The organism is Pseudomonas sp. G7(2022) (genome assembly GCF_052660475.1).
This window is the reverse complement of the sequence record NZ_CP109659.1, coordinates 4,977,222-5,034,892: the sequence shown is the minus strand read 5'-3', so window position 1 is coordinate 5,034,892 and position 57,671 is coordinate 4,977,222. Positions and strand designations below refer to the sequence as shown.

At 61.2% G+C, this 57,671-nt stretch carries 46 protein-coding genes and 1 pseudogene (2 of these 47 cut by a window edge); 16 read left to right on the top strand and 31 right to left on the bottom strand.

Features of this window, described 5'->3' with window-relative positions; translation table 11 throughout:
• Together NE357_RS23030 and NE357_RS23025 are read left to right on the top strand one after the other, a co-directional pair.
• Positions 1–785, top strand: the 3' portion of a protein-coding gene (locus NE357_RS23030) for an amino acid permease (protein ID WP_169431747.1). 637 nt of this gene lie to the left of the window's left edge; the window shows 785 of its 1,422 coding nt (coding positions 638–1,422); its start codon lies off the left edge, out of view; its stop codon occupies positions 783–785.
• Positions 786–957: 172 nt separating this feature from the next.
• A complete protein-coding gene (locus NE357_RS23025) occupies positions 958–2,463 on the top strand; it encodes a glucosyltransferase domain-containing protein (protein WP_169431746.1) in 1,506 nt (501 codons plus the stop codon).
• A gap of 11 nt (positions 2,464–2,474) precedes the next feature.
• Here NE357_RS23025 and NE357_RS23020 read toward each other — a convergent pair whose 3' ends face one another.
• Both NE357_RS23020 and NE357_RS23015 read right to left on the bottom strand, forming a co-directional pair.
• Positions 2,475–4,094, bottom strand: coding sequence for an FMN-binding glutamate synthase family protein (locus tag NE357_RS23020; RefSeq protein ID WP_169431745.1), 1,620 nt, complete (start codon positions 4,092–4,094; stop codon positions 2,475–2,477).
• A gap of 35 nt (positions 4,095–4,129) precedes the next feature.
• Positions 4,130–4,930 carry a helix-turn-helix transcriptional regulator gene (locus tag NE357_RS23015; protein WP_169431744.1) on the bottom strand — a complete coding sequence of 267 codons (801 nt, stop codon included), beginning with the start codon at positions 4,928–4,930 and terminating at the stop codon, positions 4,130–4,132.
• Between the two features lie 125 nt (positions 4,931–5,055).
• Between NE357_RS23015 and NE357_RS23010 the strand changes: the two genes are divergently transcribed.
• Both NE357_RS23010 and NE357_RS23005 read left to right on the top strand, forming a co-directional pair.
• Positions 5,056–5,877 (top strand): carbon-nitrogen hydrolase family protein, encoded by an 822-nt coding sequence (locus NE357_RS23010; RefSeq protein ID WP_169431743.1) that lies wholly within the window; start codon positions 5,056–5,058, stop codon positions 5,875–5,877.
• A gap of 207 nt (positions 5,878–6,084) precedes the next feature.
• Positions 6,085–7,409 (top strand): annotated as a pseudogene (locus NE357_RS23005) (APC family permease).
• Between the two features lie 2 nt (positions 7,410–7,411).
• Here the strand turns inward: NE357_RS23005 and NE357_RS23000 are convergent.
• Genes NE357_RS23000 through NE357_RS22980 form a run of 5 tightly spaced genes read right to left on the bottom strand, consistent with a single transcriptional unit; the run spans position 7,412 to position 15,735 of the window.
• A complete protein-coding gene (locus tag NE357_RS23000; protein WP_169431741.1) occupies positions 7,412–8,815 on the bottom strand; it encodes an ATP-binding protein in 1,404 nt (467 codons plus the stop codon).
• Positions 8,812–10,626: a DAHL domain-containing protein gene (locus NE357_RS22995; RefSeq protein ID WP_169432694.1), complete on the bottom strand. Its 1,815-nt coding sequence runs from the start codon at positions 10,624–10,626 to the stop codon at positions 8,812–8,814. Before NE357_RS22995 ends, NE357_RS23000 begins: the two co-directional genes overlap by 4 nt.
• Positions 10,626–11,549, bottom strand: a complete 924-nt coding sequence (locus NE357_RS22990; protein WP_243433390.1) for a cytochrome-c peroxidase — start codon at positions 11,547–11,549, stop codon at positions 10,626–10,628. The genes NE357_RS22995 and NE357_RS22990 overlap by 1 nt, the downstream gene beginning before the upstream one ends.
• 41 nt (positions 11,550–11,590) lie before the next feature.
• Positions 11,591–13,465: a putative bifunctional diguanylate cyclase/phosphodiesterase gene (locus NE357_RS22985; protein ID WP_169431739.1), complete on the bottom strand. Its 1,875-nt coding sequence runs from the start codon at positions 13,463–13,465 to the stop codon at positions 11,591–11,593.
• Complete coding sequence (locus NE357_RS22980; RefSeq protein WP_169431738.1) at positions 13,462–15,735, bottom strand: GGDEF/EAL domain-containing response regulator; 2,274 nt, start codon at positions 15,733–15,735, stop codon at positions 13,462–13,464. Before NE357_RS22980 ends, NE357_RS22985 begins: the two co-directional genes overlap by 4 nt.
• A gap of 256 nt (positions 15,736–15,991) precedes the next feature.
• Between NE357_RS22980 and NE357_RS22975 the strand changes: the two genes are divergently transcribed.
• The 4 genes from NE357_RS22975 to NE357_RS22960 are packed head-to-tail and all read left to right on the top strand — an operon-like array spanning position 15,992 to position 19,037.
• Complete coding sequence (locus tag NE357_RS22975) at positions 15,992–17,347, top strand: HD domain-containing phosphohydrolase (protein ID WP_169431737.1); 1,356 nt, start codon at positions 15,992–15,994, stop codon at positions 17,345–17,347.
• A gap of 60 nt (positions 17,348–17,407) precedes the next feature.
• Positions 17,408–17,842 (top strand): NUDIX hydrolase, encoded by a 435-nt coding sequence (locus NE357_RS22970; protein ID WP_169431736.1) that lies wholly within the window; start codon positions 17,408–17,410, stop codon positions 17,840–17,842.
• Positions 17,843–17,865: 23 nt separating this feature from the next.
• The gene (locus NE357_RS22965; protein ID WP_169431735.1) at positions 17,866–18,504 is read left to right on the top strand and encodes a LysE family translocator; all 639 of its coding nucleotides are present in this window, start codon (positions 17,866–17,868) and stop codon (positions 18,502–18,504) included.
• A gap of 2 nt (positions 18,505–18,506) precedes the next feature.
• Positions 18,507–19,037, top strand: a complete 531-nt coding sequence (locus NE357_RS22960) for a GNAT family N-acetyltransferase (protein ID WP_169431734.1) — start codon at positions 18,507–18,509, stop codon at positions 19,035–19,037.
• Here the strand turns inward: NE357_RS22960 and metR are convergent.
• The gene (gene metR, locus NE357_RS22955) at positions 19,021–19,938 is read right to left on the bottom strand and encodes a transcriptional regulator MetR (RefSeq protein WP_085709456.1); all 918 of its coding nucleotides are present in this window, start codon (positions 19,936–19,938) and stop codon (positions 19,021–19,023) included. The genes NE357_RS22960 and metR overlap by 17 nt on opposite strands.
• 111 nt (positions 19,939–20,049) lie before the next feature.
• Here metR and metE point away from each other — a divergent pair, with 111 nt between their 5' ends.
• Positions 20,050–22,362 carry a 5-methyltetrahydropteroyltriglutamate--homocysteine S-methyltransferase gene (gene metE / locus NE357_RS22950; protein WP_169431733.1) on the top strand — a complete coding sequence of 771 codons (2,313 nt, stop codon included), beginning with the start codon at positions 20,050–20,052 and terminating at the stop codon, positions 22,360–22,362.
• A 42-nt stretch (positions 22,363–22,404) separates the two neighbouring features.
• Here metE and NE357_RS22945 read toward each other — a convergent pair whose 3' ends face one another.
• Entirely contained in the window at positions 22,405–27,897 is a 5,493-nt protein-coding gene (locus NE357_RS22945; protein WP_249314331.1) for a dermonecrotic toxin domain-containing protein, read from the bottom strand.
• A gap of 244 nt (positions 27,898–28,141) precedes the next feature.
• On the opposite strand from NE357_RS22945, the gene NE357_RS22940 reads away from it, so the two are divergent.
• The gene (locus tag NE357_RS22940) at positions 28,142–29,176 is read left to right on the top strand and encodes an alpha/beta fold hydrolase (protein ID WP_169431731.1); all 1,035 of its coding nucleotides are present in this window, start codon (positions 28,142–28,144) and stop codon (positions 29,174–29,176) included.
• Between the two features lie 143 nt (positions 29,177–29,319).
• Here NE357_RS22940 and NE357_RS22935 read toward each other — a convergent pair whose 3' ends face one another.
• Genes NE357_RS22935 through NE357_RS22910 form a run of 6 tightly spaced genes read right to left on the bottom strand, consistent with a single transcriptional unit; the run spans position 29,320 to position 36,613 of the window.
• Positions 29,320–30,708, bottom strand: coding sequence for a sigma-54-dependent transcriptional regulator (locus NE357_RS22935; protein ID WP_169431730.1), 1,389 nt, complete (start codon positions 30,706–30,708; stop codon positions 29,320–29,322).
• Positions 30,698–32,473, bottom strand: coding sequence for a sensor histidine kinase (locus NE357_RS22930; RefSeq protein ID WP_169431729.1), 1,776 nt, complete (start codon positions 32,471–32,473; stop codon positions 30,698–30,700). The genes NE357_RS22935 and NE357_RS22930 overlap by 11 nt, the downstream gene beginning before the upstream one ends.
• Before the next feature lie 6 nt (positions 32,474–32,479).
• Positions 32,480–33,607 carry a GNAT family N-acetyltransferase gene (locus tag NE357_RS22925; protein ID WP_169431728.1) on the bottom strand — a complete coding sequence of 376 codons (1,128 nt, stop codon included), beginning with the start codon at positions 33,605–33,607 and terminating at the stop codon, positions 32,480–32,482.
• A 42-nt stretch (positions 33,608–33,649) separates the two neighbouring features.
• Positions 33,650–34,531 carry an alpha/beta hydrolase gene (locus NE357_RS22920; RefSeq protein WP_169431727.1) on the bottom strand — a complete coding sequence of 294 codons (882 nt, stop codon included), beginning with the start codon at positions 34,529–34,531 and terminating at the stop codon, positions 33,650–33,652.
• The gene (locus NE357_RS22915) at positions 34,528–35,922 is read right to left on the bottom strand and encodes an aspartate aminotransferase family protein (RefSeq protein ID WP_169431726.1); all 1,395 of its coding nucleotides are present in this window, start codon (positions 35,920–35,922) and stop codon (positions 34,528–34,530) included. Before NE357_RS22915 ends, NE357_RS22920 begins: the two co-directional genes overlap by 4 nt.
• The gene (locus NE357_RS22910; RefSeq protein ID WP_169431725.1) at positions 35,915–36,613 is read right to left on the bottom strand and encodes an HAD-IB family phosphatase; all 699 of its coding nucleotides are present in this window, start codon (positions 36,611–36,613) and stop codon (positions 35,915–35,917) included. The genes NE357_RS22915 and NE357_RS22910 overlap by 8 nt, the downstream gene beginning before the upstream one ends.
• Before the next feature lie 218 nt (positions 36,614–36,831).
• On the opposite strand from NE357_RS22910, the gene NE357_RS22905 reads away from it, so the two are divergent.
• Positions 36,832–37,593, top strand: coding sequence for a MipA/OmpV family protein (locus tag NE357_RS22905; protein WP_169431724.1), 762 nt, complete (start codon positions 36,832–36,834; stop codon positions 37,591–37,593).
• A gap of 67 nt (positions 37,594–37,660) precedes the next feature.
• Positions 37,661–38,527 (top strand): fatty acid desaturase family protein, encoded by an 867-nt coding sequence (locus tag NE357_RS22900; protein WP_169431723.1) that lies wholly within the window; start codon positions 37,661–37,663, stop codon positions 38,525–38,527.
• Between the two features lie 45 nt (positions 38,528–38,572).
• On the opposite strand, the gene NE357_RS22895 is transcribed toward NE357_RS22900, so the two are convergent.
• From NE357_RS22895 to NE357_RS22830, 14 genes are all read right to left on the bottom strand, one after another.
• Entirely contained in the window at positions 38,573–38,956 is a 384-nt protein-coding gene (locus NE357_RS22895; RefSeq protein ID WP_432760313.1) for a transporter, read from the bottom strand.
• A gap of 31 nt (positions 38,957–38,987) precedes the next feature.
• Positions 38,988–39,362 (bottom strand): transporter, encoded by a 375-nt coding sequence (locus tag NE357_RS22890; RefSeq protein WP_169431721.1) that lies wholly within the window; start codon positions 39,360–39,362, stop codon positions 38,988–38,990.
• The gene (locus NE357_RS22885) at positions 39,359–40,279 is read right to left on the bottom strand and encodes an arginase (protein WP_169431720.1); all 921 of its coding nucleotides are present in this window, start codon (positions 40,277–40,279) and stop codon (positions 39,359–39,361) included. The genes NE357_RS22890 and NE357_RS22885 overlap by 4 nt, the downstream gene beginning before the upstream one ends.
• Positions 40,280–40,400: 121 nt before the next feature.
• Positions 40,401–40,730, bottom strand: a complete 330-nt coding sequence (locus tag NE357_RS22880) for a GlpM family protein (RefSeq protein ID WP_169432693.1) — start codon at positions 40,728–40,730, stop codon at positions 40,401–40,403.
• 20 nt (positions 40,731–40,750) lie between these two features.
• Positions 40,751–42,031 carry a sigma-54-dependent transcriptional regulator gene (locus NE357_RS22875; protein ID WP_249314451.1) on the bottom strand — a complete coding sequence of 427 codons (1,281 nt, stop codon included), beginning with the start codon at positions 42,029–42,031 and terminating at the stop codon, positions 40,751–40,753.
• 44 nt (positions 42,032–42,075) lie between these two features.
• Positions 42,076–43,989: a sensor histidine kinase gene (locus NE357_RS22870; RefSeq protein ID WP_169431718.1), complete on the bottom strand. Its 1,914-nt coding sequence runs from the start codon at positions 43,987–43,989 to the stop codon at positions 42,076–42,078.
• Between the two features lie 176 nt (positions 43,990–44,165).
• On the bottom strand, positions 44,166–44,900 hold the full coding sequence (locus NE357_RS22865) for an amino acid ABC transporter ATP-binding protein (RefSeq protein ID WP_007953170.1): 735 nt from the start codon (positions 44,898–44,900) through the stop codon (positions 44,166–44,168).
• A complete protein-coding gene (locus tag NE357_RS22860; RefSeq protein WP_169431717.1) occupies positions 44,897–45,568 on the bottom strand; it encodes an amino acid ABC transporter permease in 672 nt (223 codons plus the stop codon). Before NE357_RS22860 ends, NE357_RS22865 begins: the two co-directional genes overlap by 4 nt.
• Positions 45,568–46,314 carry an amino acid ABC transporter permease gene (locus NE357_RS22855; protein ID WP_169431716.1) on the bottom strand — a complete coding sequence of 249 codons (747 nt, stop codon included), beginning with the start codon at positions 46,312–46,314 and terminating at the stop codon, positions 45,568–45,570. The genes NE357_RS22860 and NE357_RS22855 overlap by 1 nt, the downstream gene beginning before the upstream one ends.
• 192 nt (positions 46,315–46,506) lie before the next feature.
• Complete coding sequence (locus tag NE357_RS22850; protein ID WP_169431715.1) at positions 46,507–47,433, bottom strand: glutamate/aspartate ABC transporter substrate-binding protein; 927 nt, start codon at positions 47,431–47,433, stop codon at positions 46,507–46,509.
• A gap of 340 nt (positions 47,434–47,773) precedes the next feature.
• The gene (gene glpD / locus NE357_RS22845; RefSeq protein ID WP_169431714.1) at positions 47,774–49,312 is read right to left on the bottom strand and encodes a glycerol-3-phosphate dehydrogenase; all 1,539 of its coding nucleotides are present in this window, start codon (positions 49,310–49,312) and stop codon (positions 47,774–47,776) included.
• 197 nt (positions 49,313–49,509) lie between these two features.
• Positions 49,510–50,265, bottom strand: a complete 756-nt coding sequence (locus tag NE357_RS22840; protein ID WP_007953179.1) for a DeoR/GlpR family transcriptional regulator — start codon at positions 50,263–50,265, stop codon at positions 49,510–49,512.
• 239 nt (positions 50,266–50,504) lie between these two features.
• A complete protein-coding gene (gene glpK / locus NE357_RS22835) occupies positions 50,505–52,007 on the bottom strand; it encodes a glycerol kinase GlpK (protein WP_169431713.1) in 1,503 nt (500 codons plus the stop codon).
• 78 nt (positions 52,008–52,085) lie between these two features.
• The gene (locus NE357_RS22830; protein ID WP_169431712.1) at positions 52,086–52,937 is read right to left on the bottom strand and encodes an MIP/aquaporin family protein; all 852 of its coding nucleotides are present in this window, start codon (positions 52,935–52,937) and stop codon (positions 52,086–52,088) included.
• A gap of 361 nt (positions 52,938–53,298) precedes the next feature.
• On the opposite strand from NE357_RS22830, the gene ybaK reads away from it, so the two are divergent.
• On the top strand, positions 53,299–53,769 hold the full coding sequence (ybaK, locus tag NE357_RS22825) for a Cys-tRNA(Pro) deacylase (RefSeq protein WP_085709490.1): 471 nt from the start codon (positions 53,299–53,301) through the stop codon (positions 53,767–53,769).
• An 89-nt stretch (positions 53,770–53,858) separates the two neighbouring features.
• A complete protein-coding gene (locus tag NE357_RS22820; RefSeq protein ID WP_169431711.1) occupies positions 53,859–54,641 on the top strand; it encodes a PhzF family phenazine biosynthesis protein in 783 nt (260 codons plus the stop codon).
• A 49-nt stretch (positions 54,642–54,690) separates the two neighbouring features.
• Here the strand turns inward: NE357_RS22820 and NE357_RS22815 are convergent, their stop codons facing one another.
• Both NE357_RS22815 and argF read right to left on the bottom strand, forming a co-directional pair.
• Positions 54,691–55,800 (bottom strand): ABC transporter ATP-binding protein, encoded by a 1,110-nt coding sequence (locus NE357_RS22815; RefSeq protein WP_169431710.1) that lies wholly within the window; start codon positions 55,798–55,800, stop codon positions 54,691–54,693.
• A complete protein-coding gene (gene argF, locus NE357_RS22810) occupies positions 55,797–56,717 on the bottom strand; it encodes an ornithine carbamoyltransferase (protein ID WP_169431709.1) in 921 nt (306 codons plus the stop codon). The genes NE357_RS22815 and argF overlap by 4 nt, the downstream gene beginning before the upstream one ends.
• 392 nt (positions 56,718–57,109) lie before the next feature.
• On the opposite strand from argF, the gene NE357_RS22805 reads away from it, so the two are divergent.
• Both NE357_RS22805 and NE357_RS22800 read left to right on the top strand, forming a co-directional pair.
• A complete protein-coding gene (locus NE357_RS22805; protein WP_169431708.1) occupies positions 57,110–57,400 on the top strand; it encodes a hypothetical protein in 291 nt (96 codons plus the stop codon).
• A 131-nt stretch (positions 57,401–57,531) separates the two neighbouring features.
• On the top strand, positions 57,532–57,671 hold the beginning of the coding sequence (locus NE357_RS22800) for a molybdopterin oxidoreductase family protein (RefSeq protein WP_169431707.1). It continues 1,966 nt past the right edge of the window; the window shows 140 of its 2,106 coding nt (coding positions 1–140); the start codon lies at positions 57,532–57,534; its stop codon lies off the right edge, out of view.

The window sequence follows — 57,671 nt, the reverse complement described above, 5'->3', positions numbered from 1 at the left end:
TGATGTCGCTGCAGATGGTGATGTTCGCTTATCTGGGTGTGGAAATGATCGGTCTGACCGCCGGTGAAGCGAAGAACCCGCAGAAGACCATCCCCAATGCAATCGGCTCGGTGTTCTGGCGGATCCTGCTGTTCTACGTCGGCGCGCTGTTCGTGATCCTGTCGATCTACCCGTGGAATGAAATCGGCACCCAGGGCAGTCCGTTCGTGATGACCTTCGAGCGTCTGGGCATCAAGACCGCCGCCGGCATCATCAACTTCGTGGTGATTACCGCTGCGCTGTCGTCGTGCAATGGCGGCATCTTCAGCACCGGGCGCATGCTCTACAGCCTGGCGCAGAACGGCCAGGCGCCGGCCGGTTTCGCTCGCACCTCGAGCAACGGCGTGCCGCGTCGGGCGTTGCTGCTGTCGATCTTCGCGCTGTTGCTGGGCGTGCTGCTCAACTATCTGGTTCCGGAAAAAGTCTTCGTCTGGGTGACCTCGATTGCCACCTTCGGCGCAATCTGGACCTGGGTGATGATCCTGCTGGCGCAGTTGAAATTCCGCAAAGGCCTGAGCGCCAGCGAACGGGCCGGCCTGAAGTACAAAATGTGGCTGTTCCCGGTCAGCTCCTATCTGGCGCTGGCGTTCCTGGTGCTGGTGGTGGGGCTGATGGCGTACTTCCCGGATACCCGTGTGGCGCTGTATGTGGGCCCGGCGTTCCTGGTGCTGCTGACGGTGTTGTTCTACGTGTTCAAGCTGCAGCCGAACGATGCGTCACAGGGCGCGGTGCGTTCGGCGTCCTAAAACGTCAGCGCTGAAACCTGAAAGCCCCGGCCGATAGGCCGGGGCTTTTTTGTTGGAGGCACGGTTGAGGCCGCTTGTCTGAAAGCGTTGCAAAAAACGACCTCTGACCTCGTGCCATGTTCCAAGCTTTATAGACGCAGTTTCCCGCGCAGCAGTGCACAGAGGCGCCGGTATGAGGATCAGCGATTTTCTCGTACGAGAACTCGGCCGCCGTCAGGTCGTGCTGTTTTTCCTGCTCGCCACGACGCTGTACATCCTGCCGCTGATCCTCGCCGACTTCCCCTACATCGATGACAACTGGCGCACCCTGGCTGCCGGCAATGTGTGGGCCGGGCAGGGACGCTTGTTCATGGATTGGCTATATAAAGCGCTGACTTTCACGGGCGCTGCGCCGAACATTTTTCCACTGCCGCTGTTACTCGCCACGCTGGCCATGTCACTGGCTCTGACCCGACTGACCTTTCACTATTTTCCAGAGCCGACGCTTGCCTGTTGTCTGGTTCCGTTGCCGCTCTGGTACAACCCGTTCCTGTTGCAGAACCTGTCCTACCAATACGACGGGGCCGGCATGGCCCTGAGTCTGGTCGCGGTGATTTACGCGATCACGTTTGGCGGTACTTCGCGAATACAGCGATGGCTGGTCCCTTCGGTGCTGCTGGCGCTGGCGATCGGGCTGTATCAGATCAGCCTCAATGTGTTTCTTGGACTGTGTTGTGTGGAGTTGCTCAGGCATGTTCACGCGCGAGTGCCATGGGATGAGCTCTGGCGCCAATCAGGCTGGCGGCTGGCGCAACTGGTGCTGGGCGTGTCGATCTACGCGGTCACGGCCTATCCGTTCACGGATTCCACACGCACCGAATTGCTCAACCTCAGTGCTGATCCACTGCTGCAGATCAGCATCAATTTTGGCCGGGTCATGGAGAAGGTGGCGCTGCTGTTTCACAGTGGCTACACAGCAGTGTTCGTCGTATTACTTCTGTGCGCATTGTTCGGTGGTGTACGGATGGGACGGCAAATTCGCCTGCGCCAGGAACCACCCGCAAAGGGCCTGCTCCTGAGCGTTGGCTGCCTTCTGACTTTGCCGCTGATTGTGTTGCTGGTGCCGGGGATGACGCTGTTGTTTCGCGATTTCAACGAAGGTGCCCGAACTCTGATGGGGTTTGGCGTACTGCTGATGATGCTGTTCTATCTGGCCTGTATCGGATTGAAGTCGCTGCACTCGCGGCTGCCCCTGTTGTTGGCAATTCCGCTTCTGGCCACGCTGTCGCTGTCCTTCGCGTACGGGCGGGTGCTGACGATGGAAAAAACCTTCGCCAGCAGTGCTCTCAACAGCCTGAGCCACGACATTTCATCCCATCGCGAACTGCGCGAAGCCAAACGGATTTATATCTCGGTGACGTACTCCGACCGCTGGCTGGCGGGGGCGGTGGGTACGTTCAAACAGTTGCCGGTGCTGCAATATCTGCTGAACATCGATTACTTCATGCTCGCCGAAAATCTGCCTTCGGCCGGCATCACCAACGTGGTCGCCGAGCGGGAGCGGCGCAACGCGACCCGCGTCGGTCTGATGGGCTATCCACCCTTAGTGGACAGCCTCTATTACCGGCTTTACCTGATTGGCGACTACGGCTTCATCGTGATGAAGGAGCCGCCCCACGGCCGCTTGCTGCAATGGTGACCGTTCAGAGTCTAGGCCGCCGCGATTTCCTGCGGCTCAAAACTGTCCGCCCGCGCCATCTGCCACATCCGCGAATAGAACTCGCCGTTCACTTCCCCGGTGAGCAATTCCCCAGGTTTCAAAAACACATGCAGTTGCGAGAACAGTTTGATTTCAGTCGCCGACATGCGCCGTACCAAGTGCTTGGCCGACAGTTGCGACGGATGATCGAGGCCGGCGGCGGCGAGCATTTCCGCCAGCGCCTTCAACGTGTTGCGATGGAAGTTGTAGACCCGCTGGGCCTTGTCCGGCACCACCAGCGCGCGCTGGCGGAGGTTGTCCTGGGTGGCGACGCCGGTCGGGCATTTGTTGGTGTGGCAGCTTTGCGACTGGATGCAGCCGATGGCGAACATGAAACCGCGCGCCGAGTTGGCCCAGTCGGCGCCGATGGCCAGCACGCTGGCGATGTCGAAGGCACTGACGATCTTGCCGCTGGCGCCGAGCTTGATCTTGTCCCGCAGGTTCAGGCCGACCAGCGTGTTGTGTACGAACAGCAGACCTTCGCGCATCGGTACGCCGATGTGGTCGGTGAATTCCACCGGCGCGGCGCCGGTGCCGCCTTCCTTGCCGTCGACCACGATGAAGTCCGGCAGGATCCCGGTTTCGAGCATGGCTTTGGCGATGCCCATGAACTCCCATGGATGACCGAGGCAGAACTTGAAGCCCACCGGTTTGCCGCCAGACAGTTCACGCAGTTGCTGGATGAAATGCATCATCTCGATCGGCGTGGAGAACGCGCTGTGGCGGGACGGTGAAATGCAGTCTTCGCCCATCAGGATGCCGCGGGTGTCGGCGATTTCCTGGGTCACCTTGTGCTTGGGCAGAATCCCGCCGTGGCCGGGTTTGGCGCCCTGGCTCATCTTGATTTCGATCATCCGCACTTGTGGGGTCTGTGCCTGGGCGGCGAAGCGTTCCGGGTCGAAGCGGCCGTCGCTGGTGCGGCAACCGAAATAGCCGCTGCCCAGCTCCCAAGTCAGGTCGCCGCCGTGTTCGCGGTGATACGGGCTGATGCTGCCTTCGCCGGTGTCGTGGGCGAAGTTGCCGAGTTTCGCACCCTGGTTCAGCGCACGGATCGCGTTGGCACTGAGGGAGCCAAAACTCATGGCCGAGATGTTGAACACCGACGCCGAATACGGCTGGGTACACTGCGGGCCACCGACGGTAACGCGAAAGCTGCTCGGGTCGCTCAACGGCGCCGGGCGCATCGAGTGGCCGATGAATTCGAAACCGGATTGGTAGACGTCGATCAAGGTGCCGAACGGTTTGTCGGCGCTTTCATTCTTGGCTCGCGAGTACACCAGCGAACGCTGGGCGCGGGAGAAGGGCAGGGCGTCGCTGTCGGATTCCAGCAGGTACTGGCGGATCTCCGGGCGGATGCCTTCGACCAGGTAACGGATGTTGCCCAGGATCGGGTAGTTGCGGCGCACCGCGTGGGGGCTTTGCATCAGGTCGAACAGACCCAGCAGGCTCAACACGCCGGTAACGGCAGTGATCGGCCACAGCCAGTCGTGTTCGAGAAAGGGCAGGCTGGCGAGGGTGAAAATCACGCAGACGGCAAAGAAGGCGTAGCGGCTCAGAAGTGACAGGCTCATACGGTTTCCTTGGTTCGGACGGTTTTTTGCGGCAGTCAGGCGTTCTGCGCCTGCAGAAAGATCGAAAACAGCTCCGACTGGGATTTGATCCCCAGCTTGCTGTACATGTGTTTCTTATGGACTTTCACGGTTTCAACAGAGATTTCCAGCTTACGGGCGATTTCTTTACTGGAGCAACCGCTGAGCATCAAACGCCCGACATCCAGTTCCCGGGCGGTCAGTTGCGCGCCCTTGAGTTGCTGCACCGACGCTTCGAGCTGCACCCGCCAGTCCGGTTGCGCAGGCGCCGGTGCCAATGCCAGGGTTTCATTGATTTCGTAGGGCAGGCGCTGGCGCAACAGGCCGAGCACCCACGGCTGGATCAGCGACAGCAAGGCAATCTGCTCGCCGCTGAAGCGCTGCTGGCTGCCCAGTGACAGGCACAGCGTGCGGTCGCCTTCGAGCTGGCAATTGAACTGGATTTCGTCGGCCACCACATTCAGACGAAAGTATCGCTGGTAATACTCGGTCAATTCGAAGTGCTCCGGTGCGACCTCCGAAAGGCGATACAACCCGGTGCGCGATTGCTCGCGGCAGGCGATGTAGAACGGGTCGAGCAGGTACAACCCGCGCAGGTAATCCTGGAACAACTGGTCGGGACTGCCGTCGGCGCCGGGGCATTCGGCGAACACCTGCGGATGGCGGTCGGCGCTGAACAGCAGCGCCACCCAGCTATCGAACGTGACGTACTGGTCGAGCAGGCGCACCAGTTGCGCCCAGAAATTCGGCTTGTCGAGGGCGTCGATCAACTGCCCGACGGCGCGGTGCCAGGTGATGTCGTCAAACGAAACAGTCATGCCTCTACCCCTATCGGGTTACCCCGGCCGCGTAATTCCCTGGCCGGTCGAATGCGAAGCATACTGGCCCACAGACAGTCGCCGGGCAATCTTTCGGCACCCGGCGCTCATAACAAGGACTCCCCATGAAAGTCGAACTCGCCCAACTGGCGGGCCGTGACAAAGACACGGCGTACAACCTCGAACGCGCACTCGCGGCGATTGCGGCCTGCGCCGCCGACACGCAACTGATCGTGTTCCCCGAGACTCACCTGATGGGCTTCCCGACTGCCGACACTGTGGCGCAGATCGCCGAGCCGCTGGACGGCCCGACCGTCAGCGCCGTGCAGGCTGCCGCCCGTGAACGCAACCTCGCCGTGGTGATCGGCATGGCCGAGAACGACAACGGCCGCTTCTACAACACCACGCTGCTGATTACTCCGGAAGGCATCGCCCTGAAATACCGCAAGACCCACCTCTGGGCGTCGGACCGCGGCGTGTTCGAGGCCGGCGACCGTTACGCCACGTGCCTGTGGAACGGTGTTCGGGTCGGTTTGCTGATCTGCTACGACATCGAGTTTCCGGAATCGGCCCGGGCCCTGGCGCAACTGGGCGCCGAATTGCTGATCGTGACCAACGGCAACATGGACCCGTACGGCCCGACCCACCGCACCGCGATCATGGCCCGGGCTCAGGAAAACCAGGCGTTTGCGCTGATGGTCAACCGTGTGGAAACCGGGGATGACGGGTTGATGTTTGCCGGCGGCAGTGCGCTGGTGGATCCGCTGGGCACGCTGCTGTTCGAGGCCGGGCGTGAGGAGGGGCGGTTCAGTGTGGAGCTGGATTTCGCTCAGCTGGAGCTGGCGCGCAAGGATTACCGGTATCTGGATGATCAGCGGTTGAGGTTGCCGGGGGAGGTGGTTGAACACGCTTCTGGTCTGCGGGAGTTCCTGATCCCTTCGCGATGATCCGACGTCTTTGTCGATCGGGTCGACGCCATCGCGAGCAGGCTCGCTCCCACAGGGGGACGCGGTCACTGTGGGAGCGAGCCTGCTCGCGATGGGGCCCTGACAGACAACACATCTGTTTGACTCAAGAACAACAACGCAACACACGAAACATTCGCCGAACTCGGCCTCTGCCATAAATCCAATAAAATCCGGAGTAAGTCGCCCATGGCTCGTTTGCAACGCACCCTTTCGCTGGGGTCGGTGGTGCTGTTCGGCATCGCCTACATGACGCCGATCATTGTCCTCGGCACGTTCGGCATCCTCGCCCAGTCCACCGCCGGCATGGTGCCGGCGGCGTATCTGGCGGCGCTGGTGGCGATGTTTTTCACCGCCATGAGCTACGGGCGCATGGCCGCCGCGTTCCCGGTGGCCGGCTCGGCTTACAGCTATGTGCGCAAGTCCATCAGCCCGAAACTCGGCTTCATCGCCGGTTGGGCGGTGCTGCTCGATTATCTGTTTCTGCCGATGGCGATCTGGCTGATCGGCGCCGCGTACCTCGCTTCGGCCTTCCCTCGATCCCGCAGTGGATCTGGGTGCTGGCGTTCATTGGCATCACCAGCGCCATCAACGTCATCGGCCTGAAGCTCGCCAACGGCATCAACGCCTTGCTGATGCTGGTGCAATTTCTGGTGCTGGTCGCCTTTGTCGCGCTGTGCGTGCACTACGTCGGTGGCGATGCCAGCACGCCGCTGTGGTCGATCAAACCGTTCTTCAATGGCGACATGCAGATGCCGCTGATCATGAGCGGGGCCGCCATCGCCTGCTACTCGTTCCTCGGTTTCGACGCTGTCAGCACCCTCACCGAAGAAACCCGTGATCCACGCCGCACCATCCCTCGGGCAATCATGTTGATCACCCTGATCGGAGGGCTGATTTTCGTCGGTGTATCGTACTTCGTGCAGATCGCCCACCCGTCGTTCCAGTTCGACAGCGTCGACTCGGCGGCCTACGAGATTGCGCGCAACATCGGTGGCGACCTGTTCGTGTCGATCTTCCTCATCGGCCTGATCGTCGGTCAGTTCGCCTCGGGACTGTCCGCCCAGGCCAGCGGTTCGCGACTGTTGTTCGCAATGGGGCGTGACGGTGTGTTGCCCAAGTCGTTTTTCGGCACCTTGCACGAGCGCTTCGGCACGCCGGTCAACAGCATCCTGCTTTGCGCCGTGGTGGCCTTGCTCGCATTGAAACTCGATGTGACCACCTCGACCTCGTTCATCAACTTCGGTGCTTTCCTGGCGTTCAGCCTGGTCAACCTGTCAGTGATCTTCCATTACTGGATTGGCGGCGAGAAGAAAGGCCCGCGCGAGCTGCTTCTGTTTCTGGTCTTCCCGTTCATCGGCCTGGTCGCGGACTTGTGGCTGATGGTGAGCCTCGATCACCTGGCGGTGTATCTGGGCCTGAGCTGGCTGGCGATTGGTGTGGTGTATCTGGCGGTGCTGACCGGCGGTTTCCGACGCCAGCCACCGGAGATGGATTTCCAGGAGGCGACCTGACCTCAGGCCGCAGGCCGGGTCTGGCGCAACGGCAATTGCACGCGAAACGTCGTGCCGGCGCCCAGGGTGCTGCTGACTGAAATGTCCCCGCCGTGCTTTTTCACGATGCCGTAGGACAGGGACAGACCCAGGCCTGTCCCTTGGCCTACCGGTTTGGTGGTGAAGAACGGATCGAAGATTTTCTGCAGGGTCTCGGGGGCGATGCCCGAACCGGTGTCGGCCACTTCGATGATTGCCGTTTCGCCCTGCACCCCGGTGCGCAGGGTGATGGTGCCGCGCTCCGGACCCATGGCCTGCGCCGCGTTGACCACCAGGTTCATGATCACCTGATTGATTTGCGAGGGCAGGCATTCGATGTCCGGCAGATCCTGGTATTCCTTGATCACATCGGCCTTGTACTTGAGCTCGCCGGCAACGATGTTCAGAGTCGATTCGATGCCCTGTTGCAGATTGGCCCACTGCCATTCCTGATGGCTGTCGACCCGGGAGAAATCCTTGAGATCCCGGACGATCTGTCCGACGCGGCCGATGCCTTCCTTGGATTCCCGGATCAGCGTCGGGATGTCTTCCAGCAGATAGTCCAGTTCCAGGTGCTCGCGCAATTGCTGCAACTGCGCGGCGGCTTCGGCGGGCAATTCCTGCCCGGCGCTGTGATAGGCGCCGAGCATGGCCAGCAGTTGCTGGAAGTAACCGTCGAGGGTGCCGAGGTTGGAGGAAACGAAGCCGATCGGGTTGTTGATTTCGTGAGCGACCCCGGCGGCCAGTTGCCCCAGCGAGGCGAGCTTTTCCGACTGCACCAGCTGGCCTTCCAGTTGCTTGCGTTCATCGATCTCCCGCTGCAAGGCTTCGCTGGCCTGCTTGAACTGAGCGGTGCGCTGGTCCACCAGGTGTTCCAGGTGATGCATTTGCAGCGAGGCGCGTTCGGTCATCTGCCATTTGGTCAGCAGGGTGTTGGCCATCTGCTGGACTTCGATGTTGTCGAAGGGCTTTTTCAGGATCAGCAGCCGGTCATGGGCGTGCAGGCGATCCAGCAGTTCGTCCCAGGAATAGTCGGAATAGGCGGTGCAGACCACCACCTGCAGTTGTGGATCCTGCAGCCACAATTGCTCGATGGTCTTTGCTCCGTCCCAGCCATCGGGCATGCGCATGTCGACAAAGGCCAGGGCGTACGGGCATTGCTCCTGCAAGGCCAGGTTGAGTTTGGCCAAACCTTCTTCGCCGCCATAGGCCGAGTCCAGTTCGAACATCGCCCGTCGGGGCTTGGCAGGGGCACCGAACAGGGCGGCTTCCATCTCGTCCAGTTCCGCCGACTGCGCCCGGTTCGGGGTGAGGATCTTGCGAAAGTCTTCATGGATCGACGGCATGTCGTCGATCAGCAGGATGCGGCGGTTTGACAGTTCGCTCATGCGTTCTCCGTTACCGTGATCAGCGGGATCTGCAAAGTGAACAGGGCGCCCTGGCCAGGCCCGTCGCTGTGGGCGGTGAGATGGCCGTTCATCTCGATGGCCGCCAGGGCGCAGCTGTGCAGACCGAAGCCGTGGCCGTCCTTGCGGGTGGTGAAGCCGTGGGCAAAGATCCGCGTCATGTTCTCCGGTGCTATGCCCTCGCCATCGTCCCTGACGCTGATCTCCAGAAAGCCGTCATCGACGATCTTCACCCCCAGGGTCATGGTCCGCGGGCGGTTGCTGAGATCGGACATCGCGTACTTGGCGTTGCTGATCAGGTTGATCAGGATCAGCAGCAGACGGTGCTTGTCGCCCATCACCTGGGGCACGTCGCCGTATTCCTTGACCACCGTGACGTGATGTCGGGTGAGCGCCCCGGCATTCATGCGCAGGGCGTCTTCGAGCAGTTCGTTGATGTACAGCGGCTCGGTCATGCTGTTGGCCCCGGCATAGGATTGCTGGGTGGCGACGATGTCCTTGATGTGATCGACGCTCTTGTTCATCTGGGTCAGTTCGTCGGCCATTTCCTGCTGTTCCTGGGCGATGGCGCCCACCAGTTGGTTGAGGTAGCCGGGCAGCAGCTTGCCCTTGGCGTCCTCGGTCAGAAACGACCCGAGGTCGTCGGGGTGTTCGTTGATCAGCTGCATCGCCTTGCCGAGTCCCAAGGCCTTGCTGCTGCGCAGTTTCCGCGAGATCAGGTCGGAGGAAATGTTCACGCTGTTGAGCACGTTGCCGACGTTGTGCAACACGTTGGTGGCGATTTCCGCCATGCCGGCCTGGCGTGCGGCGTCGAGCAGTTCGCTCTGCACGTTCTTCAGTTCGCGGGTCCGTTCGTCGACCCGTTGTTCGAGCACATCGTTGGCCGTTTGCAGGGCCGCGTTGACCCGGTTGATCTCGGCAAAACTGCGGATCAGGCGGATGGCCAGCCACAGCAGCGACAACATCAGCAGGACAGAAAACAGCAGCAGGTAGAAATGGTATTTCTGGTCGGTTCGTTCGGCCTGTTGCTGATCCAGGTCGAGCATGTTGGTGATGGTGTCCAGACGCTCGTCCACGGGAATTGCCTCGATCTGATCGAGCAGGCGGTTGACGATCGGTTGCTCGCGCAGGATCAGGGCGATGTGATTGCTGAGGATCCTGATCGGGGTTTGAAAAACCGCCGGCAGACGTTGTGCGTTCACCGCCAGTTTGTTCAGGCCCACCTCGATGTCGGAGGCCTTGTCGGCGGAGGCGACCTGGGCAAATTCCAGTGCACTGAGCAACAGGTCATAGGTGTCGGTGACGATGTTCTGCAATTGAATCTTGTCGAGGTCGGACAGATTGGCCAGTTGTGCCTGAATGTCATCCTCGGCACTGGGCAGAAAAGCCAGGGAGTTGCGCAACAGCGCGTTGTGCGACTTGAACTGTTCCACCAGGCGGGCTTTTTCCTGCCAGGCGTCCAGGTAGCGTTCGTGGGCATCAGCCCATTGCGTGGATTCGTCCCGTCCATGCCCGGATTCCATGGATTCGAAACGTGCCCACAGGCGATTCATCTCGTTCATCGGCGAGATCAGCGGGTCGTAATTGTGGGTGATCGCCACCCGGGCCTTGAGGACTTCACTTTCCCACTGCGAATCCTGTTGCTTGATCTGACGGATCAGGTCCCGGGATTCGGTGTAGGTGGTGGTCTGCTCGGAACTGGACTTGAGGTACAGAAACACCAGGATCGAGGCCAGCAATACGGCGAGGAGGCTGAGCAACAGCAGGCTGCGCCGCCCCGAGACGGTTTTCATCATGGCTGACCCTCCCAGTGTCCGGTCAGGGTCTTGAGAAACTCAATGATCAGTGCCTTGTCTTGCTCGCTCGGCATGCGGCCCAACTGATACTGGAACATCACGTCCACGGCCCGTTCGAGGGTGGGCGCCGAACCGTCGTGGAAATACGGCGCGGTCAGTGCGACGTTGCGCAGGCTCGGCACCTTGAACACGGCCCGATCGTTTTCGTCACCAGTGACGTTGAACCGGCCCTGGTCGGCCACCGTCGGGTTGCCACGATCGGCGATGTAGTCACCGAACACCCCGAACTTCTGGTACATGTTGCCGCCTATGTTCACGCCCTGATGGCAGGCAATGCAGCCGTAGTCCTTGAAGCGCTGATAACCGTATTTCTCATCGAGGGTCAGGATGTCGGTGTTGCCCAGCAGGTACTGATCGAAGCGTGAGCCGGGTGTCAGCAGTGTGCGTTCGTAGCTCGTCAGGGCGTTCTGGATGTTGGCTTTCGTCACGGCATCCGGGTAGGCGGTGCTGAAAGACTGGCGATAGCCGGGGTCGTCGGCGATCCGTTGCACGACGGTGTTCCAGTCATTGCCCATTTCGTGGGGGCTGGTGATGACGACGTTGCTTTGCTCCTCCAGCGTCTCCACGCGACCGTCCCAGAACTGGCGGAAATTGAGGCTGGCGTTGAGCACGGTCGGGGTGTTGACCGCCACCGGTTGTCCATCGAAGCCCAGGGAAAGGGCCCGGCTGTCAGCGCCGTTCTTGTCCAGTTGATGACAACTGGCGCAGGACAGGCTGTTGTTCACCGACAGCCGTGGATCCTGGAAAAGCCGGCGACCCAGTTCGACGCGCTTCGGGTCCTGTTTCGCAATGTCAGGCAGCGGCTTCAGTGGCTCGTCCAGGGGCGCGGCTACGATATTGACGCCGGGAGCGAAAAGCATCAGGAACAAAACGCTGCGTGACGGGCATGTCGTCGGTGTGTTCATGCAACGCTCCAGGGGTCAGGCAACCCGTCAACCAGAAGGTGGGCAAAGGAGTCTGCCGGCAAGGCTTTGCTGAAGTAGAAGCCCTGGCCCTCCTCGCACTCGTGGGCCCTTAGAAAGGCCAGCTGTTGTGCGGTCTCCACGCCTTCGGCGATGACGTTCAGGTTGAGGCTCTTGCCCAGGCTGATGATCGCACCGACCAGGGCCGCGTCGCTGCTGTCATGGCTGAGGCCGCGAATGAACGACTGATCGATTTTCAGCACATCGATGGGAAACCGCCGCAGGTAGCTCAGGCTGGAATAACCGGTGCCGAAGTCATCGATGGCCAGCCGGACACCCAGGGCTTTCAGCCGGTTCAGCGCACTCATCGTTGCGTCCACGTTCTGCATCAGCACGCCTTCGGTGATTTCCAGTTCCAGCAGACGGGGATCCAGCCCGGTCTGTGCCAACACCTGTTCGATACCCTCGACGAAGTGCCGCTGGCGAAAGTCGATGGCCGAGGTGTTGACCGACATGCGGATCGACGGCAACCCCGCCAGTTGCCAGTCCCGGGTCTGCCGACAGGCCTCGGCCAGCACCCATTTGCTCAACGGCACGATCAGGCCGCTGTCTTCGGCCACTGGAATGAACTCCGATGGATACACCCAGCCATGCCCCGGTTTTTGCCAGCGCACCAGAGCCTCGGCGCCGACCACCCGGCCGCTGGTCAGCTCGATTTTCGGCTGGTAGTGCAGGACGAATTCATGGCGCTGCAGGGCCTGGCGAATACCCGACTCGATGCCTTGCTGCTCCCGGGCGCGCTGGTTCATGGCTTCGATGAAGAAGCCGATTTCGTTCGGTCCGTTTTCCTTGGCGCTGCGCATGGCCGTTTCAGCTTTCTTGATCAGCTCGATGGCCTCGAGCCCGTCATCGGGGTAGAGGCTGATGCCCAGACTGGCCGTGACGCTCACGTCATGCCCGACGATTGTCTGTGGAGCGCGGATGGCGCTCAGTAGTTTCTCGGCGATGCTGCGGGTCTGCTGCGGATGCTTGATATCGCTGAGCATCACCACGAACTCGTCGGAGCCATAACGAAAGACCGAGTCCGATTCGCGCACGCAGGCCAGCAATTGCTGGCCGACCCGCTTGAGCATTTCGTCGCCCGCCGGATGGCCCAGGGCATTGTTGATGCGCTTGAAGCGGTCCAGGCCGAGAAACATCACCACCAGTTGCTTGTCGTGACGCCGGCAAGCTGCCAGCGACTGGCTCAGGCGATCGCCCAGCAAGGTGCTGTTGGGCAGGCCCGTGAGGCTGTCGTATTGCAGCAGGTGCGAGACCTTGAGCAGTTCATGCACCCGCGCCTCGATGGTCTGCTCAAGGTTGAGCATCTTCAGCGCTGCGTCCTGGGCCAGTTGCCATTTCCAGGTCAGGGCATTGGCCATCTGGCGGATTTCCAGGGTGTCGAACGGCTTTTTCAGGATCAGCAACTGATCGCCGAATTCCAGGCGCTCGGCCATGGCCTCCCAGCTGTAGTCGGAGTAGGCGGTGCACAATGCAATTTGCAGGTTCGGATCGACTTCCCAGAGTTTTTCGATGGTTTCCAGTCCATCCCAGCCGGGCGGCATGCGCATGTCGGTGAAGGCGAGGGCGTAGGGCCGGCCTTCGTCCAGCGCGTGTTGCACCAGTTTCAAGGCTTCCTGGCCCTGGTAGGCGGAGTCGAGCTGGAACGTCAGGTGCGTTGCCTGACGGGTGCCGAACAGCGTCTGTTCAAGACCACTCAGATCCGCTTCGCCACCGGTCTCGGGGGCGAGGATCTTGCGGAAATCGGCATGGATCGCCGGCGTATCGTCGACGATCAGAATGCGCCGGTTGGTCTGGGGAAAAGGCGTTTTCATCCTTCATCCTCCTTGGGCAGCGGGGCGGCCGCACTTGCGTCCTTCAGCAGTCGGGCTGCCTGTTCGGGGCTGACCGCTTCCCTGAAGCAAAGGCCTTGCACGTTTTTCAGGGGGGCCGAAGAGGCGAGGGCGTCATCCCGATCTGCGGGCTGGACGCCTTCGGCGCTGATGTCGATCGCCAGATCCCGGGCGAAATTGACGATCGCTCGCAGGGTATTGGCGCTGCCTTCATCCTGGGCCGCACTGTCGATCAGGTATTGGGAGAGTTTGAGGTGATTGACCCGGTAGGTTTTCAGGTAATCGAACGATGAGTATTCGGTGCCGAAATCGTCGATGGCGATCTTCACCCCAAGCTCACTCAGGCGCGGCAGCACATCGTTGTGGGTCCATTTGGTCTGGGCCAGGGTCGCTTCCGTGACATCGAAACGCAGATCCCACGGTGCCAGCTCCCAACGGGCGGTGGTGCGCAGCACGTCATAGATGAGCTCGGGGCCGCTCTTGAGCTGCGCCAGAGAGATCTTGATCGCCATCACCGGCGGCGCCACGCCCTCGTTTTGCCACTGGCGCATCTGCCAGCAGACGTGATCCAGTATCCAGCGACCGAGCGGGATGATTGCACCGGTCTTTTCCGCTGCCGGTACGAAGGCCGACGCCGGCAGCAGACCAAGCCTGGGATGTTGCCATTTGACCTGCGCGGCCATGCCGAGAATCTTGCCGCTGTGCATGTCCACTTCCGGCGTGTAATCGAGCTTCAGTCCTCCCTGAATGAGCGCTGTCGTCAACTCTTCGGCAAGGGTAATGCGCTCGGCCACTTCCCGAGTGATTTGCTCGGAGTAGAACTGGTACTGATTGCGCCCGGTTTCCTTGGCGCGGTACAGCGCCATGTCGGCGCCGCCCAGCAGACTGTCGGCATCCAGACTTGTGGGCCGGTAGAGGCAGATGCCGATACTGGCGGAGGTGTGCAAGGCATTGCCCGTCAAGTGGTAAGGCTGCGACAGTGCATCGCGGATCTTGGTGGCAACGGTGGCGGACTGGGTCGGGTCGCTGACATCCAACTGCAGGATCGCGAATTCGTCACCGCCCAGCCGTGCGACCACGTCGTTTTCCCGCACATTCGATTTGATCCGCTGCGCCACTTCCTGCAAAAGCAAATCGCCGACCGGATGGCCGAGGGTGTCGTTGATCCGCTTGAAATGGTCCAGATCCAGATAAAACACCGCGAAGGGGGCCGCACCCCGGCGAGCGGCGGCGAAGGCCTGATGCAGGCGCTCGATCAGGGTGGCGCGATTGGCCAGCCCGGTGAGGCCGTCGGTGCGGGCCAGCAGGTTCATCTTTTCTTCGGCCAGCCGGCGCTCGGTGATGTCAAGAATGATCCCCTCGACTTCCAGCAGTCGGCCGTCGTGATCGCGTACCGGGATGTAGCGGTTTTCCACCCAGCGCCAGCCACCCTCGCCGGTTCGCAGGCGAAACTCTATGGAGGCGCCCTCTGCATGGCGATCGAGCACCCGGCCCATGGCGGTATCGACACTGACCTGATCGTCCGGGTGAATCAGCGTCTGCGCCCAGTTGGCCGAACCCACCAGATCAGCCGCAACATGGCCGTATCGGGTGATGTTGTGGGAGATGTACATCAACGGAAACGACGGCTCGCCGCGCAGCCGGTACAGGATGGTCGGGCTGTTCTGCACGATGATGTTGGCGTCGGACAACTCCCGCGTGCGTTCCTGAACAGCCTGCTCCAGCAGGTTCATCTTCATGGCGGCGTCTTCGGTCATTTGCCACTTGACCGTCAGGGCGCTGGCCATCTGCCGGATTTCTATCGCGTCGAAGGGTTTTTTCAGGATCAGCAGGCGATCGGTCAGGGCCAACCGCTGGTCGATGTCTTCCCAGGAGTAATCGGAATAAGCGGTACACAGGGCCACTTGCAGCTTGGGGTCGACCTGCCACAGCCGCTCGATGGTTTCCAGGCCATCCCAGCCCGGCGGCATGCGCATGTCGATGAAGGCCATGGCGTACGGGCGCCCGGCGGCGAGTGCGGCTTCGACCTTGTCCAGCGCTTCGCGGCCCTGATAGGCCGAGTCCAGTTCGAAACGGTCTTTCGGTGCGACGGGGGCGGAGGACGCATCGCCGAACAGCAGGCTTTCCGTTTCATCCAGGCTGTCGGCTTCAGCCGTGGCCGGTTTGAGGATCTTGGCAAAGTCCTCATGGATCGACGCGGTATCGTCGACGATGAGCACGCGGCGGTTGGTGTGTCCGGGTTGCGCACTCATGACGCAAAACCCGTGTGTTCACGCACATTCGTCATCGGGAGCATCCCTTTCCCCTCATCCCATGCCTGCGCTCATGCCGATGGTGTCGTCCAGCCACTTGAGCATAGTTGCACGGGCGCAACTTTGCCTGTCGCGGTGTAACAGAGGATTTACACGCGCCCTGCGAAAATCATCTAGCCTGTGATTCAAGCGCGGGCAAGCAGGGGAGGTCTGCCGGCGCGTCAGTCATGTCCAACGTTTCTCACGAGGCTTCGCCATGGAAGAGCCGTCCGCCCCGATTTCGCCGCCCCGGCCCAAAGTGCTGCTGGTCGATGACGAGGAACCGATCCTCAACAGCCTGCGCCGCCTGTTGCGCGGTCAGCCTTATGACGTCTTGCTGGCCACCAGCGGTGCCCAGGCGCTGGAAATACTCGAGCAGCAACCGGTGAATCTGGTGATGAGCGACGCGCGCATGCCCAACATGGATGGCGCCACGCTGCTGGCTCTTGTTCATGAGCGGTATCCGGCGACCGCGCGGATCATGCTCACCGGCTACGCCGACCCTTCGGCGATCATCAAGGCCATCAACGAAGGGCAGATCCACCGTTACATCAGCAAACCCTGGAACGACGAGGAAATGCTGCTGACCTTGCGTCAGGCCCTCGAGCATCAGCATCTGGCACGCGAGCGCGAACGTCTGGAAAAACTGACGCGAGTGCAAAACGAACAATTGAAACTGCTCAACAGCACCCTGGAAAAACACGTCGCCGCCCGTACCGCCGAACTGCAGCAGACCGCCGACATGCTCGACCTGGCCTACGAAGAGCTCAAGCACAGCTATGTGACCGGCACTGAAGTGTTTTCATTGATCGCCAATCTGCGCCTGCCGCCGGCCAAGCAGACCAACCGGCAGATCATCGAGCTGGTGCGCGGCTACTGCAAGGTGCACCGGCTGGACGAAGCCGCCAGCCGCGACCTGACCATGGCCGCCGCGCTCTACAACATCGGCAAGCTGAGCTGGACCGACAGCATGATGACCACGCCGTCGGACCTGCTGCACAGCACCGAGCGCGACCGCTATCGGGCCTATCCGAAACAGAGCGAATCGCTGTTGATGACCCTGGACCCGATGAAGGATGCCGCGCGGCTGATCCTGCATCACCAGGAGCGCTGGGACGGCAGCGGTTTTCCCGACCGGCTCAAGGGCGAGGCCATCCCCTTTGGTTCGCGTCTGCTGAAACTGGCGGTGGATTTCGTCGAGTTGCAGCGCGGGCTGATTCTCGAGCGGCAAATGAACAGCGACGAAGCGTTGCTGTACCTGCGCCAGTACGCCGGCAAACTTTACGATCCCGAACTGATCGAGGATTTCATCAAGGTCTGTGCAATGGTCAGCGACATCACCCTGACCGATCCGAACGTCAAGGTCATGGGCACCCGGGAGCTGGCAGCGGGGATGATCCTGGCGCGCAACCTCAATGCCGACAACGGCATGTTGCTGCTCAATGCCGGCAAGGTCCTGAGCGCTTTGCTGGTGGACAAACTGATCAGTTTCGAAGCCATGGAGGGCGCTAAATACAAGGTATTCGTGAAAGTACCGGAGGAACTTGAGGCGACCCTCACGGCCCAGGGTTGATGACGCTGGCGGGGTCGGCATGGGATCCTTGCGGTTTTTCTCAAGGCCGGTGGCTGCCCCATGAGCCCTGTATCCGCTGTTTCCCCCCGCATCATTCGTATTGCCGCCGCGTTGCTGCTCAACCCCGACGGCCAGACCCTGCTGGTGCGCAAGCGCGATACCACCGCGTTCATGCAACCGGGCGGCAAGATCGAAACCCATGAACTGCCGGTGCATGCGTTGGCCCGCGAGCTGGAAGAAGAACTGGGGCTGGTGATCGATCCGGCGCAGGCGCGCTTTCTCGGCCAGTTCTCGGCACCGGCCGCCAACGAGCCGGGGTTCGTCGTGCAGGCCGAGATCTTTCAACTGACCATCGACGCCGACGTTTCTCCCGCCGCCGAGATCGAAGAGGTGATCTGGATCGACCCGGCCACCGACGGTGATGTGGTTCTCGCCCCATTGACACGCGACCTGATCCTGCCGTTTTATCGAGCCTCGCTGACCGCGATCGCCTGATCATTCGTGCAAAGGACTTCGTCATGATCCCGCTTCAAGACCTGCTGATTTTCGCCGCTGCCGCGTTGTTGATGGTACTGACGCCGGGGCCGAACATGATCTACCTGATTTCCCGTTCGATCTGTCAGGGGCGCAAGGCCGGGGTGACTTCGCTGCTCGGCGTGGTGGCCGGATTCTTCGTGCATCTGTTCGCGGCGGCGGCCGGTCTGACGGCGGTGTTTCTCGCGGTGCCGATGGCCTATGAAGTCTTGAAGTGGGCCGGCGCGCTGTACCTGCTGTGGCTGGCCTGGCAAGCGGTGAAACCGGGTGCCCGTTCGCCGTTCGAAGTGCAGCCATTGCCGGCGGACTCATCGCGCAAGCTCATCACCATGGGCTTTCTCACCAGCGCCCTGAACCCGAAGATCGCGGTGTTCTACCTTTCGGTGTTTCCGCAGTTCATCACGCCGGAACATGGCTCGGTGTTCAGCCAGAGCATCATTCTCGGCCTGACCCAGATCAGCGTCAGCTTCAGCGTCAACCTGTTGATTGCCCTGTCGGCGGCAGGCATTGCCTCGTGGTTCGTCAACAATCCGTCCTGGCTGGCGGCGCAACGCTATTTCATGGGTTTTGTGCTTGGGGGGCTGGCCCTGCGGCTGATGCTTGAGCAGCGCAAGGCAGCTTGAACATGTGGATCGAAAGGCTGGATGCCAGTCATGCGCTGGCCTATCGGGAACTGATGCTGGAGGCTTACGATCGGCATCCGCAGGCCTTCACCTCCAGCGTGCGCGAACGCGCAGCAATGCCGCTGAGCTGGTGGGAGTCGCGCCTGACCAGCAAGCTCGATGCGGTGTTTGGCGCGTTCGAGGCGGGCCGCTTGGCGGGCATCGTCGGCCTGGCGTTCGAGCCTCGGGAAAAGGCCCGGCACAAGGCAACGGTGTTCGGCATGTATGTGTCGGCCGAGTTTCGCCAGCGCGGGCTGGGGTTGAAATTGATGGAAGCCGTGCTGGGTGAAGCGCAGCAGCATCCGGCGCTGAAGGTCATTCAATTGACTGTCACCGCCGGCAATGAAGCCGCGTTCAAGCTTTACCAGCGTTGCGGCTTCATCCAGTTCGGCCTCGAACCGATGGCGGTGCGGGTCGGCGAGGACTACTTCGACAAGATCCACATGTGGTGCGCGCCTTTCGTGCCATCCGCCAGCCTCAACGAACCGCACTGACCCCATCGAGGGTCGAGAACGAGGTGTCCTTGGCCGTCAGCAGGAAATCGCGCATGTACGGCGCGTCCAGCATGTCGGCGCGGATCGCCGCGTACAACGTCGCAAACAGACCTTTCTCACCCAGCCGCTTGGCCTTTACGTAACCCCGTGAGCTGTATTCATGCAGCGCCCAGTGCGGCATGCCGCACACACCGCGGCCGCTGGCCACCAGTTGCATCATCATCACCGTCAGTTCCGAGGTGCGCACCTGCGCCGGCTCGATGTCGGCCGGTTCGAGGAAGCGGGTGAAAATATCGAGGCGGTCCCGTTCCACCGGATAGGTGATCAGGGTTTCGGTCAGCAGGTCTTCGGGGACGATGTACGGTTTGCTCGCCAGCGCATGCTGGTTGGCGACCGCCAGCATGGCTTCGTAGGTGAACAGCGGCACGTAAGTAATGCCGGCGATTTCCAGCGGGTCGGACGTCACCACCAGATCCAGGTCACCGCGGGCCAGCGCCGGCAGCGGGGCGAAGGAGAAGCCCGAGGCCAGGTCGAGTTCGACTTCCGGCCACGCATCGCGGAACTGGTCGATGGTCGGCATCAGCCACTGGAAGCAGCTATGGCATTCGATGGCCATGTGCAGACGTCCGGCGGTTCCCCCGGCCAGACGCCCGATGTCACGTTCGGCGGCGCGCAGCAGCGGCAGGGTCGCGTCGGCCAGTTGCAGCAGGCGCAGGCCGGCGCTGGTGAACCGCACCGGTTTGGTCTTGCGCACGAACAACGGCATGCCCATGCGCTCTTCCAGCTCCTTGAACTGGTGGGACAGCGCCGACTGGGTCAGGTGCAGACGGTCGGCCGCATCGACCAGGCTGTCGGCTTCGCGCAGGGCATGCAGGGTTTTCAGGTGACGGATTTCAAGCACTGCAGTCTCCATGAGGAAAATTTGTGATAAACACGAAAAGGTTGAGTTTGTCTCATGTTGTCCTGGCTGTCGACAATGGCGCCATCTTTTACGCAATGGAGAACACTCGACATGGCCGTGGCCCACACCCTTGGTTTCCCGCGCATTGGCGCCGACCGCGAACTGAAAAAAGCCCTCGAAGCCTATTGGAAAGGCGATCTCGATCAGGCGTCGCTGAATCAGGTCGGCCGTGAGCTGCGCGCCAGGCACTGGCAATTGCAGAAGGACGCCGGCATCGACCTGTTGCCGGTCGGCGACTTCGCCTGGTACGACCAGGTGCTGACTCACTCGCTGACCTTCGGTGTGATCCCCGAGCGTTTTGACGGTGCGCGTGATGTGCGGGGCCTGCCGACCCTCGACACGCTGTTCGCCATGGCCCGTGGCGCCACGGCGTCCTGCTGCGGCGGCGAGCACGGCAAGACCCAATACGCCCAAGAGCTGACCAAGTGGTTCGACACCAACTACCACTACCTGGTCCCGGAATTCACCGCCGACCAACAGTTCAAGCTGAGCTGGGAACAGCTGTTCGATGAAGTCGAAGAAGCCAAAGCCCTTGGTCACAACGTCAAACCGGTGATCATCGGCCCGCTGACTTACCTGTGGCTGGGCAAGGCGAAAGGCAACGGCTTCGACAAGCTCGATCTGCTTGAGCGTCTGCTGCCGGTATACAACGAAATCCTCGGTCGCCTCGCTGCACAAGGCGTGGAGTGGGTGCAGATCGACGAACCGATCCTGACCCTCGACCTGCCGCAAGCCTGGAAAAGCGCCTTCGAACGCGCCTATCACATCCTTCAGTACTCGCCGCTGAAAAAACTGGTGGCGACCTATTTCAGTGGCCTGCAGGACAACCTCGGCCTGGCCGTCGGCCTGCCGGTGCAAGGCCTGCACATCGACGCGGTGCGTGCGCCGGATCAGCTCGGTCAGGTGCTTGATCGTCTGCCGACCTACAAGATTCTTTCGGTCGGTCTGGTCAACGGGCGCAACGTCTGGCGCTGCGAACTGGAGCAGGCGCTGGCACAACTGCAACCGGCGCAGGAGCGTTTTGGCGACAACCTGTGGGTCAGCAGTTCCTGCTCGTTGTTGCACAGTCCGGTGGATGTCGAGCGCGAAGACAAGCTCGACCCGGAGCTGAAAAGCTGGCTGGCATTCGCCGTGCAGAAGTGCAGCGAAATCTCGGTGTTGCGTGATGCGCTGAACGACCCGCAAGCGCCGAACGTGCAAAGCGCACTGGCCGCAAGCCGCGCCATTCAACAGAGCCGCGCCCGTTCGCCGCGCATTCACAAGGCCGAAGTGCAAGCGCGGATCGAGGCGATCAACGCCAGCGACAGCCAGCGTCATTCGCCGTTTGCGCAACGCATCGCTGCACAACAGGCGCGTCTGAAATTGCCGACGTTCCCGACCACCACCATCGGCTCGTTCCCGCAGACCGGTTCGATCCGCCTGGCCCGTCAGGCGTTCAAGCAGGGCAAGCTGTCGGCCAACGATTACCACGACGCCATGCGCAGTGAAATCCGCCATGCGGTGCAAGTCCAGGAGCGCCTGGGTCTCGATGTGCTGGTGCACGGTGAAGCCGAGCGCAACGACATGGTCGAGTATTTCGCCGAGCAACTGGACGGCTATCTGTTCACGCGCTTCGGCTGGGTCCAGAGCTACGGTTCCCGCTGCGTGAAACCGGCGGTGATCTATGGCGATCTGTCCCGTCCGAGCGCCATGACCGTGGACTGGGTCACCTACGCCCAGAGCCTGACCGACAAGGTCATGAAAGGCATGCTGACCGGTCCCGTGACCATGCTGATGTGGTCGTTCCCCCGCGAAGACGTGTCGCGCAAGGTTCAGGCACAACAACTGGCGCTGGCCCTGCGTGACGAAGTGGTGGATCTGGAAAAGGCCGGGATCAAGATCGTACAGATCGACGAGGCGGCGTTCCGTGAAGGCCTGCCGCTGCGTCGTGAGCAATGGCAGGAATACCTTGATTGGGCGGTGGAAGCGTTCCGCCTGACGGCTTCGGGGGTGAAGGATGAAACCCAGATTCACACCCACATGTGCTACAGCGAATTCAACGATGTGATCAAGGCGATCGCCGACATGGACGCCGACGTCATCACCATCGAGACCTCGCGGTCGGACATGGAACTGCTGGACGCCTTCGAAGCGTTCGACTACCCGAATGACATTGGCCCGGGCGTCTACGATATCCACTCGCCACGGGTGCCGGACACGGCCGAGATGGTCAAGTTGATGAGCCAGGCGGTGAAACGGATTCCGGCGCAGCGTCTGTGGGTCAACCCCGATTGCGGTCTGAAAACCCGCGCCTGGCCGGAGACCGAAGCGGCGCTGGTCAATATGGTCGCGGCAGCGCGGCAACTGCGCAGTCAGTTGGCATAACACGCAAGAGACAGGGAGCGGTGAATCGCTCCCTGTGTCGTTTCAAAGCGCTTCGAACCAGGGCAGCACTGGCGACCGCTTGCCGATGTCGGCGTACGGCAACGTTTGATCGTCAGCATGGGTTTTGCCACGGTGCTCCGGCAGTTTCAGATGGGCTTTTTCGAACTCACCGAACCGGGGCCTGGCCTTGCTGTAGTGAAAGTGTGCATACCACAACAGACGGGGCGGCTGGATGCTCAAATCGCGAATTTCGTATTCCTGCAGGTAGTCTGGCCGGCCGTCGGCGCGATTGCGCAGTTGCTTCATCAGCGCAATCTTGCGGACCTCCACGGCATTTTGCCGAAGCAGGTCTTCGAGCATGCCATCGGTGGGTTTTCGGCTTGCAAGAGTCTGCCGGGTGCGCATTTGCCGTCCTTGAGTGCGCAATCGGGCAGCCATGGTGTCCAGTTCTTCGATCACCGGATGCTCGGCGGACAGGGCTTCGATATCTCTGGCGCGGCGCGACAAGTCATCGGCCTCGCTGATCATCATGTGTTCCAGATCCACCGGGAGCATGTCGCGTTCGGCATAGGTCTGCACTTTTGCTTGATAGGCCGGTTGTCCATCAAGCCGCTTGCGGGCATCGGTCAGCAGCGACGGGAGATGGCGGGTCGCAACCGGTTGCGACGGCTGCACCGTCAGCAGGCGATACCGGCCATTGCCCGTCTGTTCCCAGACTTCCTCCCCGGCCTTGCCGTGGTTCAGGACGAATTGCCGCTTGCGGGTTCTGAGTTCCCAGTTCTCCACACCGATCAGCCACTGATCGTCTTCGGTGCGAAAGATCTTCTTGTTGCCTTGCCCGCCAGTACGCGGGGGCACCGGATGGTCGATGGCCTTTCTGGCCTGCTCGGCCATGACCTCCACGCCGGCCATCAACGGTTCGAACTCCTCCATGTGAAAGTACTGCGGGTAACTGGCGGTCCATTGGTTCATTTCCCGGCCATATCTTGCATAGGTGTCGAGACATTCCGTCAGAATCTGCATGCGCTGTGCCCGCGTGGCGCTGACCTCCGACAGGCTGAACTGCGTAAAGAGCGCCCGGTCCATGTCGACACGCAATTGCCAGGCCCTTTCCTGCAGATATCGCCAGGACACTTCGCCGGTGTTTTCGAAGTTCTTGACCGTTTCCAGGCGCTGCGAAGTCTTGATGTATCCCAGATTGAAATCGGTCATGCGACTGTTCATGTCAGTGATCATCGGCCCCAGTTTGGCCCTGTCCGTTCGAGCGGTGACGAGGCTGAACCAACGATTGAGATCGCTCATCAGTCCTTCGACGTCCTCGATAGCGGCGATGATTTCGAGACGAATCCGGTGCATGTCCTGTAGTTGTCTCAATCGTTCCTCGATCGAGTCCGCAGGTAACGCATCGAGGACGTCGTGCCGTGCATCGAGCTCATCCAGTTTCTTGCGGATGCGATGATTGGTGATCAGCGCCCGGTGTTTGAGGCGGTCGGTGATCAGTGTGGCGTCGTGGCTCTGTATCTCCAGCAGCGCACGCAGTTTGTTGCCGTGAGAAAGGGCGCGCAGTTCGGCCACTGTCTGAAATTGCCGGGTGGCCAATGCAATGTCATCTCGACAGCATTTTTCTGCCGCCATTCTGAACAGCAGGTTATCGGGGTGCTCGTAGTGGGTGTTGATCACCACATCACTTCGTCGAACCTGAGCATCGATACGAGAGCTCAAGCTGTCACATTCGAGGGTCAGTCGATGGTGCAATCGATAAGTGCGATCGATCCACCAGCGTGGCAGGCGGTTACGTATCGCCTGCGGCCAGACCGGGTCGAGGGCATCGGCCATGTGCCCCAGCACGCTGCCACCCCCGAGGCCACCGCCCTCGAACGTGGTGCCGTAGACACCGAACCAGGTGTCCCACTCACCAGCCTCGTCCAGAGCGATGGGTTGCTTATAGGTTTTCCGGGCGGTGCCGCTCAGACGCCAGTTGCGAGAGTCATGACTCCATTCGACCTGGTAGATCCGGCCCTGGCGGACGATGAAATCCCCGTCGGCATGCCGGTAGATGTTTCGCCATAGGCCACTGTCGACCGGTTGCAGACCGGCCAGCGAGAGGGGCGACTCATATTCGTAACCGGCGAACCGTTCGACGATGCGCCGCGCCTGGTGTTGATTTCTCAGCGTCAGTGCAGCGGAGTCGGTCGCCAGGTTCCGAAGCAGGCGGGTGCGGGTCGCCGAACGGGCCTTGAGCGCCGCACCAGCGCCGGGCACAAGATCGATGGCGGCGTCGATCAGGCATAGCAACAGTGATTCGATCTCGGTCAGTCCATCGCCGACCTTGCCCCGCAGAAACGCCGCGACCGCCTGGTTGGCGGCACTCCAGGCGTCATACAGCGCGAGCGCCGTGCCGACGAAAGGTACCAGCCCCAAGGCCATTTTCAGGTAGTTGAATACCCGGGGACCATTGAGGGCGTAGCGCTCCAGATACAGCGCTTCATTCGAGCGCGATGTACCACGATGGGCCTCGATCAGGCGGCCCATATGAGCGTCCAGCAGGTGTGCGGCAAGTGACGTGGTGGACGGCCACTTCAGCCCGACGCCGATCATGCCGTCAAAGCGTCTTTCCACGGCCAGGGCGATACGGTTTTCGTGGGCGCGAACGCTGCCCTGCACGGCGCGGCCGGCCAGATAGCGGATCATCGTGTCCTGGCTACAGCGCTGGAACAGATCCTTGCGAGCCGCTTCGAGGCTGTCGTAAACACGCAGGAATCGGCCGTCGGGAGCATCCGGCAGGTACAGCAACGTGGTGCCGCCTGCCTGTTCCTCGATAAACGTCACCCCGGACAGCGTAGCGGGCCCTTCGCCCGGTGTGTCCGTGCCACCGGCGGCCAGGATCGCCGGGCGCAATACAATGCGTCGGTCACCGTTGTTCCAGGCTTCGTCGGTGTCGGCATCGATGGCTGTGTCGAGGATGTGCAGCGCAGGCGTGTCGATCTGATGCTGCAACCACGCGCATCGACCTTGCAGCCTGAGCATCAGGCGCCAGGGTTCGAGCAGGCATTCCCGACGATATTCGCGTCGGTAGGGTGGCTCGTCGGGCGTGCCTTTGAAGGTGGAGTAGATCAGTTGCTCGTAGGCCTTGGGCAGGTCCAGTTCCGGCAGCAGCCTGCGCAGGTAGGGAAGGGTGATCCCTGCAATCAGCGCCGAGTGGTCGCGGTCGTCGCTGGCACTGACTTCAACCTGCATGAAGCGAAGACGCATCAGCAGAGGTTCCAGATTCATCGACGCTGTGTTGTCGATGTTGAGTTGCGCCAAGGCCTCCAGCGACAGGCTGTTGCGAGTTGCGCTGGGTACCGGCACCAGCTTCTGAGGGGTGCCGGGAGCGCCGGGCGCGTTGAATGTCTGCTTCTGCAGTGCCACCGAATCCGGCAGGTTCAGATGCACCGAAAAATACCCTTTGAGGGAAAAGTCCCGGCGCAGCCGTTCATGCAGACGCTGGCGGGTGAAATCCTCGCGAGGCGGCAATGTGACGGTCAGCAATTCGTGACTCCGGTTCATCGCACCGATCCAGGCCTGGATCAAATCCTTGAGGGGGTTGCGTTCGGTGTCTGGCAGGTCGCGCAGCCAGTCAGGCATTTGGGTGGCGAGGATGGCGCTGCGTTGCTGATCCATTCGAAAGGCCAGGGCCTGGCGTCGGGCTGCGTGGATCGGCACTTGTAGAAGGGCAAGCGTCTGGTTGCGCAGGTGTTCCAAATCATCTGCACGGTGTCGGGCCTGTAACGGCTCGCTGTAGCGTTGGCGAATCGTGGCTGCCCGGGTTTCGAATTCGCCGGTCAACTGATTCAACGCGTAGTGCAGCGGATCGCCTGGAATAGGTATCAACTCCAGCACCTGACTGCCTGTGCTGGCGTGCAGTTTGAACAGTTGCTGTTCAAGGGCCTGAAGATCGGCGAACCGTTGCAGGCCACCGCCGCTGCCGGGCCAGTAGAGCAGCAGACTTTGTGTGGAGACTGGCCGGGGTTGCCTGCGCATCAGCACGAATGGGCCATTGATCTCTTGATGGTTGACCAGGGTTTTGTTTTCCACGGACTCGGTCAGTGACAGCTTGAGGCTGAGCGCTACGAAATCGGCATCGGCGCTGTCGGGTGTACCCAGCATTGATGTGAGCAGACGGTGTTCTTCAACGCTGATCTGATTCAGGGCCCGTTGCATCTGCGCTTCGGCAAGCAGCCCTTGCCTGTGAGCGTTGTGCAGCGCGGTAAACTGCCGATTGAACGTGGTGACGTCCAGTGTTCGCTCGCGGTAGAGCAACGCCCTAGCCGCGAGGTCGGCGGCTTGTTCGGCGTTTTCCTGCGTCGTTTGCAGCGCTCTGAACGATTGCAGGGCTTCACCGTCAGGCACTGATTCCAGTGCATCGCATTCACGCTTGACGGCAGCCTGTCGCAGGGACCTGGAAACATCGGCATGCAGGTCGCCGAACAGTGATGGTTCGTCTTCGTTCTCCTGCGTCGGGACAGGGCTGTCCAGGCCGGGAGGCGCGCTGAAGATGGCGAGGCTGCGCTGTCGGTCGATTCGCTCGGCAACGTCCAGCGAACGGGGGCCATGTTCAGCCAGGCCGCGTTTGCCGTCCGATCCGTTGCGCAGGGCGGTGATTTGCGCCATTTGCTGCTGCGACAGCCACTCATTGAAGACCAGCGTCAGTGAGCGGCCGGCGGGGACATATTCGATCTGGAGGTTCTCGACCGGCAGTCCGGCGGGCACGTAGGGCCGCAGCGCCAGCCGAGTCTGCACGTCACTGCGTCGGGCGAAGGCCTGGATCGCATCCGCCTGGCCGGGCGCGTACAGCAAGTGAGCGGCGTCGTCTGCGCGGCTGATGACCCAGGCAGCCGCCGGTTTTACCCGCACGCCGTTGTGCAGTCGCAGGGTCGGCAGTTCGATGCGCAGAGTATCGTCTGAACCGCTGCGCGTTGGCGTCCCGTCCATCAGCGACCACAGGGGTTCCAGCTGTTGAGCCGTTACCGTGCGCCGGGCAAAGGCCATTTGCGCGGACGCCTCGATATGCCCGCGGTACAAGCGGTCGGCCTGGTCCCGACGGGACAGAGGCGTGCCCGGGGCGCGGGATCTCCAGTAAGCCTGCCAACGCTCATCAAGCGCCAATGCCGGTTCGAGGGTTTTGATTTGTGCGAGCAGTTGCGACGGGGTGAGTGCCGACAGTGCATGGGCGTTGTTCATACCGGTCAATCGGCATCGGTTGTCGAGCCATTCCTCCAGTCGCGGATGCTGAACGACAAAGGCAAAGGCCGCCGTGAGGCTGACAAATCGCTGTGCATGCCCATTTGTCGGGTGAAAAAGCAAACCGCACTGCTGGCCGTTCAGACCCAGTTTCTCGTGGAGCAACCGGTCAAGGGTATCGCGAACCGAGGGAACGCCGGCGCACAGTTGGCGCAGTCCTTCGCTGCAGGCTCGCCGCCGGACTGCCGCGCCTTGCAGCAGGCTTTCATCGATAGAGACGGGCAGGCTGGCGAAGCCGGGCAGCGTGTACAACGGGGGAGGGGGACTTTCTAAAAAGGATCGTTCGACCATGACGACAGGCTCAGGCAGAGAGCGGCGGATCCGCTCATTCATGAGCTATTCAAGAGCAATGGTCAGACGGAGGGTGGTGCATGTTTATCGGGATCAACCGACCACTCGGCACTCTTCATCAAACTGTCATCGAACTGTGGCAGCGCGCTTGAACAAACTTCATCAGACTCGCGCTCTACTGGGGTTCTGCGTTTCGGTGTTTTTCATGTTCAAGGGAATTTTTGCAATCGCGGCGTTGTTGGCCGCGGTTTTTTTCGGGCAGGCGTCCTATGCGGCGTCGCGTTGCGACGTCAATGTACCGACCGAACGGGTCGATCTGGCGCAGGTGAGCCTGGCGTACCAGAGCATCGGCCGTGCGTCGGATCCGGCATTGCTGTTGGTGATGGGACTGGGCGGGCAGTTGATCCACTGGCCGGACGAAGTGGTGGTCGCCCTCTGTCAGCAGGGCTTTCGGGTGATCCGCTATGACAACCGCGACGTGGGTCTTTCGACCTGGCGCCAGGCACCGGCCGAGGCCAACCTGACGTTTGAAGTGCTGCGCTACAAACTCGGCCTGCCGGTGGCGGCACCTTACAGCCTGACCGACATGGCCGACGATGCACTGGGCCTGATGGACGCGTTGCACGTCGAGCAATTCCACGTGCTCGGCGCGAGCATGGGCGGGATGATTGCCCAGCACCTGGCGGCGATGGCACCGCAGCGGGTCGAGAGTCTGACGCTGATCATGACCAGTTCCGGTGCCGAAGGCTTGCCGGCACCGAGCGCCGCACTGGTGCAATTGTTGTCGCGCCGTGGCGCACCCAACCGCGAAGTGGCGCTGGAGCAACAGGCGGATCTGTTGGCGGCGCTGGGCAGCCCGATGGTTACCGATGATCGTCAGGTGCTGTTGCATCAGGCGGCGGTGTCCTATGACCGGGCGTTCAATCCCGAAGGCGTGAAGCGCCAGATCATGGCGATCCTTGCCGAACCGAGCAGGGTGGCATTGCTCAATCAATTGCGGGTGCCGACCCTGGTGGTACACGGCACGGCCGACCCGCTGCTGCCGGTGATGCACGGCGTACACCTGGCAGCGCACATTCGTGGCAGCCAGTTGAAGCTGATCCCGGGCCTGGCCCATCGCTTCCAGGAGGCGTTCAAGGCGCCGTTGCTGGCGGCGGTGTTGCCGTATTTGCAGCAACACCGTGAAGACACTTCGCACTGGGCGCAGATCGAACCGGTGGGCGAGCGCAACCTGCTCTAGCGGGTGTATCGTGCAGGTCTTTGACCACCGGGCAGCCGGTGGATACCTTTGTCGGGGCGGTCCCGGCAGATCATGAGCGAGGCGAAGGGCGGCACGGTGAATCGAGGCCGTGAAGATTCCCGGGCTCGGCCCGGGAATCCTGCTCAGCGGACGATCTTGTCCACGTGAATCCCCAGTTTTTTCAGGCGATACCAGAAGCTGCGCTCGGAAATCCCGATCAACTGCGCCGCCGCAGCCTGCACACCGTTGCTCTGCGCCAGGGCGGCGAGGATGTAGGCTTTTTCCACCTCTGCCAGTGCCGCTTCAAGGTCGGCCGGCACGCTGCCTTCGGCGACCAGAGCGCCGGGCTCGGTCGGCTGTGAGGCAAACAGATAGGCCGGCAGGTCGTGCTCTTCGATCACTGTGCCGGAGGCGACGATGGTGGCGCGTTCGACGCAGTTCTGCAGCTCACGAATGTTTCCCGGCCACGAATAGCGAGTCATCGCCTGCAATGCCTCGGCGCTGAAACCGCTGAAGCGTTTGCCCGCCGCGGTGCCCAGGGTGTGGGCGAAATGCCGGGCCAGCGGGGCGATGTCTTCGACCCGCTCACGCAAGGCCGGCAACGGAATCGGGAACACGTTGAGGCGGTAATACAGGTCTTCGCGAAACTCCTTGTTGGCCACCGCGTCCAGCAGGTTCTTGTTGGTCGCGGCGATGACCCGCACATCGACCTTGCGCTCGCGCGGATCGCCGACCGGTTCGATGATGCGTTCCTGCAAGGCGCGGAGGATTTTCGCTTGCAGCGCCAGCGGCATTTCGCCGATTTCATCGAGAAACAGCGTGCCCTTGTCCGCCTGCTGGAAGCGCCCGACCCGGTCCGATACCGCACCGGTGAACGCACCTTTGCGGTGGCCGAACATTTCACTTTCCAGCAGCCCTTCCGGGATCGCTGCGCAGTTGACCGCGACAAACGGTTTGTCCGCGCGATTGCCATGCTTGTGGATGGCCCGGGCGACCATTTCCTTGCCGGTGCCGCTTTCGCCGGTCAGCAGAATGGTGGCGTTGCTTTCGCGCACCGAATCGATCGCGCTCAAGACCCGGCGAAAGCTCGGACTGTCGCCCACCAGACTGTCGATCTGCTGGTGTTCGTCGAGTTCGGCGCGCATGCGCAGGTTGTCTTTGAGGATGTCGCGAAACTGAAGGGCCTTGCTGACGGTGATGTCCAGCTCATCGATGTCGAACGGTTTGGCGATGTAATCGAAGGCGCCGTTGCGCATCGACTGCACGGCATTTTTCACCGTGCTGTAGGCGGTCATGACGATGACCGGCAACTGCGGGAAGCGGTTCTTGATTTCCGCCAGCAGTTGCGGGCCGTCCATGCCGGGCATGCGCCAGTCGCTGATCACCAGATCGATGTCCTCGGATTCCAGCACCTTGAGCGCATGCAGGCCGTTGCCGGCGGTGAACACCGCAATGTCGTTCTGACTCAAGGCCGATGCCAGCAGGTCGCAGAGCTTGGGCTCGTCGTCCACCACCAGTACGTTATGCGTCATCGCTGTCCTCGTCGAAATCTTCACCGTTGGCCGGAATGTACAGGCTGAAGGTGGCTCCGGCATCTTTTTCGCTGACGCATTCGATGCGTCCGTCATGGTTTTCCATGATCGAGAAGACTTTGGCCAGACCGAGCCCGGTGCCGGATGCCTTGGTGGTGACGAACGGTGTGAAGATCCGTTCAAGCATGTCCGCTTCGATGCCCTGGCCCGTGTCGCTGATGCTGATGACCGTATTGTGCTCGTCGCTGGCGATGCCCAGGGTCAGGCGGCCGCCCTCGGGCATGGCGTCGATGGCGTTGACGATCAGGTTCAGGCCCGCCTGTTTGAGTTGCCGCGCATCGGCATACACGGTGGCACCCGGCGCGCGGTCGTCGATCTGCACATCGATGTTGTGGCTGGAAAGCTCCGGGGCGCAGAAACCCACCAGCTCATCCACCAGTGGCCGCGCCAGTTGGGTCGAACGCAGCGGCGCACTGGGTTTGGCGAAGTCGAGAAATTCAGTGATGAGGTCGTTGATACGGCTGACTTCACTGACCACATATTCCAGATGACGCTTGTCGGTCTCCGGCAGGTCGGCACGTCGGTGCAGCAATTGCGTGGCTGTCTTGATGATGCCCAGCGGGTTGCGGATTTCATGGGCCAGGCCCATCGCCACTTCGCCCAGCGCGTGCAGGCGGTCGCGGCGCCTCAGTTGCGACTCCAGGTGCTGCAACTCGCCGAGACGTTCGCTCATGTGGTTGAAGATGCTGCTCAGCTCCGCCAGCTCATCGCCGCCGGTGACCGGCAGGCGCTGACGGTAATCCCCGGCGATCACCGCTTGCACGCCTTTGGCCAGGCCGCGCAACGGTTTGGTCATGCGCTCCGATACCAGCCATCCCACCGCCAGCGAAGCCGCCGAACTGAGGATGAAGATCAGGATGAACAGATTGCTCTGGTTGACCAGCCCGACCAGCGTGGTGTGGCGCAGCAGGCCGCTGAACACCACACCTTGCAGCTCGCCGTTTTCGTTGAGAATCGGTCGGTAGATGCCGCTGTAGCGCTTGGTCGACTGCTCGATCGGTTGCTTGGTGTTGCGCAGTTGCTGTTCGATGTTTTCCGGAACGATTACCGGGTGATCTTCAAAGCGCTGAGTGGAAAAGATCTCGGAGAAATCGGCGTCTCTGGCCAGGTACAGACGCAGGTCCAGGGAATGTACGTCGGCGACGCTGGTGAGGAAGCTGTTGTCGAGGTAGGTCACCACGATCAGTTTATAGTCGGTGCCGTCCTGATCGCTCTCGAAGGTCGACACCACGGCGCCGGTCGCCACACCACCGACCTGCAGGGTCTGCAGCACGGCTTTGGGCGCGGTGCTGATCTGCCGCACGATGTCATCGGCGGCGGTGCTGAATACCACTTTGTGATCGCTGTTGCGCACCAGCGCGACCACATCGATGCCCATGGAGTCGGCGATGTCGGAGGTGAGCTTGTCGCGCCGGGCCGACTGGCGGTCCGTTGGCGGACGGGTGTAGCGCAGGAACAACTGCGCGGCGCGGGCATTGTCGCGCACGATCTCGCGGATCTCGTCCTCGACGATCTTGGTCGACTCCTGCAGCCAGATTCGCACGTTGCTGTCGAAAATCTGCGACAGGGTGGTGGCCGCCAGTTCCGCGGCGATCATGGTCGGAATCACGCTGACCAGCCAGAACGCCAGCACCAGTTTGCGTTGCAGGCTCCAGCCGGAAAGGGCGAAGGGTCGGGCGGTGGCGTGTCGGTCTTTGCTCATCATGCTCGCTTATTGTTGTTCGCTTATCGCGGTCGCCATGGCCGGATCGGTTCGATCCGGACGGATGAAAATCTTGACCAGCCGCAGCAGGTGATTGAGTACGGGGTGGCGATGGCGGAAAAACACCGTGTTGCCGATGAACGAACAACCCAGGCGCAGCTTACTGGCATAACCGGCCTGACCGCACGCGTAGATCGGAATCCGGTGCTCAATACAGTAGCCGACATTGGCCAGCCAACTGCGCATGTACAGTTTGTGCTCGCGGGTCCGGGCCAGATCATGGGCGAAAAACTTGTCCACCAGCCGCTGTTCGTCCAGCAGCACCAGATTGAATGCGACCAGCTCATCGCCGACCCAGTACAGGACGCAGGCGGCACGTTCGTCGAGGTGTTCCAGCACTTGCCGAAAATAGGCCGCCGGCAGGCATTCGAAGGCCAGGTCGCTGCGCGCCAATGTCGCTTCATAAAGCCGCATCATGGTCGGCAGCAGGTCGTCCACCGAACGTCGCCATTCAATTCGCGGGCCTGAGCCGCGCAGGGTCCGGCGCAGGTCCTTGCGGGTGGATTTGCCCAGGGTGCCGAGGTAGGCGTCGACCGAGGCGAATTTGATCGGCAGCTCGGCACCGGGCAATCCCGGCATGCTTTGCAAACCGGCCTCGCGGCAGGCCTGGAGCCATTGTGGATTGCGGTGGGAAGCGTCCTTGACGGCCAGCAGGCCGACCCCGGCCTGGTCCGCATCCTGACGGGCCAGGTTCAGCAGACGTGCGAACAGTTCCGGCAAGCGTGCCGGATCGATAGACGGATGGGTGCCGACGTGGCACTGCTCCGCCACTGGCGAACCGAGGGCGTACAGGCGAATGTCGAACAGCCCCGGCCAGCAACTGCGCAGCCATTGGCTCAAACGTTTGCCGGTGCCCTGCAGCGTGGTGTCGAGCGAATAAGCCGTGGTGAAGGCCACGACTGCCGCAATCAGCCGGTCGTTTTCAAACAGCGCCAGATAGCGCCAGTGAAAGCCGTCGATGCCGGCCTGTTCAACGGCACGATAGTAGGCCCAGTCTTCGAGCTCCTCGGGAAAGCAGGCATTCCACGCGTCGCGATCAATCGCTTCGATGGTTGAAAAGGCTTGGGCCGTGATCACGTCGTTTCCTTAACCGGCATGGCATGTCGTTTTGCAGTCGCTTCACGCTCGTTGCCGGTATTCCTCGGTTGGCAGGGAGTGAGCGGATAGCGCAAGGTCGGTGCGGTGGTTGTTGATGAACTGCACGCTCAGTTCAACGACGCGCCGGTACTGCAGGTCGACGGTGATCATGTGATAACAGTCGTCCAGCAGGATCTTCACCACTTCACCGCCGAGCTTGCGTTCCACGTAGTCGGCATTCCAGCGGCTGGTGATGTCATCCTCGATGGAATGCAGTACCAGTGCCGGGACGGTGATCGAAGGCATGCGCTTGCGTACCACGGCGTTCATCCGGTGCAGTTCGCGCACGGTTACCCCCTCCATGGTCAACAGGCCGGCCTCGCTACTGTGGCCTTCCTTCATCTGCCGTTCGACGATGGCTCGCAGGCGCTCGTTCTTGATGCCGTAGGGCGGTTTCTCTTCGAACTTGCAGATGTGCACGCCGAACGGGATTTTCATCAGCAACGGTGTGAGGAACGCCAGTTTGTTGATACTCCAGCCGTCGTACTTGAGCGTCGTGGAATACATCAGCAAGCCGGCCACCTGGCCCGGATGCTCGGACGCCACGTACATCGACATCACCGCCCCCATCGACAGACCGCCGACGAACACCTTGCTGTGCTGGCGACGAATGCCGACGAAGGTTTTGCGCACGCCTTCGTACCAGTCGCGCCAGCCGGTGGCCTGCAGGTCGGCATTGCCGCCGCAGTGCCCGGCCAGGGTCGGCACATACACCGTGCAACCGGCCTTGGCCAGTCCCACGGCGACCCGACGCAACTCCGTCGGGGTGCCGGTGAGGCCGTGGATCAACAACACCGCGACCTCCCCTGTGCCGAGAACGAAACCGGCGTCGCCTTCGCCCAGATCGATCCCGGCCGCGTTCATCGTTTCATCGCCCGGGCCAGCAGACGGTCGAGCAGGGCGATGCCCAGGTCGATTTCCGGGTAGCTGATTTCCAGCGATGGCGCGAGGGTGATCACGTTCTTGTAGTAACCGCCCACATCGAGGATCAGGCCCAGTTTGCGACCGTCGATCTCGATGTCGCCCTTCATGCCTTCCTCGACCATGAAGTCCAGGGTGGCCTTGTCCGGGGTGAAACCGTCCGGGGCGCAGATCTCGCAGCGCAGGGCCAGGCCCAGGCCATCGACGTCACCGATGATCGGGTAGCGTTTCTGCAGGTCCTGCAGGCCTTCGAGGAAGTATTTGCCCTTGGCCATGACCATCGCGCCGTAGTCGACTTCGCTGGTCATCTTGAACATTTCCAGACCCACGGCGGTACCCAGCGGGTTGGAGGCGAAGGTCGAGTGGGTCGAACCTGGCGGGAAGACTTTCGGGTTGATCAGTTCTTCCTTGGCCCAGATGCCGCCCAGCGGGTTGAGGCCGTTGGTCAGTGCCTTGCCGAAAACGATCACGTCCGGTTTGACGTCGAAGTGCTCGATCGACCACAGCTTGCCGGTGCGATAGAAGCCCATCTGGATTTCGTCGACCACCATCAGGATGCCGTGCTGGTCCAGCACATGCTTGAGTTCGCTGTAGAAGTTCATCGGTGGAATCACGTAGCCGCCGGTGCCCTGGATCGGCTCGACGTAGAACGCGGCGTATTCACTCTGGCCGACTTTCGGGTCCCAGACGCCGTTGTACTCAGTCTCGAACAGACGGGCGAACTGCTGCACGCAGTGGCTGCCGTATTCTTCCTTGGTCATGCCTTTCGGGCCGCGGAAGTGATACGGGAACGGAATGAAGTTGGCGCGTTCGCCGAAGTGGCCGTAGCGGCGGCGATAGCGGTAGCTGGAGGTGATCGACGAGGCGCCGAGGGTGCGACCGTGGTAACCGCCCTCGAAGGCGAACATCAGGCTCTTGCCGTTGCTGGCGTTACGCACGACTTTGAGCGAGTCCTCGATGGACTGCGAACCGCCGACGTTGAAGTGCACGCGACCGTCGAGGCCGAACTTCTTCTTGGCGTCCACGGCGATCATTTCCGAAAGCTCGATCTTGCCTTTGTGCAGGTATTGGCTGGCGATCTGCGGCAGGGTGTCGATCTGCTGTTTCAGCGCATTGTTCAGGCGCGGGTTGGCGTAACCGAAGTTGACCGCCGAGTACCACATTTGCAGGTCGAGGTAGGCCTGGTCTTCGGTGTCCCAGACATAGGAGCCTTCGCAGCGGCTGAAAATGCGCGGCGGTTCGATGTAGTGAACGGTGTCGCCGTAGGAGCAGTACTTGGCTTCTTTTTCCAGAAGAATCTGGTCTTCCTGGGTAGCGATTCGAATATCAGACATGGTGGAAGAGTTCCTGGGTTTCTGTGTTGAAAGTGGTGGCGTTGGCGGCGCTGGCCTTTGGCAGCAGGGCCAGCAGCGCCGGGAGTTCGGCGAAGCTGTCGAAGCGGGCGTAAGGGATCGCGTTGCGTTCGCAGTACTCGGCGAGGCGCCCCTTGGCGAAGACGAAGTCGGCGGTGGAGGACACGCACATGTCGGACTGGCCGTCACCGATCACCAGCACCCGTTTGTTGCCCGGCGTGGATTTGCATTTGCAGTTGCCGGACGCTGCGCGGCAGGCGTCGCTGGAATGCGGAAAGTCGATGCGCCAGCTTTCGTGATCGAGCTGTCGCAGGCGGTTGGCGAGAATCGGCAGCAGGGTCACGTAGTTGCGCGACAGGATCCGCGCGATGCCTTGCTCGATGCCGTCGCTGACCACTTCGAACGAAGCGCCCAGGCCGATGGCGTGGTCGACGAAGTCGGGGAAGTCCGGATCGATCTCGATGCTGTCGAAGAACTCCAGCAATTGGCCGGGCGTGGCCTTGACCAGCGAGAGCTGGCGGCTGAGGCATTCACGGGAACCGATTTCACCGGCCAGCCACTGGTTTTCGATCGTTTCCCAACTCGGGTCGGCGAAGCGTTCGAGGATGCTGTCGATCACGTCGGTGCGGGTGATGGTCCCGTCGAAATCACACACGATATGCCAGTCAATCATCTGCATTACCTATTGGTCAGAGCGCGTTGTGTGCGCTTGCCGAGGGGTAGAGCAGGGACTGTGCCAAGTGCCACCCGCCCCTTGCCGGCGGGGCCGATCAGGTGCTTTGGCAATTCGAAGCTACAATTTTTGTAGCTTGCTACAAACAACATGAGTGCTTGCGCAGTGGGGGCCATCCGGGGATTGATGCGCGCATGTTCAATTAAGGGAATGGACTCATGAAGAGGAAGACACTGTTTTTACTCGTGGTGCTGAGCGCTTTTTCGGCCAGCGCAATGGCGGACCGGATTACCGGGGAGGCCGGTGTGGGCCTGGGTTATCAGCCTCACGATCCGAGTGGCAGCCGTTATGAAACCCGGCCGATACCGTATCTGGATCTGGACTGGGGCGACGTGAGCCTCAGTACCGATGACGGCCTGACCTGGAGCGCCTTGAAGACCAACGGCTTCAGTGCCGGCCCGTATGTGAATTACCTGCCGGGCCGCACCTCCAACGGCGAACTGCGCGGTTTGCGCGACGTGCCCGACATGGCCGAGGCCGGTGGTTTCGTGCAGTACGCACCGGCCGACTTCTGGCGGGTGTTTGCCTCCGTTGGCCAAGCCATCGGCGGCGGTGGCGGGCAGGGCGGCGTACTCGGTCGGGTCGGTGGCGAGATCGGTTATCCACTGGGCGGCGGCGTGATCGGCAGCAGCAATCTGACTGCACATTTCGCCAACGCCCGGCAGAACAACACCTTCTTCGGTGTCAGCGACAAGGAAGCCCAGGCGTCCGGCATACGCGCCTACAACGCTGGCGGCGGTCTGCAGAACATCGCGCTGACCCAGAGTTTCGAGTTTCCTCTGGGCCCGCAATGGTCGCTTCTGACCAGTGCGAGCTGGATTCACCTGACCGGTTCGGCGGCCGACAGCAGCATCGTCAAAGGCGTCGGCGATACCAATCAAGGCGAGGTGCAAATGGCGATTGCCTATAAATTCAAATAGGCCCGAGGGGAACTGGTCTGGCCTTTGCAGACAGCCGTGACGAACCCATTGTTTCAGGATGTTCTTCATGGCTCGCCCTGCTTACCGTCTGCTGGCCCATTCGTTGTGGGACCTGATTCCCGTCGTCCTCGGCCTGGCCCACTTCGCCTTTGTGGTGTGGCTGGTCCTGGCCTTTCATGCGTTGTCCTGGTGGGCACTGGTGCCGTTGGCGCTGGTTTACGCGGTGAGCCTGTCATGGAGCATCAACAGCATTTCCCACAACCAGATCCACAACGCCTACTTCACGCCAGCGTGGCTCAACCGCGCCTTTGACCTGCTGCTGTCGGTCACCATCGGTTTTTCCCAGACCCTCTACCGCGATATCCACAACCGTCATCACCGGGGCAATTCGGACCGGCCGGGGGCGGATGGCAAGACCATCGATCCGTTGTCGATCTATCAGCGCGGCAAGGATGGTCAGCCCGAGAATCCCTGGGCCTACACCTTCCTGAGTTTTTTTCGCGACGACCCCAAGCCGATCTACGACGAGATGCAGCGCAAACGTCCCGCCGATGCGCGCTGGGTCAAAGTGGAGATCGGAGTGACGCTGGCGTTCTATCTGGGGCTGGCGATCTGTGACTGGCGGGCGGTGCTGGTGTTGCTGCCGTTCTGGTATCTGGGCCAGGCGCTGTCATCGCTCAACGGTTACTACGAGCATTTCGGCGGCAACCCGGATTCGCCCATCGCCTGGGGCGTCAGCGCCTACAGCCCGCTCTATAACTTGCTGTGGATGAACAACGGCTACCACGCCGAGCATCACTACCGGCCGAAAATGCACTGGACCCGGGTCAAGGCGTTTCACCGGGAGATCGCCGGACAACAGCGGGAGGCGGGGGTGAAGGATATTCCGGTGGCCCATGGCCTCGGATTTCTGGTGGCTCATCGCAAGGATTGAACCGTAACCAATGTGGGAGCCCGCGGGCTCCCACGACCGTTCACATCAGTTTTCCTCGCCCTCGGCCAGCAGCGCAATGCCGCCCATGATCACGGCCACGCCCACCCAGTGCAGCAGGCTGATCTGTTCGCCCAGCCCCAGCCACGACCCCAGCAACACCCCGACGAATACCAGCGAACTGAGCGGGAACGCCAGTGACAGGCTGCTGCGCCGCAGAATCAGCATCCAGACAAAGAACGCGCCGATGTAGCAGGCAATCGCCACCAGCACACCCGGCGCCTGGGCGACGCTGAGCAGCCATTGCAGGGTGAAGTCCATTTGCCCCAGTTGATCGCCGCCGATCTTGGTCGCGATCTGTCCGCCACTTTCCAGAATGATCAGCAACGCCCAGAGCACCACGGTGCCGAGGCGGCCATGAAGCCAATCCATCGAGCCATTCCTTTTGAGTATCAGTTGAGAATCAGGCATGGCCGACACACACGAGCATCACGCCCGCCGTAATCACCAGAGTGCCCAGCCAGCGACGGCGGCTGACGGTTTCGCCGAGGAACGACTTGCCGGCCAGCACCACGCCGCAATACGCCAGCGCGGCGGCGGGAAACAACAGGCTCAGGGGGGCCCGGGACAGCGCTTCGAGCCAGACGAAAAACTCGATCACGTAGGCGCCGATCCCGCACCACAGCAGCGGCGCATTGAACACCTGCCCCCAGAACGCACCCAGCCGAAAACCGCCCTCAAGCTCAGGCAGACGATCCAGGCCGAGCTTGAAACAGAGCTGGCCGATCACGTCGAGCACGATGGAAAACGCTACCAGCATGATGACGGTGAAAGTCATGGGAACAGCTCCTCGAACAACTCGATCAGCGCCTGGTTGGTCGCCGAATTGCGCAGCAGATCGGTCTCGCTCCAGCGTTCTGCCGGCGGCTGGTCGGACTTGGCTTCCCAGCGTTTGAACGCGTTGCTGAAGGCCGGGCGGGCGAACTCGCCGCAGATGTCGATGCCGATGATGCGCTTGCTGGCGGCCAGGCTGCGGATGGCCTGGAGCAAGTGGCTCAGGCGCATCTGGCCCTGATCCCAATTGGTCGCGGCGTCTTCGCTGGCCAGCACGTCCTTGTCGATGGTGATCCACACCGCCTGGGTGGGCAGGCTGGCGATCATCCGCTCGAGAAACGCCGACCAGTCCTGATCGGCCAGATTGTTCCAGTGCAGCAGGTTTTCCTGTTGCTGATGGCCGGCGCCGTCACCAACCCGGCCCCAGACTTTCGACGGCGGGTGCTGCCACGGGAACAGCTGCAACACCCCGCGTTTGAGGGCGCCGAGATTGCCACCCTTGATCTGCGGATTCTGCAGGTCGTCACTGCACGGCCCGAGGGTGACGATACGTTCGATGTTCGGCAGTTTCAGGGCCTGATTGACCCACGAACCGCAATGCCGGCGGGGCGCGAAGTGCACCCAGTCGGGGTGGTTGTCGAAGTGGATCAGGCTCACCGGCTCCGGCAAATCAGTCAGGAAGGCCGGCGTCAGATGGTGATAGTCGCCGGAGCCGACAAAAAAGATTTCCGGTGCGGGGCCGCTGTGCCGGGGCCGCTCGCGCAGGCGTTCGGTGAAACGGCGGAAGGTGCGTTCGCTGGACCAGAGCCGAAGTTTCGGGCCCAGGTCGAGCAGGTCCAGGCGCCGGGCACGGCCGCTGTCGAGCAGTCGTGCGATGGACGCCTGACCGGTCAGGCTGTGGTCGAGATCTAAAATGTTCAAGGTCGCAATTCACCCTTGGCAGACCCTCCCAGACACCGGCCTCATCGAACATGAGCGCCGGCCGGGCGGGCTTTCGGGGGTAAATGCAAGGGACGGGCCAGGCCCTCGCCCAGACGCCAGCTCAGGCGTGCAGGCGGATCCAGACGCTGACCAGTGTCGTCGCTGCCATCAGCCACGCGACAGCCGCCACGGCCAATGAAGCTTCAAGGCGCATCCGGTCAACCATCACGTACAGCGTCGCCAGGTACACGAAGTACGGAATGATCGACCACATGCCGAACACGATGGTGGTCTTCAGGTCGTCGAGCGAACGGCCCTTGCCGACGACGTAATGGGCGATCAGGGCGAAGGTCGGAAACAGCGGCACCAGTCCTGCGATGTAGTAGTTTCTGGTCTTGGCCAGCATGGCAAGAATTACCACCACTGCTGCACCGAGCGTTGCCTTGAAAATCAGATCCACATCGTTCTCGCTTAATGGTTCAGGCCGTACTTTTTCACTTTGTCGAACAGCGTGGTCTTGGCCATGCCCAGTTCCTGACTGGCCTGGGTCAGGTTGCCGCCGCTGCGCTGCAGGGCGTCGCTGAGCAGGTTGCGTTCAAAGGCTTCCACCGCTTCGGCGAACGCCAGGCCCTGACCGCCACTGCTGGTGCCTGACTTCTTGAACGCCGGCAAACCGAGGGCGAAACGTTCGGCGACGTTGCGCAATTCGCGCACGTTGCCCGGCCAGTCGTGGCTCATCAGGCTGGACAGGGTCTGGTTGTCCAGCTCCGGCAGCGCTCGGTCGAAGCGCAGGGCCGACTGCTGGGTGAAGTGTTCGAACAGTTGCAGGATGTCTTCGCGGCGCTCGCGCAGGGGCGGCAGTTCCAGCGTCACCACGTTGAGGCGGTAGTACAAGTCGCTGCGAAACGCCCCGGCCTTGCTCGACTCGTCGAGGTCGGATTTGGTGGCCGCGATCACCCGGCAATCCACCGCCACGCTCTGGTTCGAGCCGAGGCGTTCGAGGGTCCGTTCCTGCAACACCCGCAGCAGCTTGATCTGCAACGGCAACGGCATGCTTTCCACTTCATCGAGGAACAGCGTGCCGCCGTCGGCGTGTTCGATCTTGCCGATCCGCCGCTTGCCGGCGCCGGTGAAGGCGTTGGCCTCGTGGCCGAAGATCTCGCTTTCGAACAGGTTTTCCGGCAGGCCGCCGCAGTTCAGCGCGACGAATTGTCTGGTGTGGCGGCGGCTGAAGTCATGCAGGCAACGGGCGACCAGTTCCTTGCCGGTACCGGTTTCGCCTTCGATCAACACGTTGGCCGAAGTGTCGGCGACGTTGGCGATCAGCTCGCGCAGGTTCTGCATGGCCGGCGAGCGACCGATGATTCGACCCTCAAGGGAGTCGCGCTCGGCCAGTTGCCGGCGCAGGAACGAGACTTCGCGGTTCAGGCTGCGTTGCTCCAGCGCACGCCGGGCGACGTCCACCAGCCGTTCCGGGGAGAACGGTTTTTCCATGAAGTCATAGGCACCTTTCTGCATCGCGCCGACGGCCATGGAGATGTCGCCGTGACCGGTGATCAAAACCACCGGCAGGCTGCGGTCCCGTTGCTTGAGGCGGGTCAGCAGTTCCAGACCGTCGATGCCGGGCAGGCGGATGTCACTGATGACGATGCCGGCGAAATTGTCGCCGACCCGTTCCAGGGCTTCCTCGGCACTGCCGACGCCGATGCAGGGAATGTCTTCCAGGGTCAGTGCCTGCTGGCAGCCGAGCAGCACATGGGGATCGTCTTCGACAATCAGCACACTAAGGTCATTGTTCATATTGGCTCGGCAGGAGTAGGGCTTACCAACGGTAAACTGAGGACGAAAGTGGTACCACCGCCGGCCGGGTGCTCGACACCCAGATGCCCGCCAGTGGCGGCGGCCAGACTGGCGGAGAGGGTCAGGCCGAGGCCCAGGCCCTGTTCGCCGGGTTTGGTGGTGAAAAACGGTTCGAACAGATGCTTGCGCGCTTCGGCGTCGATGCCGTGACCGTTGTCGCGCACCCGCAGGCGATATTTGCCGTCAAATTCTTCGCCTTCCAGCCACAGCTCCGGCAGCGGTTGTGCCTGCATGGCGTCGAGGGCGTTGCCGATCAGGTTGACCAGAATCTGTTCCAGTCGCGTCTGGTCGATCTGCACTTGCACATCAATGAACTGACGATGCACTTGCAGCGCGGCTTTTTCGACACGGGCGCCGAGCACTTGCAGCGCGGCGTCCACCGCTTTGCCGAGGCTGGCGCGACCCTTGTCGTCACCGCGCCGGGCGAACGAGCGCAGGCTGGCGGTGATCCGGCCCATGCGGTCGATCAGGTCGTTGATGGTCTTGAGGTTGGTACTGGCGACATCCAGCTGACCCCGTTCCAGGAAACGCACGGTATTGCCCGACAGTGTGCGCATCGCCGCCAGTGGCTGATTCAGTTCGTGGGCGATGCTGGTTGACATCTGGCCGATGGCTGCGAGTTTACCGGCCTGCACCAGTTCGTCCTGGGCCCGGCGCAAGGTTTCTTCGGCCTGACGGCGTTCGCGGATCTGACTCTTGAGCCGTTCGTTGCTGGCGCGCAGGTCGGCGGTGCGTTCGGTAATCCGACGCTCCAGCTGATTGTTGGCTTCCTGCAGGGCTTCCCGGGCGGCGAGGCGGGTGGCGATGACCTTGCGGCGCTCGTTCCAGGCAATCAGCAGGAACGCCACCAAGGCAAACGCCACGGCTACCAGAATCCCCTGATTGATCGCTTCGCGCCGCAGGTCCTGCAACGGCGTGAGCAGGGTGAAGTTCCACGGTGTATCGCTCAATGGCCGGGTCTGCGCCAGGTAGCTGATGTTCTCTTCGTCGCCATCCTGTTGGCTCGGCACTTCGCTGTTGGCCGGGAAGGTGAGTTTTTCCACGCCTTCGGCCAGGGTTTCTCGGGCCAGCGGTTGCAGTTCGTTGAGCGGAAACCAGTAGTACTGCAGGCTGCGGGCGAGTTTTTCCTTGGTCTCGTCGCTCAGTGGCACCACGGATTTCAGGCGTCGGGCCGGGTCGCTGGAGAGAATGATGATGCCGTTCTCGTCACTGACGAAGGCTTCCAGGCGCGCCCGTTGCCAGCGCTCCTCCATGGCCTCCATACGGACCTTGACCACCGCGACACCGATGATCTTGCCGTGTTCTTCCAGGCCATGGGCCAGGTAATAGCCGGGTTCGCCATTGGTGCTGCCGATCCCGTAGAAACGTCCGGGCTGACCGCGTACCGCTTTCTGAAAGTAGGCACGGAACGACAGGTCCTCGCCGAGGTAGCTGTCGACATCGCGCCAGTTGCTGGTGGCCATGACCCGGCCGGTAGTGTCCATGACATAGATGGCCCGACTTCGGCTGCGCCGGTTCAGGCCTTCAAGGTAATCGTTGACCGTTTGCCGGTGTTCCGGAGTCGGGTCGCCGAGCAGCTGTGAAACGCTCGATTCGAGCTCCAGCAGGCTGGGCAGGTAGGTGTATTTGCTGATTTCGCTTTCGACGGCCCGGGCGTTCAGTTCGAGTTGACGCTGGCCGTTTTCGCTGAGGCTGCGAATGCCGAAGTGTTCACTGGTCCAGAAGCCGGCGTAACCCAGCCCGACCATCAAAACGATGACCAGCGGCGGCAGGAACAAATGGCGGATCAGACGGGGTTTCACGGCAAGTGATGGCGTGGTTGCGCGATAGAGATTGGGGTCGCATTTCATCACAGATGCCTTGGGTCAACCACAACACTTGCTTGAGGGCTATCGCCGGCCCCTTGTGGGAGCGAGCCTGCTCGCGATGGCGGACTGACATTCAACATCAATGTTGACTGTAATGGCCTCATCGCGAGCAGGCTCGCTCCCACAAAGGATTGGAGTTGCTCCTGCGAAGGTATTGCTTAGTGCTGCAGGATTTTCTCGAGGAAATGCTGCGCGCGTTCGGAGCGCTGGCTGATGTCGCCAAAGAACTCTTCTTTCTTGCAGTCTTCGATGATCTTGCCGGCGTCCATGAAGATCACACGGTCGGCCACTTTGCGGGCGAAGCCCATTTCGTGGGTCACGCACATCATGGTCATGCCTTCGTGGGCCAGTTGCACCATTACGTCGAGCACTTCGTTGACCATTTCCGGGTCCAGCGCCGAGGTTGGTTCGTCGAACAGCATGACAATCGGGTCCATCGCCAGCGCACGGGCGATCGCCACACGCTGTTGCTGACCACCGGACAGTTGGCCCGGGTGCTTGTGGGCGTGAGCCGAGAGGCCGACGCGCTCCAGCAGTTGCAGGCCTTTTTTGGTCGCTTCTTCCTTGCTGCGGCCCAGCACCTTGATCTGCGCGATGGTCAGGTTTTCGGTGATGGTCAGGTGCGGGAACAGTTCGAAATGCTGGAACACCATGCCGACGCGCGAGCGCAGTTTCGGCAGGTTGGTCTTCGGATCGGCAATCGATGTGCCGTCGACCACGATGTCGCCTTTCTGGAACGGCTCCAGTGCGTTGACGCACTTGATCAGGGTCGACTTGCCCGAACCGGACGGGCCGCAGACCACGATCACTTCACCCTTCTTGACCTCGGTGCTGCAATCGGTCAGCACCTGGAAGTCCCCATACCACTTGTTGATGTTCTTGATAGAGATCATACGGCGAACCTTTTTTGCAGACGCTTGACCAGCTGCGAGGCGGCAAAGCTGATGGTGAAGTACACGAGACCTGCGAAGATCAGGAACTCATTCGAGCGGCCAATGATGTCGCCACTGGCGCGCGAGGCGTTGAGGAAGTCCACCAGGCCCACGGTGTAGACCAGCGAGGTGTCCTGGAACAGGATGATGCTCTGTTGCAGCAGCAGCGGGGTCATCTTGCGGAACGCCTGGGGCAGGATGATCAGGCGCATCATCTGGCCGTAGGTCATGCCCAGTGCCTGCGCCGCACCCATCTGGCCCTTGGGAATCGACTGCACGCCGGCCCGGACGATTTCGCAGAAATACGCCGCTTCGAACATCATGAACGCCACGATGCACGAGGTGAACGCGCCGATCGGGGTGTCTTCGCCGGTGATCCAGCGCAGCACGAACGGCACCGCCAGGTAGAACCAGGTGATCACCAGCAGCAGCGGGATCGAACGGAAATAGTTGACGTAGGCGCCGGCGATGCTCGACAGCAGTTTGCTGTGGGACAGACGGCACAACGCAAGGATGGTACCGAGGATGATCCCGCCGACCACGCCCAGCGCCATCAGCTTGAGGGTCATCAGCATGCCGTTCCACAGGCCGGGAATGGCCGGAACGATGCCACTGAAATCGAATTCCATCATTTACCCCCCACGGAGATCAGGCCGGGCACGGCGACTTTCTTCTCGACCATGCGCATCAGCAGCATCAGGCTCATGTTCAGGGTGAAATAGATCAGGGTCGCCAGGGTGAAGGCTTCAAACAGGTTGGCCGAGAATTCGGCGGTCTGTTTGGTTTGCGCCAGCAGCTCCATCAGACCGATCAGGGACGCCACGGAGGAGTTCTTGAACACGTTCAAAAATTCCGAGGTGAGCGGTGGAATGATGATCCGGTAGGCCTGGGGCAGCAGCACGTTCCAGTAGATCTGCGGCAGCTTGAAACCCATGGCGCGAGCGGCGGATTCCTGGCCGCGCGGCAGCGCCTGGATACCGGTGCGAACCTGTTCGCAGACCCGGGCGGCGGTGAACAGGCCCAGGCACACGACAACGCTCAGGTAGGCCGAGGTGGTCGGGTTCAGGTCCTGTTTGTACCAGTCCTGCAGGTTCTGCGGCAGCATGTCGGGTACCAGGAAGTACCAGATGAACAGCTGAACCAGCAGCGGCACGTTGCGGAACAGTTCGACGTAGCAGGTCGCGATGCCCGACACGATGCGGTTCGGCACGGTGCGCATGATGCCCAGCAGCGAGCCCAGCAACAGGGCGATGATCCAGGCCACGATGGCGATGGCGATGGTCCAGCCCAGGCCGGAGATGAACCAGTCGAGATAGGTCTCGCTGCCCACGCCGGTGGACTTGAAGAACACGCCCCAGTCCCAGTTGTAATTCATTAGGGTCTCCCCTCGATTCGATCGATGTACAAGTGCCCGCCTGGGGAAGATCCTTTCCCGTCTGACGTTGAACGTCAGGCACACGCGATCGGCTCGAAAACCACCAGGTCGAGTGTTCCAGTTGAAACCAGCAGGTATTAACTGTCGCCCGAGGGAGGGTTGGCTCCCTCAGGTGACAAGGTTAGATCAGTGTCAGATTTTTACGTCTGGCGCAGGCTTGTCGCTCGGATTGGCGATCAGCTCTTTAACCTTATCGCTCATCGGGAAGTTCAGGTTCAGACCCTTCGGCGGGATCGGGCTCTCGAACCACTTGCTGTAGATCTTGTTGATCTCGCCGGATTTGTAGAGCGCGACGATGGCGTCGTCTACAGCCTTCTTGAAAGCCGGGTCGTCTTTGCGGACCATGCACGCGTAGGCTTCGAAGGACTGTGCAGTACCGGTGATGACCCAGTCGTCCGGCTTCTTGGCCTTGGCTTCTTCGCCGGCCAGCAGGGCGTCGTCCATCATGAAGGCGACGGCGCGGCCGCTCTCCAGCATCTGGAAGGATTCGCCGTGGTCCTTGGCGGAGATGACGTTCATGCCCATCTGCTTGTCAGCGTTCATCGCCTTGATGATGCGCTCGGAGGTGGTGCCAGCGGTGGTCACGACGTTCTTGCCTTTCAGGTCGGCGAAGTCAGCGTAGGACGGCTTGCCTTCCTTGTCTTTCTTGACCAGCAGGCGGGTGCCGATTTCGAAGATGTTGGTGGTGAAGGCGACTTGCTGGGCGCGTTCGGCGTTGTTGGTGGTGGAGCCGCACTCGATGTCCACGGTGCCGTTCTGTACCAGCGGGATACGGGTCTGCGAGGTGACCAGGTTGTACTTGACGTTCAGGTCAGGCTTGTTCAGGTCTTTTTTCAGGGCTTCGACGATAGCGACCTGAATGTCGTGGGAGTAGCCCACGGGTTTGCCCGAAGCATCGGCGATGTAGGAGAAGGGAATGGAGCTGTCACGATGCCCGAGGGTGATGGTGCCCGAGTCGTTGATCTTCTTAAGGGTGCCGGTGAGCTCGGCAGCGAAAACTGGTGTGCTGATCAGAGCGGCAGCAATGGCTGCGCCCAGGATATGGGGAACGATGCGCATCAAATTTTCCTCGACATTGTTTTTTTTATGGAGCCGGTTGAGCGGGCCCTTTTGTACTTCGAATGCCTGACGGCTCCTGTTGTGCTGGCGCAACAGGCATTCGTCGAAGGAGTGTAGAGCATGAGTCGTGCCAGACCAGTCGATAGGCGTTAATGCATTGATTTATAACGTTATTAAAGTTTTGTGATGGTGTTTTTCCATGAATCTGATCCGGTTAACCGAATTGACCGTCAGGTCGCATTCGGAAAACCGAACGTCTTCAATGCGCCTTGTTTCAGCTTGAATGCAAAAAGCCCCTGAATCTTTCGATTCAGGGGCTTTTTGTTCGGCGACGAACGAATCAGGCCGCTTCGATCTTGCTGCGGTTCTGCTCGACCTTGTTCAGGTACACCGCGAGTTTTTCCTGCTCGGCCGGGGTGGTGAACAACCCCAGTTTGCTGCGGCGCCACAGGATGTCATGCGCGGTGGTGGCCCACTCTTCGGCACACAGGTAGTCGACTTCACGGGTGTAGAGCCCGCCGCCGATGTGTTCGCCCAGGTCGGTCAGGGTGTCGACGCCTTCGAGCATGCGCCAGGTGCGGCTGCCGTAGGTGGTGGCCCAGCGGCGGGCGATTTCGGTCGGTACCCAGTCGAACTTGTCGCGAATCAGCGCGCTCAAGGCCTGCGGCGTGGTCATGTCTTCGCCGCCCGGCAGGGTGGCGCTGGCGGTCCAGCTCGGGCGCATCTGAGTGAAGAACGGCATCAGTTGTGCCATCGCCGACTCGGCGAGCTTGCGGTAGGTGGTCAGCTTGCCGCCGAATACCGACAGCAACGGCGCTTCTTCGGTGCTGCCGGACAGCGCCAGGGTGTAGTCGCGGGTCACGGCCGAAGGATTGTCGGACTCGTCGTTGCACAGCGGACGTACGCCCGAGTAGGTGTGCAGGATGTCGTCACGGCCGATCTGCTTCTTGAAGTGGGCGTTGACCACTTTCAGCAGGTAATCGGTTTCGCCGTCGGTGATTGCCACTTTGGCCGGATCGCCGGTGTACTCGCGGTCGGTGGTGCCGATCAGCGTCAGATTGTTCAGGTACGGAATGGTGAAAACGATGCGCTGATCTTCGTTTTGCAGGATGTGCGCGTGATCGCCCTCGTACAGTTTCGGCACGATGATGTGGCTGCCCTGGATCAGTCGGATACCGTACGGTGATTCCATCTTCAGGTCGTCACGGATGAACTTGGCGACCCACGGGCCGGCGGCGTTCACCAGCGCTTTGGCGGTGATCGAAAACAGGCTGCCGTCGGCGCGCTCCAGGTTCAGGTGCCACAGGCCCTTGGCACGGCGGGCGCTGACGCAACGGGTCTGGGTGTGCACATGGGCGCCTTTTTCGCGGGCGGCCATGGCGTTGAGCACCACGAGACGGGCGTCGTCGACCCAGCAGTCGGAGTATTCGAAGCCTTTGCGGATTTCGCTTTTCAATGCACTGTCGGCGCCGAACTTCAGGCTTTTCGAGCCTGCCAGTTTCTCGCGCTTGCCGAGGTGGTCATAGAGGAACAGGCCAGCACGGATCATCCACGCCGGACGCAGGTGCGGGCGGTGCGGCAGCACGAAACGCATCGGCTTGACGATGTGCGGGGCCTTGGCCAGCAGCACTTCGCGTTCGGCCAAGGCTTCGCGCACCAGACGGAATTCATAATGTTCGAGGTAGCGCAGACCACCGTGGATCAGCTTGCTGCTGGCCGATGAGGTATGGCTGGCCAGGTCGTCCTTTTCGCAAAGGAACACCGAGAGACCGCGACCGGCGGCATCCGCTGCGATCCCCACGCCATTGATCCCGCCGCCGATGACGGCGATGTCGTAGATCTCGGAGATAGGGGGCGTACGCAAGGTAGATGTGGACATCGGCTGGCCTCGGGCTCTTTTGATTTTCTGTCTTGGAAATCGAACATGAATGTTCATTTGCGAAAATGGTAGCCCATAAAGACGCGCGCAGCCAGTCGACTTCGATTGAAAAAACTCATCGAAGGGCGGGGAAAGGAAAATATTCGAACATCAGATGTGCATAAGGCGCCAGTGCAGGCGCCTTCTGCGGGAGAGGGTTAAACGACTTCGAGGCGAATCTTGTGCTGGCTCAGCAATTGCGCCAGGGCCGGCACCGGTTGCTGATCGGTCACCAGGCAATCGATCAGGCTGATCGGGCCGAGGCGGATCATCGCGTTACGCCCGAACTTGCTGGAGTCCGCCGCCAGAATTACCTGCCGGGCATTGGCGATGATTGCCTGGGACACCCGCACTTCCTGGTAATCGAAGTCGAGCAGGCTGCCGTCTTCGTCGATACCGCTGATGCCCACCAGTGCAAAGTCGACCTTGAACTGATTGATGAAATCCACGCTGGCCTGACCCACCACGCCGCCGTCGCGACGCACGTTGCCGCCGGTCAGCAGCACATCGAAATCATCCTTGGCGCTGAGCATCGAGGCGACGTGCAGGTTGTTGGTGATGATTTTCAGGTGGCTGTGATTGAGCAGGGCGCGGGCAATCGATTCGGTGGTGGTGCCGATGTTGATGAACAGCGAGGCGTGATCGGGGATCTGCGCGGCGATGGCTTCACCGATGCGTTGTTTTTCATCGCGCATCTGATCGGCGCGCATCGCATAGGCGGTGTTTTCGACGCTGGAATCATAAGCGGCGCCGCCATGGTAGCGACGCAGCAGATTGGCTTCCGCCAGTTGATTGATATCGCGGCGGATGGTTTGCGGGGTAACAACGAACAGCGTGGCCATTTCCTCGATGCTCACATAGCCGCGTTCGCGGACCAGCTCGAGGATTTGCTGCTGACGGGGAGGCAGATTCATGGGGCTTCCTTTGGGCTGCCGTGCAAAATTTGCCCATGATGACGCAGGAATCTCCTCCCGACCAGTTTCCAAACAACGTGAAAGCTACTGCGCTCGGCAATCCTGCGTTAAAAACAGGCTCGGACTGCTCATTTACAAACCCGTAAACTCCGCGTCCTCGCCTGTTTTTGCCTTGTCTTGCCTTCGCTCGCTACGCTTTCACGCTGTTTGGACCAGCCTTAGTCAGTCCTCAGACTGGCTTATTCAGCGTCCTCGCGTTCCCAGTCACGGGTACGGCTGACGGCTTTTTTCCAGCCTTTATAGAGCTTCTCTTTGGCCGCTTCGTCCAGACTCGGTTCGAACTCGCGCTCGATCACTGCCTTGCCGCGCAGTTCTTCCAGGCTGCCCCAGAAACCGCACGCCAGGCCGGCCAGGTAAGCCGCGCCGAGCGCTGTGGTTTCGCGCATTTGCGGGCGCTCGACCTGAGTGCCGAGGATGTCGGCCTGGAACTGCATGAGGAAGTTGTTGGCTACCGCACCGCCGTCCACGCGCAGGGCCTTGAGGCGTTCGCCGGAGTCCTGTTGCATGGCGTCGAGTACGTCGCGGGTCTGGTAGGCGATCGATTCCAGCGCGGCGCGGATGATGTGATCCACACGCACGCCGCGGGTCAGGCCGAACAGCGCGCCACGGGCATACGGGTCCCAGTAGGGAGCGCCGAGGCCGGTGAAGGCTGGCACCAGGTAGACGCCGTTGCTGTCCTTCACTTTATTGGCGAAGTATTCGGTGTCGTGGGCGTCGTTGATGATTTTCAGCTCATCGCGCAGCCACTGCACGGTCGAGCCACCGTTGAACACCGCGCCTTCCAGTGCGTAAGCCACTTCGCCGCGTGGGCCACAGGCGATGGTGGTGAGCATGCCGTGTTGCGATTTCACCGCTTTGTCGCCGGTGTTCATCAGCAGGAAGCAGCCGGTGCCGTAGGTGTTTTTCGCCTGGCCCGGCTCCACGCACATCTGGCCGAACAGCGCGGCCTGCTGGTCGCCGGCGATACCGCCGATGGCGATGCCGCTCTTGGTACGACCGTAGATTTCCGAGGAGGCTTTGACTTCCGGCAGCATCTCGCGCGGGATGTCGAGGATCTCCAGCATCTTCGCGTCCCACTCAAGCGTGTGGATGTTGAAGAGCATGGTGCGCGAGGCGTTGGTGTAGTCGGTGACGTGGACCTTGCCGCCAGTGAATTTCCAGATCAGCCAGCTGTCGACGGTGCCGAACAGCAGTTCGCCGTTGCGCGCACGTTCACGGCTGCCCTCGACGTTGTCGAGGATCCACTTCAGTTTGGTGCCGGAGAAGTACGGGTCGGTCACCAGACCGGTGTTGTCGCGGATGTAGTCTTCATGGCCGTCGCGCTTGAGCTGCTGGCAGATCTCGGTGCTGCGGCGGCATTGCCAGACGATCGCGTTGTAGACCGGGCGACCGGTGGTCTTGTCCCAGACCACGGTGGTTTCACGCTGGTTGGTGATGCCGATGGCGGCCACCTGATCGTGATGCAGACCGGCCTGGGCCAGCGCTTCGACCATCACCGCGCTCTGGGTGGCGAAGATTTCCATCGGGTCGTGTTCGACCCAGCCGGCTTGCGGGTAATGCTGGGCGAATTCGCGCTGCGCGGTGCAGACCACGTTCGCATCGCGGTCGAAAATGATCGCACGGGAGCTGGTCGTACCCTGATCGAGGGCAATGATGTAGTTCTTATTCTGAATGTCGGTCATGTCGATTGCCTTGGACGAAATAAGGGAGAGTGGGCCGTGGCGCAGGCTCGGATTGGCAGGAACCCGCGCCGACTTGTTTCAAGAAGTTCTTGGTTTGCCGTCAATGGCCGGTTCTGCATCCTTTGTAGCAGGTGTGGCGCCGGTCAGGTGACGGGCAATCAGACCGCGATACCCGGCAGCGCCGAGGCAGGCACCGACAATCGGTGCAAAAATCGGAATCAGGAAGTACGGGATTTCACGTGCGCCGGTGAAGGAAATTTCACCCCAGCCTGCGAAGAAAGTCATCAGTTTCGGACCGAAGTCGCGGGCCGGGTTCATCGCGAAACCGGTCAGCGGGCCCATCGAGCTGCCGATCACGGCAATCAACAGGCCGATCAGCAGCGGCGCCAGCGGGCCTTTCGGCAGGCCGTTGTTATCGTCGGTCAGGGACATGATCACGCCCATCAGGATCGCCGTGATGATCACCTCGACCAGGAACGCCTGGGCCGTCGACAGCGCAGGGTTCGGGAAGGTGGAGAACACCGACGCCAGTTCCAGGCTGGCGGCCGAACCACGAACCATATGGTGAGTCTGTTCGAAATCGAAGAACAGGTTGCTGTACAGCGTGTAAACCAACAGCGCGCCGCAGAAGGCGCCGGCAATCTGTGAAAGGATGTAGAACGGCAGTTTGCGCTTTTCGAAGTCGGCAAAAATGCTCAGGGCAATACTGACGGCAGGGTTCAGGTGCGCACCGGAAACCCCGGCGGTGAGGTAGATCGCCATGCTCACGCCGACGCCCCAGATGATGCTGATTTCCCACAGACCGAAGCTGGCGCCCGCGACCTTGAGCGCCGCGACGCAGCCTGTACCGAAGAAGATCAGAAGTGCAGTACCCAGAAACTCGGCCAGGCACTGGCTCGAGAGCGATGGTTGCTGTAACGCAGTTGTCATTGAAAACCTCGGTTTTTGTTGTTGTCTGGCGCGTTTGCCGACAGGGCAAGGCGCGATTTTCGCCGGGGCAGGATCCCCATCCTGTTCCCGGTTTACTGCTGGTTGCTGCGGTGACCATAATTCTTACATTATTCAGATTCGAAAAAATATAGACAAGAAACAAAGCTGTCAAAGGTCGAAAGTGAACCGTCAGTCACAAATAAACTATCAGTCAGGTGAATGATCCTGCGGGGCACTCGCCGGGCAATCCGACTGTCAGCCTGCAAGCCGCGGGAAACGTGGCGCGCAATAGAGCCTTTTGCTTGGCGATGGCCTAGAATCCGGCGCAGGTTTTTTTGTTACTGCCGAGCCTGGAGCTGCCATGACCCCTGCGTTGGACTTGTTGAAAAAAGTTCGTGCCGAACATCGCGTGCACAGTTACGAACATGACCCGAAAGCGGCGTCCTACGGGCTGGAGGCCGCGGAAAAACTGGGGCTGGAGCCGGCACAAGTGTTCAAGACTCTGCTGGCGGCCAGTGAAAAAGGTGAATTGCTGGTGGCGGTGGTGCCGGTCGTCGGAAGTCTCGACCTCAAGGGGCTCGCCCACGCGGCCGGAGTAAAGAAAGTCGAAATGGCCGACCCGGCCGCTGCGCAACGTTCCACCGGTTACCTGTTGGGCGGCATCAGTCCGCTGGGACAGAAAAAGCGCCTGCGCACTTTTATTGATAATTCCGCCCAGGGGTTTGCGACCATTTATGTCAGTGCCGGTCGACGCGGGCTGGAGGTCGAACTGGCGCCCGCGGTTCTCGCCGAGCACACCCAGGCGAAGTTCGCCGACATTGGTCGCGCCTGAGTTCTGTATGAGAAAAATTGACCGGCTCTGTCACTGGCGATGAACGAGCCGTAGCGTCATGCTCTTTCGACTGACACGGGGAGAAGGTTATGCAGCTCGAGTTTCATCAGGTCGACGCATTCAGCGATAGGCCGTTCAGTGGCAACCCGGCGATGGTCTATCGGCTCGACGCCTGGCTCTCGGACAACTTGATGCAGAAGATCGCCGCCGAGCACAACCTGGCGGAAACCGCGTTTCTGGTGCGCGAAGGTCAGGCCTGGCACATCCGCTGGTTCACGCCGACCACCGAGGTGCCGTTGTGCGGTCACGCGACCCTGGCCAGTGCGTATGTGCTGTTCGAGATTTACAAGGAAACGGCCGAGCGTCTGGAGTTCATCTGCAAGTCCGGGCCGTTGAGTGTGAGTCGGGAAGGTAACCGATTGTGGCTGGATTTTCCGGCCATCACCCCTTCGGAAATCGGCGTGACACTGGATGTCGAGCGAGCGTTGGGCGTTCAGGCGGTGGATGTGCTGGGTTCCAACGAACTGTTCGTGGTGCTCGAGTCGGAGCAGGCGGTGCTCGATTGCACGCCGGACATGGTCGCCCTGGCCAAACTGCCCTGGCTCGGTGCCATCGTCACGGCCCGGGGCAATCAGCATGATTTCGTCTCGCGCTATTTTGCTCCTGCCATTGGCATCAATGAAGATCCGGTGACCGGCTCGACCCATTGCAGCCTGATCCCGTACTGGTCCAAACGGCTGGGCAAATCGAGCCTGACGGCTTGCCAGCGTTCGTCGCGGGGCGGGGAGTTGTTCTGTCGGCTGGAAGGCGAGCGGGTGAAGATCGGCGGACATGCGACCCTGGTTGCCAGCGGCACATTAATGCTGGGCTGAGAGCAAAAAACAAGGGAGCCATCAGGCTCCCTCATTATTTGTCGGCAGATCAGTGCGCGGTGCTGTAGCGACGAACGCCGTTTTCCACAGCGGGAATCTGCGCAGCGGTGCTGCCGGACGCCTGGAACAGCACCAGATGTTCCGCCGCCACACGAATCCCGACATCAGCACCGATCTGATGGTCAGCATGGCTCGGGAAGATCGATTCCAGTTGAGCGCCGGTCGGCAGTTGCAGGCGATACAGGGTCGAAGCCCCAAGGAATGTCTTGCCGACGATCCGTGCTTTCAGCCCGCTGTCCGGCGCGTAAACGATGTCGTCCGGACGCAGCAGCACATCCACCGCGCCACCGACCGGCCAGGTGTAGGCGCGATTGCCGCGCAGTTCACCAAGTTCGGTGTGCACCGATTCCGGGCTGCCGAGCTGGCCGCGAATGAAATAGCCCTGGCCAATGAAGCTGGCAACAAACGGTGTCGCCGGTTCGTGATAGAGGTTGTAAGGCGTATCCCACTGCTCCAGCCGGCCTTCCTTGAACACGCCGACGTGATCGCTGACGGCGAAGGCTTCTTCCTGATCGTGGGTCACCAGAATTGCGCTGGTGCCACGGGCCTTGAGGATGTCGCGCACTTCATGGCTGAGCTTGCGTCGCAGTTCGCCGTCGAGGTTGGAGAACGGCTCGTCGAGCAGCAGCAGTTGCGGCTCCGGCGCCAGGGCGCGGGCGAGGGCGACACGTTGCTGCTGGCCGCCGGACAGTTCGTGCGGGAAGCGCTTGCCGAGGTTCTTCAGGTTGACCAGTTCCAGCAGTTCTTCGACGACGCGCTCCTTGTTCGGGTGCTTGCGAATGCCGAAGGCGATGTTGTCCGCGACACTCAGGTGCGGGAACAGCGCGTAGTCCTGGAACACCATGCCGATCCGGCGCTTCTCCGGGGCGAGGGTGAAACCGGCTCTGGAGAGGGTTTCCCCGCCGAGCTGGATTTCCCCTTCGTGCACCGGTTCGAAACCGGCGATGGCGCGCAGGGTGGTGGTCTTGCCGCAGCCGGACGAGCCGAGCAGGCAACCGATGTCGCCGGCGTTGAGGTGCAGATTGAGGTTCTGCACCACACGTTGATCTTGATAGCCGCAAGCGAGGTTGCGCAGGTTCAGCAGTAATTCATGACTCATGCGTGGTGATATGCCGGTTCGACGAGGAACTCGAGCAGGGCCTTCTGTGCGTGGAGACGGTTTTCTGCCTGATCCCAGGCGACGGAGCGCGGGTCATCGAGCAGGTCGAGGCTGATTTCCTCACCGCGGTGGGCGGGCAGGCAGTGCATGAATAGCACGTCATCGGCAGCCAGGTCGAGCAGGGCGCGGTTGACCTGAAACGGCGCAAACAGCTTCAGGCGCTTGGCGGTTTCCTCTTCCTGGCCCATGGAGGTCCAGACATCGGTGCTGACCAGGTGCGCGCCACGCACGGCGTCTTTTGGGTCGCGGACGATGGTCACGCGATCACCGGCCCGGGCCACGAACTCGGGATTTGGCTCGTAGCCTTCAGGGCAGGCCACGTGCAACTGGAAGTCGAACTGGATCGCCGCTTCTATATAGCTGTTGCACATGTTGTTGCCATCGCCGATCCAGGCCACGGTCTTGCCCTGGATCGAGCCACGGTATTCGAGGAAGGTCTGCATGTCGGCCAGCAACTGGCACGGGTGCAGGTCATCGGACAGGCCGTTGATCACCGGCACGCGGGAGTTGGCGGCAAATTCGGTCAGGGTGCTATGGGCAAAGGTACGGATCATCACCGCATCGAGCATGCTCGACATGACGATGGCGCAGTCGCCGATGGGCTCGCCACGGCCCAGTTGGGTGTCGCGCGGCGAAAGGAAGATCGCCTGGCCACCGAGCTGGATCATGCCGGCCTCGAAGGAGATCCGGGTACGGGTCGAGGATTTCTCGAAGATCATCCCCAGGACGCGGTTTTTCAAAGGCTCGAACAGTACGCCGCGGTTACGCAGGTCCTTGAGCTCAACGCCTCGACGGATCACGCTGACCAGCTCTTCGGGCGTGCAATCCATCAGGGAGAGAAAGTGCCTTGCGCTCATCATTGACTACCTTTTTGCTACAAACCGCAGATGCTCAAAGCCTTGTTTATCGGAACAACGGGCGAGACCTGCGGCGTAAGCCGCACGGGGCGACGAAATAGGGGGAGGCGCGATATTGACACTAAATGTCGCGTTTTTCCAATAGGCTGCGATTTTTGCGGATTGTGCGGGGGTGACGAGGTCACTCGAAGCGCCGGTTTGGAGCCGGGTTCCAGACCTTTGTACACTGACGCCGCACGGCTTGGCAATCAGGCGGGGCGGGGATGGAACAGGTCTGGTCGGTTTGCGACTGGTCAGCCATGGATTCGCTGGTCGGATGTCAGATCTGAAACATTTGCTAAAGCAAAGTGCTGGGTTATAAATAACTCACGAGCGACGCAGGAAGCCCCCGCATGGAATCGAAAGAAAAACTGTTAATGGAATTGCTGGGCCACACGGCACGCTCACTGACTCATCTGACCGCATCGGTCACTTCAATGTCCTTCGAACTGCTGCGCAGTGAAGACGAAGTGGTCAAGACGGCCGGCCGCCATATGATCGATCGCATGGCCACCATTAGCGCCGGACTCGATGAGCACTGGCGATTGATCGGCGAACTCACCGGCGTGCACGTCGCGCACGAGCAGATCGAGACCATCCAGGAAATCCAGCTGGCCGCACCGCCACAGCTTCCGGCGAACTGAAGCGGGTCTATCGGCCGGCCTGATGGCCGCCGATTCACAAGACGAACGTCGCTGGCGCGGCGCCCGGCCACGCGCCATAGTTTTGTTCCCGCAGGCGTGCTTGCCTGCCCAGAACAAGACAGAGACTGGCCATGACCAAGACTCTCCATCACCGTGCCTGCCACCTGTGTGAAGCCATCTGCGGCTTGACCATCGAAACCACAGAAACCGACGGCCAGGTGCAGATCACCTCGATCAAGGGCGATGCACTGGATACCTTCAGTCGCGGGCA

Excerpts from the sequence above, each read along its gene's own strand:
- NE357_RS23025 (WP_169431746.1), top strand. The coding sequence starts at position 958 with ATGAGGATCAGCGATTTTCTCGTACGAGAACTCGGCCGCCGTCAGGTC.
- NE357_RS23020 (WP_169431745.1), bottom strand. The coding sequence starts at position 4,094 with ATGAGCCTGTCACTTCTGAGCCGCTACGCCTTCTTTGCCGTCTGCGTG.
- NE357_RS23015 (WP_169431744.1), bottom strand. The coding sequence starts at position 4,930 with ATGACTGTTTCGTTTGACGACATCACCTGGCACCGCGCCGTCGGGCAG.
- NE357_RS23010 (WP_169431743.1), top strand. The coding sequence starts at position 5,056 with ATGAAAGTCGAACTCGCCCAACTGGCGGGCCGTGACAAAGACACGGCG.
- NE357_RS23000 (WP_169431741.1), bottom strand. The coding sequence starts at position 8,815 with ATGAGCGAACTGTCAAACCGCCGCATCCTGCTGATCGACGACATGCCG.
- NE357_RS22995 (WP_169432694.1), bottom strand. The coding sequence starts at position 10,626 with ATGAAAACCGTCTCGGGGCGGCGCAGCCTGCTGTTGCTCAGCCTCCTC.
- NE357_RS22990 (WP_243433390.1), bottom strand. The coding sequence starts at position 11,549 with ATGCTTTTCGCTCCCGGCGTCAATATCGTAGCCGCGCCCCTGGACGAG.
- NE357_RS22985 (WP_169431739.1), bottom strand. The coding sequence starts at position 13,465 with ATGAAAACGCCTTTTCCCCAGACCAACCGGCGCATTCTGATCGTCGAC.
- NE357_RS22980 (WP_169431738.1), bottom strand. The coding sequence starts at position 15,735 with ATGAGTGCGCAACCCGGACACACCAACCGCCGCGTGCTCATCGTCGAC.
- NE357_RS22975 (WP_169431737.1), top strand. The coding sequence starts at position 15,992 with ATGGAAGAGCCGTCCGCCCCGATTTCGCCGCCCCGGCCCAAAGTGCTG.
- NE357_RS22970 (WP_169431736.1), top strand. The coding sequence starts at position 17,408 with ATGAGCCCTGTATCCGCTGTTTCCCCCCGCATCATTCGTATTGCCGCC.
- NE357_RS22965 (WP_169431735.1), top strand. The coding sequence starts at position 17,866 with ATGATCCCGCTTCAAGACCTGCTGATTTTCGCCGCTGCCGCGTTGTTG.
- NE357_RS22960 (WP_169431734.1), top strand. The coding sequence starts at position 18,507 with ATGTGGATCGAAAGGCTGGATGCCAGTCATGCGCTGGCCTATCGGGAA.
- metE (WP_169431733.1), top strand. The coding sequence starts at position 20,050 with ATGGCCGTGGCCCACACCCTTGGTTTCCCGCGCATTGGCGCCGACCGC.
- NE357_RS22940 (WP_169431731.1), top strand. The coding sequence starts at position 28,142 with ATGTTCAAGGGAATTTTTGCAATCGCGGCGTTGTTGGCCGCGGTTTTT.
- NE357_RS22935 (WP_169431730.1), bottom strand. The coding sequence starts at position 30,708 with ATGACGCATAACGTACTGGTGGTGGACGACGAGCCCAAGCTCTGCGAC.
- NE357_RS22930 (WP_169431729.1), bottom strand. The coding sequence starts at position 32,473 with ATGATGAGCAAAGACCGACACGCCACCGCCCGACCCTTCGCCCTTTCC.
- NE357_RS22920 (WP_169431727.1), bottom strand. The coding sequence starts at position 34,531 with ATGAACGCGGCCGGGATCGATCTGGGCGAAGGCGACGCCGGTTTCGTT.
- NE357_RS22915 (WP_169431726.1), bottom strand. The coding sequence starts at position 35,922 with ATGTCTGATATTCGAATCGCTACCCAGGAAGACCAGATTCTTCTGGAA.
- NE357_RS22910 (WP_169431725.1), bottom strand. The coding sequence starts at position 36,613 with ATGATTGACTGGCATATCGTGTGTGATTTCGACGGGACCATCACCCGC.
- NE357_RS22905 (WP_169431724.1), top strand. The coding sequence starts at position 36,832 with ATGAAGAGGAAGACACTGTTTTTACTCGTGGTGCTGAGCGCTTTTTCG.
- NE357_RS22900 (WP_169431723.1), top strand. The coding sequence starts at position 37,661 with ATGGCTCGCCCTGCTTACCGTCTGCTGGCCCATTCGTTGTGGGACCTG.
- NE357_RS22895 (WP_432760313.1), bottom strand. The coding sequence starts at position 38,956 with ATGGATTGGCTTCATGGCCGCCTCGGCACCGTGGTGCTCTGGGCGTTG.
- NE357_RS22890 (WP_169431721.1), bottom strand. The coding sequence starts at position 39,362 with ATGACTTTCACCGTCATCATGCTGGTAGCGTTTTCCATCGTGCTCGAC.
- NE357_RS22870 (WP_169431718.1), bottom strand. The coding sequence starts at position 43,989 with ATGAAATGCGACCCCAATCTCTATCGCGCAACCACGCCATCACTTGCC.
- NE357_RS22865 (WP_007953170.1), bottom strand. The coding sequence starts at position 44,900 with ATGATCTCTATCAAGAACATCAACAAGTGGTATGGGGACTTCCAGGTG.
- NE357_RS22860 (WP_169431717.1), bottom strand. The coding sequence starts at position 45,568 with ATGGAATTCGATTTCAGTGGCATCGTTCCGGCCATTCCCGGCCTGTGG.
- NE357_RS22855 (WP_169431716.1), bottom strand. The coding sequence starts at position 46,314 with ATGAATTACAACTGGGACTGGGGCGTGTTCTTCAAGTCCACCGGCGTG.
- NE357_RS22850 (WP_169431715.1), bottom strand. The coding sequence starts at position 47,433 with ATGCGCATCGTTCCCCATATCCTGGGCGCAGCCATTGCTGCCGCTCTG.
- glpD (WP_169431714.1), bottom strand. The coding sequence starts at position 49,312 with ATGTCCACATCTACCTTGCGTACGCCCCCTATCTCCGAGATCTACGAC.
- NE357_RS22840 (WP_007953179.1), bottom strand. The coding sequence starts at position 50,265 with ATGAATCTGCCTCCCCGTCAGCAGCAAATCCTCGAGCTGGTCCGCGAA.
- glpK (WP_169431713.1), bottom strand. The coding sequence starts at position 52,007 with ATGACCGACATTCAGAATAAGAACTACATCATTGCCCTCGATCAGGGT.
- NE357_RS22830 (WP_169431712.1), bottom strand. The coding sequence starts at position 52,937 with ATGACAACTGCGTTACAGCAACCATCGCTCTCGAGCCAGTGCCTGGCC.
- ybaK (WP_085709490.1), top strand. The coding sequence starts at position 53,299 with ATGACCCCTGCGTTGGACTTGTTGAAAAAAGTTCGTGCCGAACATCGC.
- NE357_RS22820 (WP_169431711.1), top strand. The coding sequence starts at position 53,859 with ATGCAGCTCGAGTTTCATCAGGTCGACGCATTCAGCGATAGGCCGTTC.
- NE357_RS22815 (WP_169431710.1), bottom strand. The coding sequence starts at position 55,800 with ATGAGTCATGAATTACTGCTGAACCTGCGCAACCTCGCTTGCGGCTAT.
- argF (WP_169431709.1), bottom strand. The coding sequence starts at position 56,717 with ATGAGCGCAAGGCACTTTCTCTCCCTGATGGATTGCACGCCCGAAGAG.
- NE357_RS22805 (WP_169431708.1), top strand. The coding sequence starts at position 57,110 with ATGGAATCGAAAGAAAAACTGTTAATGGAATTGCTGGGCCACACGGCA.